Here is a 55,419-nt window from a genome sequence, read left to right on the forward strand (position 1 = left end):
TCCTGGCCGACAAGGGGTACCCCTCGAAGTCCAACCGGGCCTGGCTGGCCGCCCGCGGGATCGCCGCGACGATCCCGGAAAAGGCCGACCAGGTGGCCAACCGCCGCAGGAAAGGATCCCGGGGCGGACGGCCGCCGGCCTTCGACGCGGAGACCTACCGGCGCCGCAACGTCGTCGAGCGCTGCTTCAACCAACTCAAACGCTGGCGCGGACTGGCGATGCGAACCGACAAAACTGCCCGCAACTTCCACGCCGCCATACAACTCGCCTCAGCCCTAGTCTGGCTCGGAACCAGCTTTAGCAACACTCCCTAGGGAAGGCGTCCCGGCTTTCGCAATCCGTGCTTGACGAACTGGGCGAGCCGAACCGCTCGAAGGCCGCCCAGGGTGCGCGCTCCAAGGCGGAAGCGTTTGAATGGGTCATGGCGTCCGCCACCGTCCCGTCCTGCGAAGGAGCCCTGTGAGCCTGCCCCGAGTCCTCGTCACGACCCCCATCCCGGAGCCCGCCCCGACCCTGCTCGCCGAACGGGCGGACGTGACGGTGCTCGAGCGGACCCCCAGCTACGACGAGCTGTCCCGGCTGTGTGCGAGCGGCGACTACGACGCCGTCCTCACGCAGCTCGCGGACCGGATCGACGCCGACCTGGTCGCCACTGCGCGGGTGCGCGGGTTCTCCAACTTCGCCGTCGGCTACAACAACATCGACGTCGCGGCGGCGACCGCGCGCGGGATGCTGGTTGGGAACACGCCCGGCGTCCTGACCGACGCGACCGCCGACATCGCGATGCTGCTCATCCTCGGCACGGCCCGCCGCGTCGTCGAGGGGGACCGGATGGTCCGCGAGGGCCGTTTCCACGGCTGGGAGCCGGACATGATGCTCGGCGCGGACGTCTCCGGCGCGACGCTGGGCCTGGCCGGCTTCGGGCGCATCGCCCGCGCGACCGCGCGCCGGGCGCTCGGCTTCGGCATGGAGGTCCTGTTCGCGCCGCGCCCGCCCGGGGACCGGCCCGTCTCCGACGCCGAGCTCGGGGAGTTCGCAGGCCGGGTCACCCAGATGCCGTGGGGGGAGCTCGTGGAGCGCAGCGACTTCCTGTCCCTGCACGTGCCGCTGAATGCGGACACCCGCCACCTCGTGGACGCGGACGTCCTGCGCCGGATGAAGGACAGCGCCATCCTGGTGAACACCGCGCGTGGACCCGTGGTGGATGAGGCCGCCCTCGTGCAGGCCCTGCGCGACGGCGCGATCGCCGGGGCGGGCCTCGACGTCTACGAGGAGGAGCCGGCCCTGGCGCCCGGCCTGGCCGAGCTGCCCAACACGGTGCTGCTGCCCCACGTCGGCAGCGCCACCGTCCCGGTGCGGGCGGAGATGTCCCGGCTCAGCGCCCTCAACGCCCTGGCCATCGCCGCCGGGGAGCGGCCGCCCCACCTGGTGAACCCGGAGGCGCTGGAGCCCGCCGCCGGCCGGTGAGCATCCTCGTCGCCCCGGACAGCTTCAAGGGCACGTACACCGCCGCCGAGGTCGCAGCCCACATCGCGGCGGGCATCCGCGACGCGGGAGGCGCCGCCGTCGAACTGCCCGTCGCCGACGGCGGCGAGGGCACCTACGACGCGCTCTGCCGCGGCCTCGGCGCCGAGCCGGTGCGGGTGGTGGCCCGGAACCCGTGGGGCGCGCCCGTCGAGGCGGTCCTCGGGATCGCCGGCGACACCGCCGTCGTCGAACTCGCCCAAGCCAGCGGCCTGACGGTGCCGCACGACGGCGACCGCGACCCGGTCGCCGCGAGCACCTACGGCACGGGCCAGCTCATCGCGGAGGCCGCGCGCCGCGGCGCGCGCCGCATCCTGGTGGCGGCCGGCGGCTCGGCGACCACCGACGGCGGCGCGGGCGCCATCGAGGCCATCGAGGAGGCCGGTGGCCTGCGCGGCGCCCGGATCACGGTCCTGTCCGACGTGACCACGACGTTCCTGGACGCGGCCCGGGTCTTCGGGCCGCAGAAGGGCGCCGACGCCGCGACCGTCAAGGCCCTGACCCGCCGGCTCTCGCGCCAGGCCCGCGCCCTGCCCCGCGACCCCACCGGCGTGCCCCGGACCGGGGCCGCCGGCGGGTTCTCCGGCGGCCTGTGGGCACGGTACGGGGCGGAGCTCGTCTCCGGAGCCGACACCGTGCTCGACGCCGTCGGCTTCGATGCCCAGCTGGCGCGGGCGGTGGCGGTCGTCGTCGGGGAGGGCCGGCTGGACTCGCAGACGGCCGGCGGGAAGATCGTCTCAGCGATCATGGACCGGGTGGCCGCCACCGTACGCCCGGTCCCGGTGTACGCCGTCGTCGGGTCCGTCGCCGAGGATCTGGGGGACTACGCGGCGCGGTTCGCCGCCGTCGTCCCCGCGACGGACGCCGCGGCGATGCGCGCCGCAGGGCGGGCCGTGCGGGAGGGGCTTGCCGCGGCGGAGCGGTAGCCGGTCGGTGGGCCGGCCGACGGGCCCGCTGACGGGCGGGCCGGCGGCACCACGGCCGCCTGGCCGCGGCGGCGGGGAAACCGGCCGCCGGGTCCCGCCACAGCCGACCGTCGGCCCAACCTCTGGAGTGGGCAAGGAAACGCGCAGTATTTCGTCCCGGCGCCGCGTCGCCGTCGAGAATGGACGGGGCGGATCGCGCCGGACCCGTTCGGGCCGGGCGCAGGTCGGCCCCACGCCGCCCGCCCCCCGTCCGAAGGCCTGCCCATGTCGTCTTCCCGCCCCCGCTGGGGGCTGCGCTCCGCCGCGGCCGCCGTCGTCTCCGCCGCTGCGCTCGCCCTGGCAACGCCCGCCGCCCTGGCGTCCCCGGCCCCCGCCGCGCTTCCGGCGACGACCGCGGCGCCCGCGCCCACGACCGCCGCATCGCCGTCGTCCACTTCCGCGCCGGCCGCGCCTACGACGTCGGCCGAGTCCACGACCGCTGCATCGCCGTCGTCCACTTCCGCGACGACCGCGCCGGCCGCGCCCACGACGAACGAGCCGCCGGCCGACCCGGCCGAGCCACCGACCGAATCCCATGTCTCCGGCACCGACCGCCCGGCGGTCGGCGTCAGCCGGACGTCGTACGCCGCGGTCAGCTACTGCGGCCGACCCGACTTCGCCGACGTGCCCGAGGGCTCCTCGTTCTATGCCCCGATCTCCTGGATGGCGTGCAAGGGCATCTCGGTCGGCTACACGGACAACACCTTCCGCAAGAACCGTCAGGTCACGCGCGGCGAGGTCGCGGCGTTCCTGTACCGGCAGGTCAAGCCCAACTACACGGCGGACAGGATCCGCGACTTCTCCGACGTCGCCGTCGGCGGCGCGAACTTCGAGGCGATCTCCTGGTTCGCGTCCGCGCGGATCTCCGTCGGCTACAGCGACGGGACGTTTCGGCCCGGCGACCCCGTCACGCGTGGCGAACTGGCGGGCTTCCTGCTTCGGCTGGGCGGCGAGGGCTCGTTCACGGCACCGACCACGTCCCCGTTCACGGACATGTCGCCGTCCTCCGCGTTCTACCGGGCCGCCACCTGGCTGCGGGACCGGGGTGTCACGGCGGGGTACGCGGACGGCTCGTTCGGGCCGTCCCGGGCCGTCGTCAGGGCCGAGACCGCGGCGTTCCTCGCGAAGGTCGATCCGCTGCTCGTCCCGGCGGGCGAACTGGCCTACGCATCGACGTCGACCACGGACATCGGCGTCTGGGGCCAGGCGGCGGCGGCCAACATCGCCCAGTGGTGCGCCGGGGTGCCGCTCGAGGCCGCCCGGGACAACCTGAACTGGGCCATGTTCAAGGCCTGGTGGACCGGGGATGGGCTGTACGTGGAGGAACTGATCCACCTCTCCATGCTTGATCCGAGGGGGAAGTCCCTGCACCCCGACCACGCCCTGGCCGTGGCGGTCCAGTACCACGAATGCGGGCACATCCTGCAGTACCGGGCCTACGGGTACGACCCCGACGCCATGGACGCGGCGATGAACCGCGTCTATGGCAATTCGAACGGCACCGAGCACATGGCCGACTGCATCTCCGACGTCATGGGCGCACAGCGCGTGGGCCGGCTCGACGACTACTACATGTACGAAGCCGGGTACGGCGGCAAGTGCACGACCGCCCACCTGGACGCGGCGAAGAAGATCATCGCCGGGCAGCGGGTGTAGCGCCGGGCGAGCCCGGGCGGGGCGCGGGTCTAGCGCGGGCGCGGCGGGTCTAGCGCGGGCGCGGCGCGGGTGGCGGCGCGGGTGGCGGCGCTGCGGGGCGCGGCGGCCGCGCCGCGGCCGATTCGCGTGGACGACGGGGCAGCGACTAGAACGGGTTTTCCACAAATTGAGTACCCAGCGCCAATGTGTCGTAGGTCTCTTCTAGTCTGGTCGCATGGACTTGGGCGAAGGGTTTGCGCGCGGCACGGGTGACGGTGTCCCTGGCGCGGGTGCCGGTACCCCCGGCGCCGGCGCCGAGCGCCCGACCGTCGTCGGTGGCGGCGCCGCCTCGGCTGGGACGCCGGTCCCGGGCGACGGCCTTCCCGCCGAGCCGGCGTCCCAAGTCCGGGTGCGGGACTTCGCACCCCCGGCTCCCGGCCCGGACCGTCCTGGCGCGCTCCTGCCCATTCGTGGGGTCGCGCCCGAGCGGGCCGGATTTGCCGATGGGCGGCTCTGGATTGCCCCGGATGCCGAGCTCTCCCTGGCCGAAGCAGAGGCCGTCGCCATGGCGCTGGAGGCCCGGCGGCGGTGCCTCGAGTCCGATACCCACGTCGCCTTGGCCGCGGCGGCCAAGGCCATGGGGCTCGAACACCAGCGCGAGATCAGCGACCTGGCCGAACGCTCCAGCGGAAAGGCGGCGGATGCCGACGCCACGGCGCGGCTTCGCTGCGAGCTCGGCGCCCCCACGCCCGCCTGGGGCGGCTGGCTCAAGACGTCGTTGGCATTCACGCTCGCCCAGGCGCTCCACCTCTCGGAGCGGACCATGCAAATCCGCATCGTCGAGGCTCTGGACCTGGAGCAGGAGCATCCCCAGGTCCTCGCCGCGCTCTCCGAGGGGTCGATCTCGGGTCTGCATGCCCGCACCATCGTGGAGGCGTGTCAGGAAGTCCAGCCCGAACCCCTGGAGCCCCCGGGGCCCGACGTCGACGAGGCCACTCGCGAGGGTTACCTGCGATCCGTGGCCGGGGAACTCGCCCAGAACGGGCTGCGCCGCGCCTGGCTCGAGGGCGAACTGCTCCAGAGGGCGCCGACCACCAATCCCGCGACCCTGGGGCGGACGGCCAAGTCCCTCAGGCAAAAGCTCGGCCCCGGTCCCGCCAAGGAGCGCGTCCGGCGTCACCGGGCCGACCGCGCCGTCGTGGTCTCCCCCGGCGAGGAGGGCATGGCCGAACTCTTCGCGAAGATCCCCGCCGAGTACGGCGTCGCCGTGGCGGACCGCCTGTCCAACATCGCGGCGGAACTCAAGAGCCAGCCCGGGGAAACCCGCACCATGACGCAACTCCGCGCCGACGTCCTCGTGGAGCTTGTCCTCGGAACCGAGGAAGCCTCCGCATGGGAGAACATCCGCGCGGAAGTCATGGTCCTCCTGCCGCACACCTGCCTTCCCACCGCGACCAGAACGGACTCCGCCGCCGAGACCGGTGCCGCGACGGCCGTCGGCGCCGCGAGGGGAGAGAGCGCCGCGAGGGGAGAGGGCGCCGCGAGGGAAGCCGGAGCCGGAGCCGAGCCCGTCTGCGCTTTCGAGGGAGCTGTCGGGGCCCCGTCCGACCGCGGCGCCGACGGGGCCCGACGCGACCGTGCCGACACCGACAGCGCCGACAGCGAAGGCCAGTCTGAGATTCTGGCCCGTCCCGGAGTCGAGGGCCGGGACGAGCTGCACCCCGAGGGGGATGACCAGCCTGCTGACGAAGGCGCGTCGGGTGTTACGGAGCCCGCCGCGTTGTCGTCCGGCTCGTCATGGGCGGCGCTGCCGCAGGGGGCGGCGGGCGGTGTCGCTGGTGCGGGGACCGCTGTGGAAACCGAGGTCCTTCGGCGAGAGGTCGCGGGCGGCGATGCAGAGCATGGGCTGGACCCCGGGGAACCGGCCGCTGCCGATACCCGGGCGGGCTCTGCCGGCGGGGCGCATCTCGTCGGATACGGACCCCTCGACACGGATACCGCCCTCGCGCTGGCCGCCTCCGCCGCGACCTGGGACCGCCTCTATACCGGGCCCGATGGGCGCACCATCGTCGCGATGGCCGCCCGGAAGTACCGGCCGGCCGACCGGGAGCGCCGGGCCATCCGTGCCGCACTGTGCACCGGGTCTCCCGCGCCGCCCCCGGGGGGTTGCCCAGCGGCCGTCGACTGGCGAGGTCTGTTCACGCCGCCGTCGGCTCTGGCCCGTCCCAACTATGGAAGGGCCCGCTACCGACCCAGCCGCGCGCAGCAGCGGGTCCTGAAGGCCCGGCAACCCACCTGCAGCGTCGGCGGCTGCAACATGCCGGCCCGCGAGAACGACCATGCCATCGAGTGGGCCGCGGGAGGGGAGACCAGCCTGGACAATCTCCACCCCGACTGCGCCCGCCACCATGCACTGGACACCGCCGGACTCATGCGCTCCACGCCGCTCGGCGGCGGCGCCATCGAGTTCACCACCGTCACGGGCCGGCGCCACATCACCGCGCCGGAGATCCCTTGGGCCATTCACGGGCCACCGCCTCCGCGCGAACCAGCCCCGGCTGCGGAGTCCCCACGGGCCATCCCCGTCGATCCCCACTCGGAAAAGGTCTGGGCCTACGGCCTCGAAGACCTCCGCCGGGGTGTCGCCGCGAGGGAGGCCGCTGCCGCTTCGCCGGTCAAGCCACACGAGGGACCATCGGACGACGACGTCCCGCCGTTCTGAACGCGGAGCCCGCCGCCGATCAGCCATGGCATCCGCCCCGGACGGAGCGACCCCGGACGGAGCGACCCCGGGCGGAGCGTCCCGGGGGCGGAGCGTCCCGGGCGCACGCGCCGGCGGGCGCTCAGTACCGGGAGAGTAGTTGCTCCATCTGGGCGATCTCCTCGCGGTGGTGGTCGACCATCTGCCGGGCCAGCCCGACGGCCTGGTCGTTGAACCCATCGCTCACCTGCTGCTGGGCCATCGCGACGGCACCCTGGTGGTGCTCGATCATTCCGGCGAGGTAGATCCGTTCGGCCTCGCCGGCCGGGGCGTCGCGGAGCCGGTCCATCTCCTCGTCGGAGAGCAGGCCCTCCATGGAGCGCTGAAGCCCGTCGGTCGCCTGCTGCGGGGAGGTCGATTCGCCCTGGGCCTTCAGCCACGCGCCCAGTTGCTCGGCCTGGCTGGAGTGGTTGGCGCCGACCTGCCGGGCCACGTCCTCCACGTCGTCGTCGATCCCCGGCTTGGCGAGGAGGATGTCGGTCATTTCGATGCCCTGCTCGCGGTGCGGGAGCATCGTCTGCGCGAAGAGTGCGTCCTCCGGGCTGTGGTCCGTGGCGCTGTCGATGGCCTCCGTTGCTGCGGCGGGGGCGGGCTCGGGGGACGGGGCGGAACAACCGGCCAGCGCCAACGCGAGTGCGGCGGCTGCGGCCGGAAGGGCGGCGGAAAGCTTCGGCATGGGTTCCTTCGACGGGGGCGGGGATGTTCCCTCACCCCCCGTGGGAACGCCCCACAGACTATCCGTCCACCGACCGCGCATCCGCGTTCACCCACGGCGTGGCGAAGATCTGGCACTCACATCAGGAGAGTGCTAATCTCATAACAGTTGAGTCGGAGAGACTCAACTCTAGGGACGCCCTAGGAAGACCACGACAAGGCACCCCGGTGCCGCGAAAGGGAGTTGATCGCAATGGCCACCATGTTCGACCCGTTCCGCGAGCTCGACCGCGTTGCGGGCGCCCTCCTCGAGGGGCGCAGCGCCCTGCGGGAGATGCCGATGGACCTGTTCCGCCAAGGGGACCACTACGTCCTCAGCGCCGACCTGCCCGGCATCGATCCGGACTCCGTCGACATCGACGTCGACGGCCAGCTCCTGACCATCCGGGCCGAGCGCACGCTCAACGCCGACGAGGACGTCCAGTGGATCACCCGGGAGCGCCGCGGAGGCAGCTTCGTGCGGCAGCTGAGCCTGGGCCAGGGCCTGGACACTGAGAACATCGCGGCCCACTACGACCGCGGCGTGCTCAGCGTGACCATCCCGGTCCAGGAAACTGCCAAGCCCCGCAAGATCGCCGTCCAGGCCGGCACCCCGGCCGAGACGATCGAGGGCAAGACCGGCGGCCGGCAGCGCTCCGTCGAGGCGTAGCCCCGCCTCCGGGCGCGGGCGCGCGCCCGCAAGCGGCGCCCGCCCGCGCCCGGGCCCTCACGCGCAGCGGCCCCCGCCCGAGCCCTCACGCGCAGCGGCGCCGGGACACCACCCAACGTGGCGTCCCGGCGCCGCCGGCGTTCCGGGTCAGGCCTTGGCGACCTCCACGGAGACGGGTACCGGGTTGCGGAACAGGTCCAGCACCGGGCAGTGCTCGTCGACGGTCCGCTGCAGTTCCTCGTAGCGCTCCCGGGGCTCGGGTCCGGTCAGGGTGACCTTGAGCCGGACGTCCGAGAAGCCGGGGCGGACGCCGTCGGCCGTGCCGAACAGGCCGCGGACGTCCAGGTCGCCCTCGGCGTCGATCGCGATGTCCTCGACGCGGATGCCCAGCTGGTGCGCGTACAGCCGGTAGACCACGACCTGGCAGGAGATGAGCGCGGCCAGCGCAGCCTCCACGGGGCTCGTGCCCTCGTCGTCGCCGGCCAGGGCCGCCGGCTCGTCGATCGTGAACTCGTGCCGGCCGGCCGTGATCCGGGTCGCGACCGAGCCGATTCCCTCTCCACGCGCCCGGAACACGAGGTCGGCGTTCCCCGGGTCCTGCCCGATGCGCTCGAACCAGTTGCGGCCCGCGGCCTCGAGCCGTTCGGCGCGGACCGTGGCCTCCTCGAGGTCGATGTCGAAGTCCGGGGTGATGGCGGTTTCGGTCATAGGTGTGCCTTTCGCTCTCCACGCGCCGCGTCCCCTGCGGCGCCGTACTTACGCGCGCCGGGCTGGCGCGCGTCGAATCGTCACCTGGGGCACCCCGCTACAGCCTGAGGGTTGCCGCCCCGCCGGCCAGGGCCTTCGCGGCAGGGACTCTTGATTCAGGGCCGATTGTGCCCTGTTTCACAATGTCGCGGCAACCGGAGGCGTCGCTGGGAGTCACGTGGGGCGCCACCGGCGCCATAGGGTGTGCGGGGGCGGACGACGGCGGCGCGCCTGAGGCGCCGGTCCGCCCGGCGACGCGCTTGGGGCGCCGGTCCGCCCACCGGCCTGCTGCGCGCTGTCCCGTCGCCCGCGCCTACGCCCAGACGATCACGAGGCGGGCGGCCTCCCTCGGCACGGTCGGATCGATGCCCGTCAGGTCGGCGAAGCGGCGCAGGCGGTTCATGAGGGTGTTCCGGTGGCAGAACACGCGCCGGCAGGCCTCGGCGACGCTTCCCGTCTCGAGGTAGGCGCGGACGGCCTCGACCAGCCGCGTGTGCTCGGCGGGTCCGCAGCCGGCAAGTGCCGAGTCGACCGGTGCGCCGAGGGGCACGCCCGCCTCAGCCAGCCGGAGCCGCGCGATCCGGGGCCACGCGTCGTCCAGCGTCGCGGCCCGCCCATCCACGGGATCGGCCAGGCCGGCCAATTCGCGCGCCAGCCGCGCCGCGGGCCAGATGCCGGCGAGCCCGTCGACCGATTCGACCAGGCCGCAGGACAGGGCCCGGACCCGCTCGGTGGTCTCGGCCGCCGCGGAGCCCGGCCGGCCCGGGGCCCAGAGGACCGTGAGGCCGTCCGCGGACGGGTGGGCCATCATGAGGACTCCCCGGCGCTCCGCCTGGGCGGCCGCGATCCGCAATCCCGAGGCCGCGTCACCGAGTGCGACGGCGACGCAGAGCGGCGTCCCGGCATCGATGCCGAGCCCCTCGGCGATCGCCTCGAGCTGGGCGGGGGTCGCCGCGGTCGGACCGAGTAGGGCCGCCAGGTGCGCCTGGCGGGCGGAGCTCTCCTCCAGTGCCATCCGCTGGCTCTCGCGCAGGTAGACCGCCTGCGTCAAGGCTGCGTACTCGTCGACGATCCGCCACACCGAGTCCGCCTGCCGCACCAGGAGCGGCGCGTCGCCGGGCCCGGCCTGACCGCGCAGCCGGTCCCACAGCACCGTGAAGTCCTGGCGGATGGCCGTCATCAGCGACGCGACCGGGATCCCTGCCCTGGCCCGCGACACCCCGACCTCCAGGGCGATGTCCTGCTGCTCCGCCTCGAGGGCCACCCGGTCGGCCCCCGGCCGCAGCCCCGCGATCAGGGCCTCGAACGACGCGGTGCCGGTCCGGCGGATCTCGCGGGCCGGAAGCGGACCGCCGCGGTAGTCCTCGAGCTCGAGGACCCGGGCGAGGAACGCGTCCGTCAACTCCTCCGCGTCCAGGCCGTCGAGCAGTTCGTTCCAGCGCCGGGCGTCGGAATCCGACAGTCCGGCTGCTTCAGGGGTCTCCAACACGGCCTCCGCGGGCAAAAATTGGGCATTTGCACACGCCAGTCTACGGAACCGGATGTGATTGGCGACACAAGAACGCGTGGGTCCAGGGCATGCTGGGTGGTGGCCGGGGCCGACCCGGCCGGCATCACCCACCACGCGTCCCGCGGAGGAGACATGGCCACCACCACCAACGCCGTTCCGGCCCACCATCTCGAGGCCGGGGCCACCCGGCAGATCTCGGAAGAGGAGGCGCGGAAGGTCACCCTCGGCGCCCTGCTCGGTACCGCCATGGAGTGGTACGACTTCTTCCTGTTCAGCGCGGCGGCCGCGCTGGTCTTCAACGTCCAATACTTCGCCAACGAGAACGCGACGGCGGCCGCCCTGGCCTCCTTCGCCACGTTCGGCGTCGGCCTCGTGGCCCGTCCCCTGGGCGGCATGTTCTTCGGGGCCCTCGGCGACCGGATCGGCCGCCGCCGCGTCCTGATGATCACGATCGTGGGCATCGGCCTCGTCACCGGGCTGATCGGCCTGCTCCCCACCTACGCGGCCATCGGCATCGCTGCCCCGGTCCTGCTCGTGCTGCTGCGCGTCCTGCAGGGCCTGTTCGTCGGCGGCGAATGGTCGGGCGCGATGACGATCGTCGTCGAGAACGCGCCGTTGGCCAAGCGGGCCCGCTACGCCGCCATCCCGCAGATCGGCTCGCCCATCGGCACGATCCTTTCCTCGGGCGGGTTCTTCCTGATGACCCTGTTCTTCTCGCAGGAGAGCTTCAACTCCTTCGGCTGGCGCATCCCCTTCCTGGCCGCGATCCCCATGCTGCTCGTCGCCCTCTACATCCGCAGCCGCCTCGAGGAGTCCCCGGTCTTCCAGGAGCTCATGGAGCACGACGCCGTCGAGAAGGCCCCGATCCGGACCACGCTTGCCCAGTCCTGGCTGCAGATCATCGTCGGCATGGCCGCCGCCCTGCTCGGCGTCGGGGGCTTCTACCTGGTCACGGCGTTCGTCGTCTGGTACGGCGTGAACGTGCTCGGCTACGACCCCTCGCTCATGCTGCTCGGCGGCATGATCGCCGCCGTCGTCGAGATCCCCGTCCTCATCGCCGGCGGGCGCCTCGGCGAGCGCTTCGGCGCCAGCCGGGTCATCCTGTGGGGCGGCGTGCTCTCCGCCGTCGCCACCCTGCCCGCCTTCTGGCTGATCACCAGCGGCAGCGGTCCCCTGGTCGTCGCCGGCATGGTCCTGGCCGTGGCCACCCTGTCTTTCCCGTACGCCGCCTCGGGCACCGTGCTGACCGGGCTGTTCCCGGCCGCGACCCGGTACACCGGCGTCGGCTTCGCCCAGAACACCGCGGGCATGCTCTCCGGCTTCGTGCCTCTGGCCGCCACGGGCGCCGTCGCGGCCGCCGGCAGCCACTGGTGGCCCGCCGCCGCGATGCTCGTGTTCCTGAGCCTGTTCACCGCCGTGGCCGGGGCCGTCGCGCCGCGCCTCAGCGTCGACCTTCCCGGGTTCAAGCACTAGCCCAGCACGGCCGCATGGACGACGGCGGCGGCCGCCCCGCCGCCGTCGTCCCGCACCACCGCTCCATCCCTGCCGCAAGGAACACCATGAGACTCGACCTGCTGGTCACCAACGCCGACATCGTCACCCTCGACCCCTCTCGCCCCCGGGCCCGCACCCTGGGCGTCTTCGCCGGCCGGATCGCGGGCTTCGACGAGGAGGTCGCCGGCCTGGCCGCCGAAGCCGTGCTCGACGCGGGCGGCGCCGCCGTCGTCCCCGGCTTCATCGACGCCCACTGCCACACCGCGTGGTGGGGCCTGGGGCTGGAGGCCGTGGACCTGTCCACGGCGCGCGGGCTCGAGGACGTCTACGCCCGCGTCGAGGCCGAGGCCCGGCGGCTGGACGCGCTGCCCGGCGGCGCCCCCGACCGCTGGATCCAAGGGACCGGCTTCAACCACAAGCACCACGGCGGCGCGTTCCCGGACATCGACCGCCTCGACGCGGCCAGCGGCGGCCGCGCCCTGTACCTGCGCCACACCTCGGGGCACTGCTCCATCACCAACACGGAGACACTGCGCCGCGCGGGCGCGCTCGACCCCGGCTTCACGGACCCGACCGGCGGCGCCGTCGTCCGCGACGCGGCCGGCCGGCCCACCGGGCTCGTCGAGGAGGCGGCCCAGCAACTCGTCCAGTCGATGCTGCTGCCGTACCCGGCCGAGCGGATCGCCGACGCGCTCGACGCCGCGACCCGCCGCTACGCCGCCGCCGGGATTACCGGGTTCACGGAGGCCGGCGTCGGGGGCGGCTGGATCGGCCACAGCCCGGCCGAGCTCGCCGCCTACCAGCTCGCCCGGGACACCGGGCGCCTCCACGCGCGCGCCCAGCTTATGCCCGCCCTCGACGCGTTGCGGCCGCTCGCGGCGGACCCCGAGGACTTCCGCGGCACCGGAGCCGGGCGCGGGCTGGACCTGGGCATCCGCGCCGGCTTCGGGGACGACTGGCTCTCCCTCGGCCCGGTCAAGGTCTTCATGGACGGCTCGCTCCTCGGCGCCACCGCCGCGATGACGGAGGACTTCTGCGGGCACCCGCACAACCACGGCTACCTGCTGGACACGCCGGAGGCCTACCGCGGGCGCGTCGACGCCGCGTACCGCGCCGGCTGGCCCGTGGCCCTGCACGCCATCGGCGACGCCGCCATCGACCTCGCGATCGAGATCATCGGCGGGTGCCAGCGCACCTACGGCAGCAACGGCCTGCCCAACCGGATCGAGCACTTCGGCATCGCCCGGCCCGACCAGGTCGCAGCCGTCGCCGCGGCCGGGATCGCCGTCACGCCGCAGGCCTCGTTCATCGGCCCGCTCGGGGACCAGTTCGCCGAACTCGTCGGGCCGGAGCGCGAGTCGTGGCTCTACCGGGGCCGCTCGCTGGTCGATGCCGGGATCCGCCCCGCCGGCTCCTCCGACCTCCCCGTGGCCGACAACGACGTCCTGCGCGCCATGGCCTCCAGCGTCGACCGCCGCACCGAGGCCGGCCGCATCCTCGGCGGGCCGGGGGAGGGGCTGACCCCGGAGGAGGCCCTGCGCAGCTACACCGAGTGGTCCGCGATCGCGACCGGCACCCTCGGCACGCGCGGCACCCTGTCCCGCGGCAAGCTCGCCGACTTCACCGTCCTGTCCGGCAACCCCCTCGACGCCCCCGACATCGCGGCCCTCACCGTGCTGGCCACGGCCGTCGGGGGCCGGTTCACCCACGACGCCCTGGGGGCCGGCGGCCCCCGCCACGCCCCGAGGACCGGCCGTCCCCTCGACACCACCCTGGAGGTCCCCGCATGAGCACCCACCCCGTCCCGGCCGCCGCCGTCGTCCCCGGAACCGACGCCCAGCGCGACGCGTTTCTGGCCGACTTCCGTTCGATGTCCACGCTCGGCGCCACGCCGGGCGGCGGCGTCGACCGGCAGGCCGGCACCGTCGCCGACGGGCAGACCCGCCACTGGTTCCGCGGGCTCGTCGAGGGCCACGGGTTCGAGGTCCGCTACGACGAGGTCGGCAACCAGTTCGCGCTGCTCGAGCTAGTCCCCGGGGCGCCCTACGTCGCCGTCGGCTCGCACCTGGACTCCCAGCCGCTCGGCGGGCGGTTCGACGGCGCCTACGGCGTCCTCGCGGGCGCGCACGCCGCCATCAGGCTCGCGCAGCGGGTGGCCGACGGCGGGGCCGCCCCGGCGTTCAACATCGCGGTCGTCAACTGGTTCAACGAGGAGGGGTGCCGGTTCAAGCCGTCCATGATGGGCAGCTCCGTCTTCACGGGCAAGCTCCCGGCCGCGCAGGTCCTCGAGACGACGGACCCGCACGGGACCACCGTCCGCGAGGCGCTCGAGTCGATCGGCACCATCGGCGACTTCACGCTGGACGTGGCCGCCTACCTGGAGATCCACATCGAGCAGGGACGCTCCCTCGAGGATGACGGCCTGACCATCGGGCTCGTCGAGTCGACGTGGGGCGCGAACAAGTACGAGTTCGCGGTCCACGGCGAGCAGGCGCACACCGGCGCCACCGTGATCGCGGACCGGCACGACGCGCTGCTCGGCGCGTCCATGCTCGTGGTCGCCGCCCGGGAGATCGCCGACGGCTGCAGCACGGACGAGCACGCCGTGATCACCTCCTGCGGCGAGTTCACCGTGACCCCGAACTCGCCCGTGGTCGTCGCCAGCCGCGTGGACCTGCTCGTGGACCTGCGCAGCACCGACGCCGACGTCCTGGCCGCGGCCGACGCCGAGCTGCACCGCCGGATCGCCGAGATCGAGCGGAGCGCCTCCGTGCGCATCGAGCGCGGCGCCCAGCACATCTGGGCCGCCAAGGCCTACGACGAGGCGGGCATGCGGCTGGCGGCCGAGTGCGCCGAGGGGCTGGGCCTGCCCCACGGGACCGTGCGCACGCTCGCCGGCCACGACTCGACCAACCTCAAGGACATCGTGCCGACGATCATGCTGTTCGTGCCGAGCGTCGACGGCATCAGCCACAACGAGAAGGAACTGACGCACGACGCGGACCTGCTCGCCGGGGTGGACCTGCTCACCGAGGCGCTGGGCCGGACCGTGGCGGGCGGGTTCGTTCCCCCGGCCGGCTGACCTCCGGGGGCTGGTCCGCCCGGCCGGCGTGCCGGGCCGCCCGGGGTCGGGCCGTCCCGTCGGCGGGGTGGAGGTCCGGGACTGCGGCCTACTACCGGGCCGTCTGCGCGGACTCGAGGATCCGCTTGAGCTCGGCGAGGTCCTTCCGGTTCGCCGCCCGCATCGCGAGGGCCATGAACGGGGCGGCAAGCCGGGAGAACCCGCGCGGAGAGCCCGAGTTGCGCAGGGTCATCCGGGTGGCGGAGTCGCCCTCCGGCTCCCACACGTAGTCCGTCCGCATCGGGAACGAGCCCTCGGTGGTGCGCATGACCATGCGCCGTCCGGCCACGTACTCGACGACCTCGTACGTGTAGGCCAAGCGCCGGCCGAGGAACTGCGCCTCGAACGCGACCCGCGAGCCCTCGCCGACGGGCGGCGAGTCGAGCAGGCTGGCCCGTTTGATGTTCCGGTACCACTCGGGGGCGCGCATCGGGTCCGCGGCGAACGCGGAGACCTCCTCGACCGGGCGCCGGATGGTGGTGGAGACGCTGACATCGACCATGCCGCCAGCGTACTGCGGGCCGGCCGAGCGGACGCTCCGGCGCGGCCCCGCCGGAGCACGGGGGCGACCCTCCGGCCGCGCCTCGCGGCTTCCGCTCCTCTGGACCCCTCCGGCGCCGGTCCGGAGACTGGCGCCATGGCACCCCTGAAAGCGATCGTCTTCGTCTGCACCCTCAACCCCTCGCCGGCCCGCTCCAGCAGCGACCTGCTCGGTCGGCAGCTCGCCGACGAGCTGGCCAGCCACGGCGTCGAGACGGAAGTCGTCCGCGCCGTCGACCACGACATCCGCCCCGGCGTAAAGACGGACATGGGCGGCGGCGACGAGTGGCCGGCCCTGCGCGAGAAGGTGCTGGGCGCGGACATCGTGGCCCTGTCGACGCCGATCTGGCTCGGCCAGCCCGCCAGCACCTCCAAGCGGGTCATGGAGCGGCTCAACGCCGAGCTGTCCGAGACCGACGACGCCGGCCGGATCCTGCTGTTTGGCAAGGTCGGGCTCGTCGCGGTGGTGGGCAACGAGGACGGCGCGCACCACACCATCGCGGAGATCTCGGCGGCCATGAACGAGGTCGGCCTGACCATCCCGGCGCAGGGCTCCACGTACTGGGTGGGCGAGGCGATGCAGTCGACCGACTACCAGGACCTGCCCGACACCCCGGAGAACACCGCCCGCACCACGACGACGGCGGCCCGCCACGCCGCACACCTGGCCCGGCTGCTCAAGGAGAGCCAGTACCCGCCGGCCGGGTAGGGATGGTCCGCCTCTCGGCCAGGCCCGGTCCCGCGCATGAGCCTGCGGGCGTTCCTCACCCCCTGCGGCCGCGCAGGGGCCTGCGGACGGCGCATGGTGTCGCAACCGCCTGCGCCGTCCGCGGGCTCATGCGGCGGTGGGGCCCTCCGGGCGGGGCCGCGCCGCGGGCCCGCCATGGACGCTGCCGGGCAGCGCCGCGGCCAGGACGACGACGGCGGCGCCCGCGAGGGGGACCGCCCACAGGCCCATCCGGAGGCTGGTCGCGTCCGCGATGAGGCCGATGGCCGGCGGGGAGCAGAGGAAGCCGAGTCGCATCAACCACGCCAGCGCGGTCAGCGCCGTGCCGGGCCGGTAGCCGGGCAGCTCGTCGGCCGCGTGCATCGCGGCGGGCACGAGCGTCGCGACGCCCAGGCCGGCCGCGGCGAACCCGGCGATCGTTCCAGGGACGGTCGGGAACGCCAGGGCCGTGCCAAACCCGGCGGCGGCGAGCAGGCCGCCGACCCGGGCGACCCCGCGCTGCCCGAACCGGTCCACCAGCCGGTCTCCGGCCATCCGGCCGACGAACTGGGCGCCGACCATCGCCACGAACCCCAGGCCCGCCACGGACTGGGCGGCGCCCAGCGGGCCGGACAGGTAGAGCGCCGCCCAGGTGCTGCCGGAGTCCTCGATCACGGCGTCGGCCACCGCGATGAGCACGAACGCGGCCAGCGCCCAGTGCCGTGCCGCGCCGCCCCGGGCGGACCCGCGTCCGGTGGCCTCCGCACCATCCCGGGCGGACCCCGGTGCGGCGCCGCCGTCGTCGTCCTCCACGGCCACGGGGCCGGGCCCGGTCCGCAGCAGAGCCCGGGCGCCGACGGCGACGGCGGCGAAGACCAGCGTTGACACGGCCAGGTGCGGCACCAGACCGAGGCCGACGGCGATCGCCCCCGACCCCATGAGCCCACCGAGCACGGCGCCGACGCTCCACACGGCGTGGAAGGAGTTGAGGATCGACCGGCCGTACAGCCGCTGCACCCGCAGGCCGTGGGCATTCTGCGCGACGTCCGTGATCGCGTCCATGCCGCCGGCCACCGCCAGGGCCGCGGCGAGAAGCGCCCACGACGGCGCCGACCCGGCCGCCAGCAGGCCCAGCCCGGTCAGGACCGTTCCGGCGGTCGCCACGGACGTCGACCCGAACCGGCGCATCAGACCCGCCGCCGCCAGCCCCGCCGCGAGCGCGCCCAGCGGGAATGCCGCGACCGCGGCCCCGAACTCGGCATTCGTCAGCCCGAGCCCGGCCTTGATCTCCGGGTAGCGGGGCAGCAGGTTCGCGAACAGGGCGCCGTTGGTCAGGAACAGCAGCGCGACGCCCAGGCGGGCGCGGCGCAGGACGGGGGCGACGGCGGGAGCGGACACGCGGCCAGCTTAGGCGGGCCGGCTCCGCCTCGGGCCCCCCACCGCAACCGTCCGCCCCGGCCCCAGTAGGCTGGCCGAATGTCCGAGGCGAGGGGAGTGCCCGTGGAGGCGGAGCGCGCACGCCGCGGGGACGTCGGCGGCGTCCCGGAGTGGGTGCTGCGCGCCGTCGGGTTCGTGTCCTTCTTCGACCGCTTCGCGACCCCGCCGATGCTGCTCGCCCTCGCGGCCGGGACCGGGCTGACGCTGGGACAGGCCGTCGAACTGGTGGCGGTCTACTACATGCTGTACGCGCTCGGGCAGCCGGCCTGGGGACTGCTGAGCGACCGGTTCGGGCGGGTCGCGGTGCTGCGCCTGGCGCTCGCCGGGACGATCCTCGGCGGCCTGGCCAGCACGGTCTTCCTGGGCCACGGGTTCCTGGTCGCCGCCCGCGCGCTGACCGGGCTGATGGTCGGCGCCCTGTACCCGACGCTGCTGACCCTCATCGGCGACACCCGCACCGGGACCGACCGGGTCCGCTCCTTGTCCGGCCTGCAGGTCTACGGCGCGCTGGGCAACACGGGCGCGACGCTCGTGGCCGGCACACTCGCGGCCCTCGTGGACTGGCGGCTGGTCTTCGCGCTGACGCCGCTGGGCTGCCTCGCGCTGTTGGCGGCCCTGCGCGGCGCCCGCGACGCCGCCGCCGGAACCCGGCCCCCGCTGCGGCTGGCCTTCGCCCCGCCGGCAGTGGGCCTCTACGCGCTGGCGGTCCTCGAGGGCGCGGTGATCCTCGGCGGCCTGGCGTACATCGTGCCCGCCCTGCAGGACGCCGGAGTCGGCGTGACGGCCGCGGGCGTCCTCGCGGCGCTGTACGGTCTCGGGATCATCGTCGGCGCCCGGATCATGCGCACGCTCGCCAGGCGCCTGGCCCGCACCCGGATCATGGCGGTCGGCGGCGCCGTGACCGTCGCCGCGTACGGGCTCTCCGCCGTGTCCCAGGGGCCGGTGGCCCTGACGGCGACGTCCCTCGGGATCGCGCTGGCGAACGCCATCCTGCACGTGTCGATGCAGGGCTGGGCCACGGAGATCGTGCCGCGGGCCCGCGCCACGAGCGTTTCCCTCTTCGTGTGCAGCCTGTTCCTGGGCAGCTCCCTGTTCACGTTCGCGACCGCGCCGCTGGCCCAGGAGCGGATGTATGGGGCGATCTTCGCGTGGGGCGCCGGCGTCGCCGTCGTCCTGACGGCCGCCGCCGTGGCCGGGCACGCGGCGTGGGTGCGGCGGGCGGGGCACGACGGCGGCGCCTGACAGGGCCGGACCGTCCGCGACGCCCGGACTGTCCGGTGGGAGGCGACGTTCGGACCGTCCGGTGGCCGGGGACGTTCGGACCGTCCGGTGGCCGACGACGTCCGATCGGTCCGCCACGTCCGCAGCGTCCGCGACGTCATGGTTTGGCCGCCAGATCGCCGGCAGCAGCCGGTGATACCGGGCGGAAAGGGTGACTTCGCGCGGGAGGGGTGACTTCGCGCGGGAGGGGTGATGTCGGACGGACGGGGCGATGTCGCGGTCCGGCCGCCGGTCCGAGGGGCGTCACCTGCGCGTGGTGGCGGGGCCACCGGCGCTTCATCCCCGCGTGGCCGGACGGTTCCCTGCGTGGGACAGGGTCGAGGCGACCGTCGTCAGCCCCCACGAAAGGCAGACCATGCCCTCCCGCACCCTCCAGCTCCTCGGGGCGTCCGCCGCCGCGGCCGCCGGACTGATCCTGCTGGCCGGCCCCGCGTCCGCGGCGCCGTCCGCCGTCGTTGCCCCATCCGCCGCGACCGCGCCGTCGGACGCCGTGCTCATCGGCCACCGCGGCGCCGCGGGCACCGCCCCCGAGAACACCGTCGCCGCGTTCAAGGACGGCCGCGCGTCGGGCGCCGACTTCTTCGAGATCGACGTCCAGCTGTCCGCCGACGGCGTGCCGTTCCTGTTCCACGACAACACCCCGGCGCGCACCACCAATGTCGAAGAGGTCTTCCCCGCGCGGGCGAACGCCCCGATCACCTCCTTCACCTGGGACGAGCTGCAGCAGCTCGACGCCGGCTCCTACTTCTCCGAGCGCTATGCCGGCGAGAAGATCCCGCACCTGGACGACGCCGCCCGCCTCGGCACCCAGGCCACCGGCGTGTTCATCGAGATCAAGTCCCCCGTCATGTCCCCGGGGATCGAGCAGCTGGTCGCCGACAAGCTGCGAAACGACCCCCGGTGGCAGCGCCTCGTCGAGGCCGGCAAGGTCGAGGTCCTGGGCTTCGACGAGGCCTCCAACCGCGAGTTCGCCCGGCTCGCCCCGGAGATTCCGCTGCAGCAGCTCGCCGGCACCGTCCCGGACGCCGCCACGCTCGAGCGCTACGCCGGATTCGCGGACGCCTTCGGCACCAACTACCGCAACCTCGACCAGGCCGGCGCCGACCGCGTCAAGGCCGCCGGGCTCGGCCTGGGCGTCTACACCGTGAACTCCGACGAGGCGATCGAGCAGTCCCTGGCCCTCGGCGTCGAGCGCATCACCGGCGACTTCCCGATCCAGGCGGCCCGCCACCTCAAGGGGCTCGAGTCCTTCCCCGCCAACTGCGGCGTCGTCATCGCCGATTCGGTGAACAACGTCCCGGGTGCCGACCTGCAGCCCGACACGGGCGAGCACGTCGTGCTGCGCAACGACGGCGAGGCCGCCGTCGACGTCTCCGGCTGGCTCCTGCGCGACGCCGCCAACAACATCCTCGCCGTCGGCGACGGCTACGTCCTGGAGCCCGGCGACGAGTTGCGCGTCTACACGGGCACCGGCACGAACAGCGACGAAGCCTACTACAACGGGGGCACGTCGAACGTCCTGAACAACGGCGGCGACTCCGTCGCGCTGTGGACGGCCACGGGCCAGCTCCAGCACACCTACGCGAACTAGGGGGTTAGCCCTCCAGCCGGGCGAGCGCCGAGAGGTACCCCTCCGTGTAGGTGGGGAACTGGGCCACCTGGTCGCGGAGGGTCTCGAGCGGGATGGCCGCCCGGATGGCCAGGGACGCCCAGTGGATCCACTCGCCGGCCTGCGGCGCGACGGCCCACGCGCCGACGAGCACCTTCCGCTCCGTGTCCGCGAGGAGCCCCAGTTCCCCGCGCGGCTCGCGCTCGTAGGTCCAGGGCCGCGCCGTCTCCTTCGCCAGATCGACGTGGGCCCCGGCCACGGCGAGGCCCCGGTCCGCGGCCTGCGTCCGTGTCAGCCCGGCGGCCGCGATCTCCGGGTCCCCGAACACGACGCGCGGGATCCCGTCGTAGGTGGCCCGGCGCGGCCGGCCGAGGATCGAGTCGCAGACGACGCCAGCCTGGTACTTCGCGACGTGCGTGAACGGCATCCGGCCGGTGACGTCCCCGACGGCCCACACGCCGTCGGCGGCGCGGCACGAGTCGTCGACGAGCACCTCGCCGCGCTCGCCGAGCCGCACGCCGGCCCGCTCCAGGCCGAGCCCGTCGGTGGCCGGGCGGCGGCCGGTCGCGAACACGACGGCCCCCGCCGGGACGGTCGTGCCGTCCGAGAGGTCGACGACGGCGCCGCCGCCGTCGCGGCGGGCCCGCTCGGCGGTGGCGCCCGTCCGCACGTCGACGCCGGCCGCCCGCAGGTGGCGTTCGGCCAGCTCGCCGACGCGCGGCTCCTCGCGCTCCATGAGCCGCTCGCCGCGGTGGACGAGGACGGTCCCGACGCCGAACCCGGCGAGGAACGTGGCCGTCTCCGTCCCGACGGCGCTGCCGCCGACGACCACCGCGTGGCGCGGCAGCTCCGTCGCCGTGTAGGCCTCGCGGTTGGTCCAGACGGGCACGGCGTCCGCGCCGTCGAGCGTGGGGACGACGGCGGAGGCACCGGTCGCCACGACGAGGTGCTCCGCGGACAGCGTCCGGCCCGCCGCCTCCACGGTGCCGGGGCCGGTGACGCGTGCCGCGCCCTTGACGACGGCGACGCCCTGCTCCGTGTAGCCCTCGACCTGGGCCGAGTCGTCGAGGTGCCGGATCATCTCGTTCCGGTAGTCGCTGGCGTCGCGCCAGTCGAGGGACGCGCCGCGGACCCCGGCGGCGCGCTCGGCCCCGGTCCGGGCCTCCGGCGGGCGCAGCAGCGACTTCGAGGGGATGCAGGCCCAGTACGCGCACTCCCCGCCGACAAGCCCGCGCTCGACGAGGGCCACCTTCCGGCCGGCCCCCGCGAGCCGGCCCGCGACCGATTCGCCTCCCGGGCCCGCGCCGAGCACGATCGCGTCGTATCGCTGTTCCATGTCCGCTCCCGTCGGTGGGGCGCCGACCGGGTCCGGACGGCGCGCGGGGCCGCCTCAGGCGGTGATGTGGTGGGCGCGTTCCAGATCGTCGCCGAGCCGCCGGATGGCGACGCCGTGGATGATCAGCAGGGCGCCGTAGACGACGGCGAAGGCGCCGAGGACCCAGGAGAAGGCGACGACGCCGGCCGTCCGGACGAACACCAGGGCGACGCCGACCGCAACCGCCAGCAGGCCGGAGCAGAGCATCGCCCACCAGAGCGGCTCGATGCCCCGCCGCCGGAACGCGAACCCGATCTCGGTGGCCCCGAGCACCGCGGCCCACCCGCCGATGACGGCGGCCAGCGCCAGGCCCTCGGCCTCGGGCCACGCGAGGGCGGCGATGCCGGCCGCGACCGAGGCAACGCCCCCCGCGAAGACCCACCGGCTGCGCCCGTAGTGGTCCCCGGCGTAGTGGATCACGCCCGCGGCGCCGTCCATGATCGCCCAGAACGCGAAGATCAGGAACAGGGTGGCGGGAACGCCCGGATGCCAGGCGAACGCGACGAGGCCGAACACGATCCCGAGCACGCCCCGCAGGATCCAGAGGCTGCCCGTTCCCTGGGTGGTGGTCACCGGCTTCGTCATGACGCCCTCCATCGTCCGCCTGCGGCCAGCGTAGACCCGGACGGCGGTCGGCGGGAGGGGAGTGGCCGTACCGTGATCCGGAATCCGCAGGTCGGAGGGGAGTCGGCGGGGTCAGTCCTGCGCGCCGGGATCGCGCAACTTGGCGAGTAGCTCCCGCAGCTGCCGCAGCTCCGCGGGCGACCACGCGGCCAACCGCCGCGTCATGGCGCCCCGGTGCTCCGCACTGGCCGCCGCGAACCGCTCCCGCCCGTCGGCGCTGAGCCGCAGCAGCCCGGCCCTTCCGTCCTCCGGGTCGGGCACGCGGTCCAGCAGGCCCAGTTCGAGCAGCCGCTTCGCGGACCGGGACACCATCGACTTGTCGGTGTCCAGCTCCGCCACGATCCGGCCCTGGCGCACCGGGCCAAGCCGCTCCACGAGGGAGAGGACCTTGAAGTCGAACGGCAGCAGGCGCTCGTCCACCCGCTCCGCCAGGCGCCGCATCCAGCGCCGTGCGCCCATCACCAGCTGCGCGAATTCCTCCTCCACGTCCGCAACCAGGCCGGCGGTGTCCGCGTCGGCGCCGGCGGCCATGGCCCGCTCGAGGCTCTCCGCGTGGTGGTCGGCGTGCCGGCGCTCGCGCGGGTCAGCCACGGGATCCCCCCGCGCGGCCGGTGGCGGGGGTGGTGCCGTTCCGGGCGGGCACGACGGCGGCCGGGGCCGCCGCCGCGGCAGGGACGGTGGCGGCGGCGCGACCGGCGCCGCCGTCGGACGCGTCCTCGGTGGCCGCGCGCTGGGAGCGGGTCTTCGTCCCCAGGGGCAGGTTGGGCAGGAACAGCACGGCCAGGATGGTCACCAGGCTCAGCGGCGCGGCGATCGCGAAGACGTGGGCGACCGCGTCCCCGTACACGGACTCGACGACGACGCGCACGGCCACGGGCAGGGCGGCGACGTCGGGCAGCGTGCCGGAGGCGAACTGCCCCGCGGCGGCCTGCCCGTCCTCGCCGAGGGAGGCGAGCGCGGAGGACAGGGCCGCGCGGCGCTCCGCGAACAGCTCCGGGACCCGCGCGGCGAGCACGGCGCCCATGAGGGACACGCCGGCCGTGCCGCCGAGCGTGCGGAAGAACGTCACGGCCGAGCTGGCGACGCCGATCTCGGCGTGCGGCACCGCGTTCTGCACGACGAGGACGAGGTTCTGCATGACCAGTCCCACGCCCGCGCCGAGCACGAACATGTAGGTGCCGACGACGGGGAACGGCGTGTCGTAGTGGATGGTCCCGAGCAGGAACAGGCCCGCCGTCTGCAGCAGCGAGCCGGCGACGACGTACGGCTTCCACGCGCCGTACCGGGAGATCAGTGCGCCGGCGGCCGTCGAGACGAGCAGCAGCCCGGCCATCATCGGGATCGTCATCAACCCGGCCTGCGTCGCCGTCGCGCCGCGGGCGAGGATCATGTACTGGGACAGGAACACCGACGTGCCGAACATCGTCAGACCGACCATGAGCGAGCCGGCCACGGCCAGCGTGAACGTGCGGTTGCGGAACAGGCGCAGGTTCAACAGCGGCTCCGCGGCGCGCAGCTCGACGACGACGAAGAGCAGGAACGCGACGGCGGCGCCGCCGACCATCCACGCCGTCTCCGGGCCGGCCCACGCGAACTGCGACCCGGCCAGCGACATCCAGACCAGCAGCAGGGAGACGCCCGCGGAGAGCAGGACGATGCCGAGGTAGTCGATGCGGACCCGGCGCCGCGGCAGGGCGGGCAGGTGGAGCGTCTTCTGGATCAGGACGATCGCGACGACCGCGAAGGGCAGCGCCAGGAAGAAGTTCCAGCGCCAGTTGATGGTGTCCGTGACGAACCCGCCCAGCAGCGGACCCGCGACCGTGCCCACGGCCATGACGGCGCCGAAGAGGCCCATGTACTTGCCCCGGTCGCGCGGGGAGATGATGTCCGCCAGGACGATCTGGCTCAGCGCGGCCATGCCGCCGCCGCCGAGGCCCTGGAACACGCGCATCGCGATGAGGAACCCGGGGTCCTGGGCGAAGCCGGCCGCCGCGGAGGCGAGCACGAACAGGGCGAGCGAGAGCTGCAGCAGCAGCTTGCGGTTGAGCAGGTCGGCGAGCTTGCCCCAGACGGGGGTGGAGATCGTGGTGGCCAGCAGGGTCGCGGTGACGACCCAGGTGTAGGCGGTCTGGTCGCCGTCGAGGTCGCCGACGATGATCGGCAGCGAGCTGGAGACGACGGTGTTCGCGAGGATCGAGATGAACATGCCCATGAGCAGTCCGGCGAGGGCCTGGAGGACCTCGCGGTGGGACATGGCGGGCGGCGCGGCGGTGGCCGTGGATGGCATGGGGCTCCCGGGGGTGTGCGGGGGTGATGGTTGCGGTAGGTCAACTATAAGCGAATTGTTGTCCTAGGGCAACTAAATCCATGGCTGCGACCCCTCGCCAGCGCCGCGCGCCCGGAGCACAATGGGCCGTGGGCCGGATCCGGCCCGCTTCCGCGAGAACCAGGAGTGGCACCATGCAGTCTCGGCTCAACCCCTACCTCGGCTTCAACGGCGATGCGCGCGAGGCGATGGAGTTCTACCACCGCGCGCTCGGGGGCGACTTGGAGGTCAACACGTACGGGGAGGCGAACATCCCCGGCATGAACGGCCCGGCCCAGGCCGACAAGGTCATGCACTCCATGCTCACCGTCTCCGACTCCGTCGCGCTCATGGCCGGCGACACCCCCGACGGGCAGGCGAACCGGGACGGCATCTCGATCGCGCTCAGCGGGGACAACGACTCCGAGCTGCGCGGCTACTTCGACAAGCTCGCCGAGGGCGGCAACGTCATCGAACCCGTGCAGGTCGCGCCCTGGGGCGACGCGTTCGGCATGCTCAAGGACCGCTACGGCGCCACCTGGCTGGTCAACATCGCCGGCACGCCGCAGGGCTAGCGGCGTGCCGCGCGGCACCCTCGTCTACGGGTGCATGGGGCTCGGCGGCGGCTGGGACGGGTCGCCGCCGGGCCCCGCCGACCTCGCCGCCGCGCACCGGGCCGTCGACGCGGCGCTCGAGGCCGGGATCACGGAGTTCGACCTTGCGGACATCTACCGCCGCGGCACCTCCGAAGAGGTCCTCGGCCGGGTCCTCGCGGAACGCCCCGGCCTGCGCGACCGGGTCTCGCTGCAAACGAAGTGCGGGATCCGGCTGCCCGACGGCGGCGCCCCCGGACGCTACGACTCCTCGGCGCGCTGGGTCGAGCGCTCCGTCGAGGCCTCGTTGCGCCGGCTCGGGGTCGAGCGCGTGGACACGCTGCTGATCCACCGGCCCGACCCGCTCACCCCCGCCGAGGCGACCGTGGGGGCCTTCGTGCGGCTGCGCGACGCCGGCAAGGTCGGCCGGCTCGGGGTCTCGAACATGGCGGCGGCCCAGATGCGCGCCTTCGAGGCCGCGCTCGGCGGGCCGCTGGCCGCGAACCAGCTCGAACTCGGCCTGCACCGGCTGGACTGGCTCGAGGCCGAGGTCCTCGTCAACCACCCCGAGGGCTCCGACACGTCCTTCCCCCACGGGACCATCCGGCACTGCACGGAGACTGGCGCGCGGCTCCAGGCCTGGGGCGCGCTCGGGCAGGGGCGCTTCACGCGACCCGGCGGCCGGACGGCCGGCGCGTCGCCCGCGGGGCCGGCGGCGGTGCCCGCCCCGGCCGTCGACCCCGGCGGGGAAGGCGGGGCGGGCGCGGGCCCCGCCGTCGGGCACCCGGCCCCCGCGGACCGTGCCGAGGATCGCGGCCCCGCCGTCGGGTCCGCGGCCGAGCGCCAGGCCGCGGCCGACTCCGAAGGGCCGGATGCGGTTGACCGGGCCGCGGCGGACCGGGCGACGGCCGCGCTGGTGGCGCGTCTGGCCGCCGACTACGGCGCGGCACCGGAGGCCGTGGTGCTCGGCTGGCTGATGCGGCACCCGGCGGGCATCAGCCCGGTCGTCGGCTCGACGCGGCCGGAGCGGATCGCCGCGTGCGCGCAGGCGCCCGCCGTCGCCGACCGGATGGACGGCGACGCCTGGTACGCGCTCTGGGCCGCCGCCCGCGGCCGGCCCCTCCCGTAGCGGCGTCCCGACCGCGGGCCTCGGGTGGAGGACCCGCGGCGTCACGCGTTCCGGCCCGTGGAACGCCCGACGGCGCTCGCCGTGGCGGCTCCCTAGGGTGGAGGGGAGACCCGCTTGGCCTCCGGGCCCATCCCGGGCGGCCGAGCCCCGCTGCGCAAAGGAGCACCCCCATGACGATCCAGATCCCGGAATACACCACCGACGCCTTCTTCGGCCTCGAGGACAAGTGGCTCGAGACCGCCGAGGGCGAGCTGACCCACTACCACGAGCTCGGCGAGGGCACCCCGATCCTCTTCCTGCATGGCTCCGGCACGGGCGTGACCGCGGCCGCGAACTGGTGGCTGAACCTCCCCGAGCTCTCGGAGCAGGGCCGCTGCATCGCCATCGACTCCATCGGTTACGGCCAGACCGTGGACGCGCCGAACACCGAGTACGGCATCAAGGCCTGGGTCGAGCACGCCGTGCGCGTCCTGGACGCCCTGGGCATCGAGAAGACCTGGCTGGTCGGGAACTCGCTCGGCGGCTGGGTCGCGTTCCAGTTCGCGATCGACCACCCGGAGCGCCTGCTCGGCATCGTGTCCATGGGCACCGGCGGCGCGAAGAAGACCGCCGCCCTGGCCGGCCACTCCAACCCGGAGCTGTCCGAGGCCGGCGTCCGCCGCACCCTCGAGCAGTTCGTCGTCGACAAGTCCCTCGTCACCGACGAGCTGGTCAAGCTGCGCTACCAGTCCGCGCTCAACGACACGGCCTCGGACCGCCTGGCCCAGGTCGTCGAGGCCCGCGACCGCGACCGCTTCGAGCTGCCGCTGGACTTCGACGTCCTCGCCAAGCTGGACCTGCCGGTCCTGCTGATCCACGGCACCCAGGACGTCGTCATCCCTGTCTCCCGCACCTGGGACCTGCTGAACGTGGTCCCGAACGCGGACGCGCACATCTTCAGCCAGTGCGGGCACTGGTCCCAGGTCGAGCGCGCCGAGGACTTCAACGCGGTCATCAAGCAGTACCTGGCCTCGCACGGCGTGGGCGCGTAGCACCCGGCGAGCGGCGACGGCGGCGGTCCCCTCGGGGGGGCCGCCGCCGTCTCATTAACCCCTTCAACGGTCCCGCCGCGAACGAAACGACCCGCCCCATCCGAGACGCCCCGGTATGTCGGGGTATCTCGGACGGGGCGGGTCGTCTCGCGTGCGGCGGGGTGTCTCGAGCGCGGCGGGTCGTCTCGCGTGTGGCCGGGTCGTCTCGCGTGCGGCGGGTCGTCCCGGGCCGGGCCGGGGGCGGCGCGCCGGGCGGCTACTCGATGAGCGAGCTCGCGTCGTCGGGGACGACGACGGCGCCCGGCTCGGCGTCCCGTCCCGTGAACGCCATCGACTCGAGGATCGAGTCCAGGGTGGCGGGCCCGTGCTGGTTCAGGCAGGCTCCGGCCACGAAGCGGTCGGGCCGCAGGAACACCATCGGCGTGGGGCGCTCATCGAACCACTGCTTGAGCCGGCCGGTGTGGTCGCCGAGGACCAGGACGTCGTCGTCCATGTACCGCTCGGCCCACTCGCGCTGCGTCTCGGGGACGATGGCGACGAGCCGCGCCCCGAGGGCCCGCAGCTTCGCCAGGGACTCGGCGGGCAGCACGTCCTTCGGGCTGTTGCCCCACACCAGGACGGACCACCAGTTGCCGACGACGTCGTCGAGGCGCTCGTTGGCGACGTCGCGGGTGGTGACGCGCGGCTGGGGGAACTGGACGCCGACGGGGGAGACCCGCGTGTTCGCCGTCGCGACCGGGACGAGGCGGCTGGTCAGCTTCGCGGCGGCCCGACCGGGGGCCTGCGTCGTCGGGTCGGCCAGCACGCCCTCGGTGTACCGCGGCATCGGCTTGAACCGCATGTCCGCGAAGTAGCTCTTCACGGACGGGAGCAGGTTCAGCACGCTCGAGGCGGCGTCGCGGGCGGCCGCGCCGGCGGGGTTCTGGATCTTGATGACCTTGCCCAGGGTGAGGGACAGGTCGACCATGGCCTTCGCGTGGTCCTTGCGCTCGGACGTGTAGGTGTCCAGCAGGGCGCCGCCGGCCTGGCCGGACAGGACGGACGCGAGCTTCCACCCGAGGTTCGTCGCGTCGCGCATGCCCGAGTTCCAGCCCTGGCCCATCCACACGGGCATCAGGTGGGCGGCGTCGCCCGCGATCAGCTGCCGGCCCTTGCGGAAGCCGCCGGCGACGCGGGCGTGGTGCGTGAAGACGCGGCGTCGGATGAAGTCGAGCTTCGACGGGTCGGGGACGTGGTCCTTGAGCAGGGAGTTGACGAAGTCCGGGTCCGTCACCTGCTCCTCGGTTTCGCCGTCGAGCAGCATGAACTCCCAGCGACGCACGGCGTGGGGGAGCCCGATCGAGACGTAGGGGCGCTTCGGGTCCGCGCCGAGGAAGACGTTCGGGGTGCCCAGGGGATCGTTGTTGACGTCGACGACGAGCCAGCGCGTGGCCGGCGAGACGCCCTCGAAGGAGACGCCGAGGCGCTTGCGGGTCGGGGACTTCCCGCCCTCGCAGCCGACCAGGTACTGGGCCCGGTGGCGGATCTCCTCCACGGAGCCGTCGGCCCCGGTCCGGCGCACGACGGCGGTGACGCCGTCCGCGTCCTCGTGGACGTCCTCGACCCGGGAGTCGAAGTGCACCTTCACGTGCTCGAAGCGGGCCAGGCCCTCGTAGAGCGCGCGGTCGACCTCCGGCTGGATGAAGCCGTGCTTGCGGTCCCAGCCGAAGACGTCGGTCTTGGGGTTGTTGACCAGGATCGTCTTGCCCCGGCCGTTGACCAGCCGCATGATGTGCTGCGGCGTGGTGTGCGGGCGGACGGCGTCGACGAGGCCGACGGTCTGGATGGTGCGGAAGGACTCGTCGTCCAGGCCCACGCCGCGGGGGTAGTCGATCAGGGTGTCCAGCTGCTCGAGCACCGTGACGCTGCGGCCGTACATGCCGAGGATGTTCGCGAGCATCAGGCCCGCCGGGCCGGCCCCGACGATGATGACGTCGCTCTCGTGGGTGGTGTCCATGTACTGGCCTCCGCGTTGTGTAGATATCGCACGACTGGTTGCAATTAGTGCAATAGGGATCCATCACACCACCGGCTGTGACGCGGGTCAACAGGGTGTCCCGCTCCCCGGAACGGCCGCAGTCGTCCCCCGGAACGCCGGCGTCGTCCCCGCCGGCGCGAGCGCGCGGGTCAGCGCAGCGCGTCGGAGATGCGGACCGCGGCGGCGCGCAGCGGCGCCACGGCCGCCGCGGCGAGGTCCTCGCGCACCGTGATGATGTTCAGGCACGCCTGGGCGCCGACGACGGCGGTGTCGAGGGGCACGGCGAGCCCGAACATGCCCGGTTCCACCTCGCCGTACGTGCGGGCGTAGCCGTCGCGGCGGGCGCGGGCGACGGCCGCGGGTTCGTCCTTCGCCGCCGGGCCGGCGGCCATGGTCGCGTGGCCGGCCGCGCCGCGGTCCAACGGGTGGCGGCTGCCCTCCGTGAACGTGATGTGGTAGTTGCCACCGGTCGGGGCGACGACGGCGAGTGCGACCGCCTCAGCGCCCTCGCGCACGATGAGCGCCACGGTGGCGCCGAGGGCGTCCGCCGCCTCGCGCAGCACGGGCCGGGCCGCGCCCAACAGCGCCGCGTGCGCGCCGGAGGCCAGGCCCAGCAGGCCGGACGCGCCGCGGTGGCGGCCGTCCGGGCCGCGGTGGACCAGCCCCGCGTCGGCGAGCGTGTTGAGGATCCGGTAGGCGACGGTGCGGTGGACGCCGGCCAGCGCGGCGACCTCGGCGACGGAGAGGCCGTCCGGTGACTCGGCCACCGCGCGCAGGACCTGCAGCCCGCGGGCCAGCGTCTGCGAGCCGGCGGTGCGCGAGGCGGTGGGGGAGGGGTCCTGGTGCGTCACGCCAACGATCTTGGCACACGCGGGCCCGGTCGGGGCCGACGCGGCGCACCGTTCCCGCGTCCCGTGCCCTCCGGCCCCGCCGCGACTACCCTGTTCGTGTGACTTCAGGGATGTTGCCCATGCACGTCAAGCGCCGCGAGGCCGGCGACGCCTCCCGCCGGAGGATCCTGGACGTGGCCTCCCGCCTCATCGCCGACCGCGGGTACGACGGCACGTCGGTTGCCCTTCTCAGCCAGGAGGTGGGGCTGCCGAACAGCTCGGTGTACTGGCACTTCGGCTCCAAGGAAGGCGTCATGACCGCCGTGATGGAGCGCGGAATCGAGCGGTTCGTCGAGTCCTTCCGGGGGCTCGAACACCCGGACGCGGGGCGGCCGGACGGACCGGCGCCGGGCGGGCGGGGCGCGCCGGGACCCTCGGCGGACGCGGTGTGGCGGCAGGGGGAGGAGCGGCTGCGCACGGGCTTCACCACGGCGGCGCGCGCCCTGCTCTGCGATCCCAGGCACGCCCAATTCCTGCAGATCCAACTGAGCCTGCGGCTCACGCCGGGGCAGCTGCCCGGAAGCGACGTGCAGGACGCGGTCGCACGGGTCCGCCGGCGGGGCGCGGCGTTCCTCGCGGCGCTTGTCCGCGGGGCCTTCGCCGGGCAGGGGCCGGAGGCGGCCAGGCGGCTGGGCGACGAGCTTGGCCAGTTTGCGATGGCACTGATCGACGGGATGTTCCTGGTGACGCGGCCCCCGGGCGCCGGGCGCGACGTGGAGGCCCTGCTCGAGGACGCCGCGACGTCGCTCGTCGCCGTCGCCCGGACGCGGAGTGCCAGGGTGCCCGCGCCGGAGGGCGCAGGGGCGGCTGGTCCCACGACGCAGGCCGGGCCGGCCGTGGTCCCGACGCACGAGGGGCCCGGGACCGACGCCGCGGTCCCGGGCCCCTTGCCCGCCGGCGCGGGCTAGGCTTTGCCGCCCGCGCGGGGGCGGGAAGCGACAGCAGCCGCTACGCGTTCGCCTTCTGCTCCGCGGCGAGCTGGACGGCGACGTCGACGATCATGTCCTCCTGGCCGCCCACGTAGCCGGCCTTGCCGATCTCCTCGAGGATCCGGTAGGCGGGGACCCCGTAGCGGACGGACGCGCGCTCGGCGTGGATGAGGAACGAGGAGTACACGCCCGCGTAGCCCTGCATGATCGACGCCCGGTCCATGACGGGCATGCGGGTGATGATCGGCTTCACGACGTCCTCGGCGGCGCCCATCAGGCCCTGCACGTCGACGCCGGTCTTGATCTCCAGGCGGTCGAACGCGGCCGCGAGGACCTCGGTCGGGGAGTTGCCGGCGCCGGCGCCGAGGGCGACGAGCGTGCCGTCGATCTGCTTCGCGCCGGCGCGCACCGCGTACACGGAGTTGGCGACGCCGAACGACATGTTCTGGTGGCCGTGGAAGCCGACCTGGGCGTCGTCGCCGAGCTCGGCCACCAGGGCGGAGACGCGGTCGGAGACGTCCTCGAGGATCAGGGCGCCGGCGGAGTCGACGACGTAGACGCACTGGCAGCCGGCGTCGGCCATGATCCGGGCCTGCTTCGCCAGCTCCTCCGGGCCCACCCGGTGCGAGAGCATGAGGAACCCGACGGTCTCCATGCCCAGCTTGCGGGCGTGCTGGAAGTGCTGGATCGAGATGTCGGCCTCGGTGCAGTGCGTGGCGATGCGGGCCACGGAGGCGCCGGCGTCGTGCGCCTGGTTGAGGTCGTGGATGGTGCCCAGGCCCGGGAGCATGAGTACGGCGATCTTGGCCTGCTTGGCCTCGTCGACGGCCGCGCGGACCAGGTCCAGCTCGGGGGTCAGGGAGAAGCCGTAGTTGAACGAGGACCCGCCCAGGCCGTCGCCGTGGGTGACCTCGATGACCTCCACGCGGGAGTCGTCGAGGGCGCGGACCACGTCGCGCACGTGGCGCTCCGTGAAGCGGTGGCTCATGGCGTGGGAGCCGTCGCGCAGGGTCGTGTCGGTGATGCGGATGTCGAACGCGGTGTCCAGGGGTGCGGTCATGGCCGGCCTCTCCTTAGTTCTCGGTGCCGGCGGACGCCAGGGCGGCGTCCATCTTCTCGGCCAGCAGATCGGCCGTGCGGGTGGCGGCCGCGGTGATGATGTCCAGGTTGCCCGCGTACTCCGGCAGGTAGTCGGCGGCGCCCTTGACCTGCACCCACACGCCGACCCGTCCGTTGCCGCCCCAGTCGTCGCGGGCGGAGTCGAACTGCGGCTCGACGCGCAGCTCGTAGCCGGGCACGTAGTCCCGGATCTTCGCGGCGGCCTCGTCGATCGCGGCGCGGATGGCGTCCTGGGTGGCCCCGGGCTCGGCGGCCTCGGCCGGGATGGCGCAGTAGATCGTGTTGCGCATGATCATCGGCGGCTCGACCGGGTTGATGATGATGATCGCCTTGCCGCGCTGGGCGCCGCCGAGGACCTCGAGGGCCTTCGCCGTGGTCTCCGTGAACTCGTCGACGTTGGCGCGGGTGCCGGGGCCGGCGGACTTCGAGGCGATCGAGGCGACGATCTCCGCGTACTCGACCGGGACCACGGAGGACACGGCGGCGACGATCGGGGTCGTGGCCTGGCCGGCGCACGTGATCATGTTGACGTTCGGGGAGTCCTCGAGCTCGTCGAGGTTCACCACGGGCGCCAGGTAGGGGCCGACGGCGGCCGGCGTGAGGTCGATCGCCCGGATGCCGGCGGCCTCGTACTTGGGGGCGTTCGCCGCGTGGGCCTTAGCCGAGGTGCACTCGAACACGAAGTCGGGCTTGTCCTCCTGGGCGAGCAGCCAGTCCACGCCCTCGGCGGAGGTCGTGACGCCCAGCCGGGCCGCGCGGGCCAGGCCGTCGGACGCCGGGTCGATGCCGATCATGTACTTGACCTCGACGTTCTTGCTGCGGCGCATGATCTTGAACATCAGGTCGGTGCCGATGTTGCCGGAGCCGACGATGGCGGCGGTCTTCTTGGCCATGGTGTTCCTTACTCGGTGAAGTGGATGGTCAGCGCGCCGAGCGCGCCGAAGTCTGCGGTCGCGGACTCGCCCGCGACGACGGGCAGGGCCTTGGTGAAGGACCCCGGCAGCACGAGCTGCCCGGCCTCGAGGGCCACGCCCTCGCGCCCGAGGACGTTCGCCAGCCAGGCCAGGGGGGCGACCGGGTCGCCCATGACGGCCCCGCCGGTGCCGGTCTCGCGTGCCTCGCCGCCGATGCGCAGCGTGCACTCGACCTCGGACAGGTCGGCCACGGCGACGTCCAGCGGGGTGGTGCCGACGGCGATCGCCCCGCACGAGGCGTTGTCCGCGACGGTGTCGACGAGCCGGATGTCCCAGTCCGCGACGCGGGAGTCGATGATCTCGATGGCCGCGTAGACCGAGCCGATCGCGGCGGCGGCCTCCTCGCGGGTCACGCCCGGGCCCTTGAGCGTCTCCTTGAGCACGAACCCGAACTCGGGCTCGACCTTCGGGGAGATGAACGACCCCGCCGAGACGGACGCGTCCTCGTGGTGGACCATGTCGGCGAAGAAGAACCCGAAGTCCGGGGAGTCGACGCCGAGCTGGGCCTGCATCGCCAGGGAGGTCAGGCCGACCTTCCGGCCGGCCAGCACCCGGCCGTCGGCCACGTGGCGCCGCAGCTGGCGCTCCTGGACGGCGTAGGCGTCCGCGACCGTCATGCCGGGGACGCGGTCCCGCAGGGGCGGGACGGTGGTGCGGGTGCGGGTGGCCTCGAGCAGCTCGTCGCCGAGCCCGGCCAGCAGCCTGGCGTGCGCGGCGGCCTCCTCGGACGTGGCGTCGGCCCAGTGCGCGGCGGGGTTCTCCGCCCCGAGCGTCACTTGAGCACCGCCGTCGTCACGCCGAAGCCGGCGATGTACTCCTTGATGGGCTTGTAGAACTCGTAGGTGACCTCGTACTCGCCGCACGCGCGCAGCGCGGAGTACGCGGCGACCCAGGTGCGCACCTCGTGGGAGGAATGGCCGGCGACGGCGTCCATCTCGTCCGCCCGGTAGGCGTCGAACGCCTCGACGTTGCCGGACTTGCACACCTCGAGGAACGCGCGGTCCCACTCGGGGTTCAGGTCCATGATGTCCGCCTCGCCCCTGGCGAAGGCGACGGCGGTGTCGATGGTGCGCTGCTGGCGGGCGGCCCGGGCCTCCGGGGTCGGGTGGCGGCCGTCCGTGAGGAACTGGCGCTGCTCGGGGGTCGCGGTGGCGATCTGGGGGACCGGCGGGTCGTGGGACAGGCCGCCGGAGCCGATGAAGAGCACCCGCTGGTCGGTGTTCCGGAAGAACTCGCCGACGGCCTGGCCGAACTTCCGCACGCGGGAGACCTTCGTGAAGGGGCGCGCGACCGAGTTGACGAAGATCGGGACGACCGGGGTCTTGTCCAGGCCGCCGAAGATCGTCTCCATGGGCTGGACGGCCCCGTGGTCGACCTCCATCTGCCGCGAGATCGCGGTGTCGATGTCCTGGTCGATCACGTACTGGGCCAGCTCCTCGGCGATCGCGGTGGGCACGTTGATCGGGCCCTCCCAGGAGTCGTAGTCGCCGGTGCCGAGCGCCTCGTAGCCGATGCAGAACGGCGGCATCAGGTCGTAGAAGAAGCCGTTGTAGTGGTCCGGGCCGAAGTTCACGACCAGGTCCGGGTTGAACTCCTTCGCGAACTGGCGCACCTGGTCGAAGGACGCCTCGACGGCGGCCTTGACGTCGGCGGGCGGGTTCGTGTGCTCGAGCAGCGGGCTGTGCGACATGCAGACCAGGGCCTGTGGCATCGCGTGCCTCCTCACGGTTCGGGTGGGCGACGGCGGCGCCGTCGGGGGTGTTGGGGGTGCTCCCTTCCATTGGACTCCGGAGGGGGCTGCGGCACATCCCGGTGTTCCATCCTGTGGAACGTTCCGTCGGGGCGGGCCCGGAATTCCGGGGATGTGGCGGGCTGGCTACTTCCCGAGCGAGCGGTCCTTGATCGCGTACGTGAACGTGGAATGGACCAGCTGCTTGCCCTCGGCGTCCGCCACCGAGACCTCGGCGACGGCCACCGTGCCCCCGCCGCGCAGGATGCGCGCGGTCGCCACGGCGGGCGAGGCCTTGGAGTTGGACATGAAGTTCAGGTTGGACTGGACCGCCAGCGGGAACTGGCCGGTGCCGGCGTAGGCCTGCATGGCCAGGAACGTGCCGGTGATGTCGGCGGCGCCGAAGAGCGCGGCCGCGGAGAACATGCCGTTGGCCTGGGCCATGGCGTCCGTCAGCGGCAGGGTCATGCTGATGGACTCGCCGTCCGCCGCGTGGGGCTCGAGCCCGAGCGTGGCGGCGATGTCGTCGAAGCCGCGGCGGGCCTCGAACTTCTCCACATACGCGCGGAACTCGTCGAGGGTGGAGGGGATGGCCATGGCGCTCCTTCGGGGGATTGGCGATCGGGGGCGGAATGGTGCGCGGGGCAGGCGCCGCCGCGCGAGGCTGCCGCCGTCGCGTCACCGCGGCGGCCTCCTGCCCGCCACCCTAGCGACGGCGGCACCCGCCCCGGGAGGACGGGTGCCGCCTGCCGGGACGGGGGTGGATCAGCCCTCGCGCACCATGTCGTCGATGACTTCCTCGCGCCGCTCCCGGATGCGGAGCGCGCGCCCGCCGGTCTCCTTGGACAGCGCGATCGCCACCGTGGAGACGGTCACGATCCCGAGGAAGTACAGCGGGATCAGGTCCAGCCCGCCGCCGGCCTGCCCCACGAGGAACTGGCCGACGAGGGGCGCGACGCCGGCGCCCAGGATCGAGGAGACCTGGAACGTGATGGAGACGCCCGTGTAGCGGGACTCGGGGGCGAACTTCTCGGAGAGGAAGGCGCCGATCGGGCCGTACTGGGAGGCCTGCATGATCGGGTTGCCGATGATGAAGCCGAGCGCGACCAGCCAGAAGTTGTTCGACTCGAAGGCCCAGATCATCGGGTAGACGAGCAGGGCGCCGACCACGCCACCGGAGATCATGACCCGCTTGCGCCCGTAGAGGTCGGAGAGCCAAGCGAAGAACGGGATGGCGACAATGTGCAGCACGGAGGAGAACGTGAGCAGGTACAGCAGGGTGCCGCTGGTCAGGGCGGGCTCGGTGCCTGCTGCTTCGGCCTGGGCGGCGGAGTTGGCGGTCAGGTACTTCACCATGAACCCCGCGAGCAGCCCCTGTAGGAAGAGCGACGCCGCGCCGGCGAGGCAGCCGAGCAGGACCTCCTTGGGGTGGTTGCGGAACAGCCGCACGATCGGCACGCCGGTGTGGACGTCGCCTCGGGCCTTGGCCGCGAGGAACTCGGGGGACTCGGTGACGCGCCAGCGCAGGTACAGCGCGATGGCGACGACGACCACGGAAAGCAGGAACGGGACGCGCCAGGCCCAGCCGAAGAACACGTCCTCGGGCAGGCTCATGAACAGGCCAAGCACGAGCGTGGAGAGCACGGCGCCCGTCGGTCCGCCGGTGACGGCCATGGAGGCGCCGAAGCCCTTGGACTTCGCCGTCGAGTGCTCCATCGCCATCAGCGTGGCGCCGGCCCACTCGCCGCCGACGGCGATGCCCTGCACGATGCGCAGGACGGTCAGGGCGACGCCCGCAAACGTCGCGCCGAGGCCCGTGGGCATCAGGCCGATCGCGAACGACACGACGCCCATGACCAGCATGGTGATGAAGAGCATGTTCTTGCGTCCGAAGCGGTCACCGAAGTGGCCGAAAAGGATCCCGCCCAGCGGTCGGGCGACGTACCCGGCGAGCAGGGTGACGAACGCGAGCGTCGTGGCCGTCGCCGGGTCCATGCCGGCGAACAGGACCTGGGGGAAGACCAGGCCAGCGGCCGCGGTGTAGAGCAGGAAGTCGTAGTACTCGACGGTGGAGCCGAGGAAACTGGAGACGACCGCGCGGCGGGTCTCCTTCTTCGACGGGGCGGGCGCGGGCGCGCCGGGGTTAAGGCTCATGGGTGCCTCCGGGAACGGGGTGGGGTGGGAGCTGCGGCCGCCGTCGGGCGGGCCGGCCTGCACTACAGGATGGGCGGGTGTGACGTCCACCACCAATACGCCGTGCCGTGGAGCGGAACGCCGCCGGGGAGGGCGGGGGATGCGGCCGCCGTGCCGCCATCCGGCACGGCCCCTTGACCGGTGCGCACGTCCTAGTGTTCGGAACATGGTGGTGGCGCTCGGCGTCACACGGGTGTGTGATGTAGGCGTCGGCCCGGCCGGCACCCCAGATCCCCGTCGAAGGAATGACCCGATGACCACCCAGGACGCCTGCCCCTCGCAGGCCAACGCCGCCATCGGCAAGATGCCCCGCCCCGAGCCGCGGAACGTCGACGTGGCCCCGCTCGTCGACAGCGACGGCGGGCTGATCGACCGTTCCATCTACACGGACCGCGGCATCTACGACCAGGAGATGCGCCGCATCTTCGCGCGCAGCTGGCTGTTCCTGGCCCACGAGACCCAGTTCAAGAAGGCCGGCGACTTCTTCACGACCTTCATGGGCGAGGACCCCGTGATCGTCACGCTGGACAAGCAGAAGAACCTGCGCGCCTACCTGAACTCCTGCCGCCACCGCGGGGTGCGCCTCTGCCGCGCCGACGCCGGCGCCACGAAGATGTTCACCTGCACGTACCACGGCTGGTCCTTCGACCTGGCCGGCGCCCTGCAGACCGTCCCCAACGAGGTCGCCTACCCGGAGGGCTTCGACAAGAAGGACTGGGGCCTGATCGAGGTCCCGCGGCTGGAGACCTACAAGGGCCTCGTCTTCGGCAACTGGGACGCCGACGCGGAGCCGCTCGAGGACGCCCTGGGCGACATGCGCTACTACATGGACGCCATGCTGGACCGCGACCCCGAGGGCACCGAGGTCATGGGCGGGGTCATGAAGTGGGAGCTCGAGGGCAACTGGAAGCTCGCGGCCGAGCAGTTCGCGACCGACTGGTACCACGTGAACATGTCCCACGCCTCGGCGCTGATGGTCCTCTCGCCCACCGGCAAGGGCCCGAAGGCGGAGATCGTCGCCACCCCCGGCCGCCAGTACGTCTCGGAGAACGGCCACGGCGCCGGCTTCCCGACGCACCCCAAGTCCCGGTTCGACGCCAAGGCCGTCCACGAGGCCACCGACTACGCCGCGCTGCGCGAGCGCCTCGGCGACGCCGCCGTCGAGGGGCCGATGACCACCGGCCACGCCACGGTCTTCCCGAACTTCTCCTACCTCCCCGTCAACGGCTCGATCCGCATCTGGCACCCCAAGGGGCCCGACAAGATCGAGGTCTGGGCCTGGGTCCTGGTGGACAAGTCCTGGCCGGACGACGTCAAGGACGCCCAGCGCCTCTACAACCTGCGCACGTTCGGCCCGTCGGGCATCTTCGAGGCCGACGACGGGGAGAACTGGTCCGAGATCCAGGCGATCTCCCACGGGTTCGTCACGAACTCCGTCCCGCTGAACTTCCAGATGGGCATCGGCTCGGAGCGCGAGGACGGGACCTACCCCGGCCAGACCAGCGAGCTGTACTCGGACGCGGCGGGCCGCGCGTTCTACCGCCACTGGGCTGGTTTGATGAACACGCCGGCGTGGCACGAGCGCCGGGCCCAGCAGTAGCACCAACAAAGCAAGGAGCCACGACCATGAGCGAGGCCATCAACGCCGGATCCGTCGACGAGATCGAGGAGGGCGAGGCGAAGGTCATCCCCGCCGAGGAGAACGGAACCGGCGAGGACATCGCGATCTTCCACGGCGAGGACGGGAACTTCTACGCCCTCGACGACGAGTGCACCCACGAGACGGCGTCCCTGGCGGACGGCTGGATCGAGGGCACCGAGGTGGAGTGCCCGGTGCACTCGGCCAAGTTCTGCCTCAAGACGGGCGCCGCCCTGTGCATGCCCGCCACGATCGCCGCCCGCACCCACAAGGTCGAGGTGGTCGACGGCGAGGTCCTGCTCTACCCCGACGTCAAGGCCGCCGACCAGGCGTAACCGAAGGAGCACCATGTCCCCCCACTCCGTCACCATCGTCGGCGGCGGCCTCGCCGGCTTCACGGTCGCGAAGGAGCTGCGCGCCCGGGGCTTCGACGGCGCCCTGACCATCGTCGACCCGGCCGGCCTGCCCTACGACCGCCCGCCGCTGAGCAAGGACTACCTGCTCGGCACGCGCGACGCCGAGGGCATCCGCCTCTCCGACGCCGCCTGGTTTGCCGAGCACCGGGTCGACGTCGTCACCGGCACCGCCGTCGGCCTCCGCCCCGACGAGGCGACGGTGGTGCTCGACGACGGCCGCGAGCTGACGAGCGAGAAGGTCGTCCTCGCGACGGGCGGCGCGGCGCGCCGGCTGTCCATCCCGGGCGGCGACCTCGACTCCGTGCTGGAACTGCGCACGCTCGCGGACGCCGACCGGCTGCGTTCCCTGCTGCGGCCCGGCACGCGCCTGGCCATCGTCGGCGCGGGGCTCATCGGCGCGGAGACCGCGTCCTCCGCCCTGTCGTTCGGGGTCGAGGTGACGCTGATCGACCCCGTCGACCCGCCGCTGGTGCCGGCCGTCGGGCCCGAACTGGCCCGGCGCCTGCACGACATGCACACCGAGAAGGGCGTCCGCCTGGTCACCGGCGTGCCGGCGGAGATCACGGTGGACGACGGCGGCCACCACGTCCGCCTCGAGTCGGGGGAGACGGTCGACGCCGACGTGGTCCTGGTGGGCATCGGCATCGTCCCCGAGACCGCGCTCGCCGAGTCGGCCGGGCTCGAGACGGACAACGGCACCATCGTGGACACGCGCCAACGCACCGCCCACCCCAACGTGTACGCCGTCGGGGACTCCTCCCGGACCCGCGCCGACGACGGGACCCTCCTGCGCCGCGCCGAGCACTGGGAGCACGCCATGAACACCGGCACGACGGCGGCCGCCGCGCTGCTCGGCCAGGACCTCCCCGAACACGGGGCCAGCTGGTTCTGGTCCGACCGGCACGGCGTCCACGTCGAAGGCGTCGGCTCCATGAACGGCGAGGGCACCACCGTGGTCCGCGAGGCCGACGGCGTCCCGCAGGTGGTGTTCCGCCTCGACCCCGACGGCTACCTGGCCGGCTGCGCCGCCGTCGACGGCGGGCTCGCCGTCCGCGCGGCCCGGCGCATCATCGACCGCCGCATCCTCGTGGACCCGGCCGCCCTGGCGGACCCGGCCACCAACCTCAAGAAGCTCGCCCGCTAGGGCCGGGCCGACCCGCCCGTGAAGGAGTGACACCATGACGCAGGACACCACGGCCGCCCCGGAGGCGGAGACCGCGGACCGCTACGCGGACGCGGAGCTGACGCACCAGGTGGCGCAGTTCTACTTCCGCGAGGCCGAGCTGCTCGACGACGGCCGCTTCGCCGACTGGCTGGACGTCTTCGACGACGACCTGGCCTACTTCGCCCCGCTGCGCACCAACCGGCTGCGCCGCCAGGCGGCCCTGTCCATCGGGCGCCGCGGCGAGGCCGCCTACTTCGACGAGACCAAGGAGTCCCTGGCCTGGCGCATCCGCCGGTACGACTCCGGCATGGCCTGGGCCGAGGACCCGCCGTCGCGCACCCGCCACCTGGTCTCCAACGTCGTGGTCCGGCACACCGGCGAGAACGAACTGACCGCCCGCAGCGCGTTCCTCGTCTACCGCAACCGGCTCCAGACCGAGACCGACCTCTACGCCGGCGGCCGCACCGACCGGATCCGCGTCACCGACGCCGGCTTCAAGGTCTTCGACCGCGAGATCCTCTTCGACGCGAACGTCCTGCAGGCCAAGAACCTCAGCACGTTCTTCTAGCCGGGCGGGCCGACCCGCGGCCCCGCCGTCGTCCCCTCCCCGCAGGCCCCACCGAAAGGCCCCACCCATGGTCAACCCCTTCCCCCAGGGCTGGCTCGCCGGCGACACCGCCTTCATCACCGGCGGCGGCTCCGGCATCGGCCGCGCCGTTGCCGAACGCTTCCTCGTCGAGGGAGCGCAGGTCGCGATCTTCGGACGCGGCCAGGACAAGCTCGACGCCGTCGTCGCCGCGTCCGCCGCGCCCGAGCGCATGCTCGCCACCGCGGGCGACGTCCGCAACCCGGACGACCTGCACGGCGCGGTCGCCGCGACCGTCGAGCGGTTCGGCAAGCTCGACATCGCCGTGCCCAACGCCGGCATCTGGGACTACAACCGGAAGCTGACCCGGCTCAGCGGCGCGGAGCTCGGCGCCGCCTTCGACGAGCTGTTCTCCATCAACGTGAAGGGCTACCTGCTCACCGCGGAGGCCGTCTGGCGCGAACTGGTCAAGACGCGCGGCAGCATGGTCATGACGCTCTCCAACGCGTCCTTCCACACCGCCGGCGGCGGGCCCGTCTACACGGCCAGCAAGTTCGCGGCCCGCGGGCTCGTCAACCAGCTGGCCTACGAGCTCGCGCCCAAGGTGCGCGTCAACGGCGTCGCCGTCGGCGGGATGAACACGGACCTGCGCGGGCCGGAGTCGATCGGGCTCAACGAACGCTCCATCTCCGACTCGTTCGCGCGTTCGACGATCACCGGCAACAACCCGCTGATCCCGCTCCACGACTCGTCGGTGGAGCCCCGCGACTTCACCGGCCCGTACGTGCTGCTCGCATCGCGGGCCAACTCGGGCAACATCACCGGACAGACGCTCCAGGCCGACGGCGGGATCGCCGTGCGCGGCTTCGGGGACAGGGCAGCAGGAGGCGACGAGCTGTGAGCGTGAACATCAATCCCGTCGACGGCGTCATCCGCCAGGCGGAGTACTTCCCGGCCAACGAGGCCTTCCTGTACGGCGACGGCTCGTGGACGTACGCGCGCCTGTTCGAGGAGACCCGCGGGTGGGCCCGGGCCCTGGCCGCCGCGGGCGTCGGCCCGGGCGACCGGGTCGCGTACCTGGGCCTGAACAGCATGACGCTCATCGAGGCGATGCTCGGCGCGTGGTGGCTCGGGGCCGTCTTCGAGCCCCTCAATTTCCGGCTCGCCCCGCGGGAGGTGCACGGACTGCTGGAGCAGTCGACGCCGACCGTCCTCGTCGTCGAGCCGTCCCACCAGGAGGTCGCCGACCGGGCCCGGGAGCTGGGCGTCGACGTGGCGCGCCTGGTCCTGGTGGACAACGACGCGCAGGTGCCGGCGCCCGCGGACATCCCCGCCCACTACACGCCGCTGACCGCGTTCCTCGCGGAGGCGGACGGCGCCGACCTGCCGGGGCCCGTCCCGGCCGGCGACGACGACCTGGCGATCCTCATGTTCACGTCCGGGACCACGGGGCGGCCCAAGGGGGTGCAGCTCACGCACGGCAACGTGTGGTGGAACTCCGTGAACGTGGACTCGCTCGTGGACACGCGCCGCGGGGACACCAACCTCGCCGTCGCCCCGCTGTTCCACATCGGCGGGTTGAACGCGCTGACCATCCGCGTGCTCGTGCGCGGCGGCCGCACGCTGATCCGCCGCACCTTCGACCCTCGGCAGACGCTGGCGGACATCGAGCGGTACGGGATCTCCCAGGCGTTCCTGGTGCCGGCCATGCTCTCCGCCATGCAGGCGACCGACGAGTTCAACGCCCACGACATCTCCTGCCTGCGCGCCCTGATCTGCGCCGGCGCGCCCGTGCCGCCCGTGCTGCTGCGCCAGTACGAGCGCAAGGGCGTGCCCGTCCAGCAGGCGTGGGGCCTCACGGAGACCGCGCCGTTCGCGACGTACCTCCCCACGGAGCTGACCTACGTCAAACCCGGGTCCTGCGGAATGCCGATGCCCTACACGGAGGTCCGCGTCGTCGACCCCGCCACGCTGGAGGACGTCGCCGTGCCGGGCGACACCGGCGAGCTGTGGGTCCGGGGCCCCAACGTCACCTCCGGCTACTGGCGGAACCCCGACGCCACCGCCTCCGCGTTCGTGGACGGGTGGTTCCGCACGGGCGACATCGGCTACCGGGACGCCGACGGCTACCTCTTCATCGTCGACCGGCTCAAGGACATGATCATCACCGGCGGGGAGAACGTGTACCCGGCGGAGGTCGAGCGGGCCCTCATGGAGTACCCGGGGGTCCTGGACGTCGCCGTCGTCGGCGTGGAGGACGCCCAGTGGGGCGAGGCGGTCGTGGCCGTGATGAGCTGCCGCGACGGACAGGTCCCGACCATCGAGGAGGTGCGCGCCTTCGCCGAGTCCTACCTGGCCCGGTACAAGCTGCCGAAGCGGCTGCTCCTCGCCGGGAGCGTGCCCCGCAACGGGTCGGGCAAGCTCGACAAGCCCGCCATCCGCGACATGGTGGCCCGGGAGGGGATGGCATGAGCGCCGACGAGGTCGACCTGCTGAAGTGGCCCGACCCGCTGCCCGCGGACTGGCGGGCCGAGCCGGCCACCCCGGACGCCGGGTGGGAGGGCGCCTACCGGATCTCGGAGCGCGGCGAGCCGCGCGGGACCGTGCAGGTCGCCCACGCCGTCCGGCACGACATCGGGGCCGCCTACCCCGCGGGGATGCGCGACCGGCTCCTCGGACCCTCCGCCGACGCCCCGGCCGGGGCGCTGCAGCTGGCCTCCGAGGCGGTCTTCGCCGCGGATCCGCACTGCCGCCGCCTCGTCCTCGCCGTGGCCGAGGACGACGTGCCGGCGATCGCGCGCGCGGAGGCCGCCGGCTACCGGTACGTCGTGGACGTCGACCTGCCGGGAGACCGGTCCGTGTCGCTGCTGGCCGCCGAGCCGCCGTGGGTCCTGGAGGAGTCGCGGAACATCGACGAGGTCCCGACGGACTAGCGGCCGCGCCGCCGTCGTCCCCCTACGCGGCCTAGGCGCCCTGCGCGAGCCGCGTCTGCTGCTGCGCGGTGACCGCCGCGACCGCGCGGGTCGCCGCGTAGCAGACCTTGCGCAGGACGCCCGCCTGCGATTCCGGCTTGAACTTGCCGACGGGCCCCGACACGGACAGCGCGGCGACCGGGCGGCCGTTCTGGCCGAACACCGGGGCGGCGACGCAGTTGAGGCCGGTGAGGATCTCCTCGCGGTCGTACGCGAGGTTGGTGCGGCGGACCTCGTCGAGCTCGCGGCGGAAGGCCTCGGGGTCGGTGATGGTGTGCGGCGTCCAGCGGAGCATCTCTCCGCGGGCGGCCTCCTCGGCGGCGCCGTGCTCGTAGGCGAGCAGGACCTTGCCGACGGCGGTGCAGTAGGCGGGGGCGCGGCCGCCGATGCGCGACGGGCTGCGGACCTGCAGGTGGCCGTAGAGCTTGTTGAGGTAGACGACGTCGGTGCCCTGCAGCACGGCCAGGTGCACGGTCTGCTTGGTCAATTCGTAGAGGTCGGCCAGGAACGGGGTCAGCGCATCGCGGATCAGGCCGTTCCACGCGGACTCCTGCGAACTGCCGAGGTCCTGGATCATCTTGCCGAGCCGGTACGCGTTGCCCGCGCGCTCGACCGCGCCGTTGTTCTGCAGCATCGTCAGCAGCCGGAACGCCGTGGACTTGGAGAGGTCGGCGCGGCGGGCGAGCTCGCTGACGCCGACGCCAAGGAGCGCGTCGTCGCCGAAGGCGTTGAGCAGCGACATCGCCTTGTCGACGGCGGTGCGCTGGTCGCGGGCGGGCGTCGGACGGGTCAAGGTTGCCTCCCCAAGAAGCGTTCGGGTCGTCGCGGGCCGGCGGGGTGGGTCCCGAGGGCGGCGCGGTCCACGCGGCGTTCCGGTGTGCGGAACATTGCGGTCCATCCAGTGTCTCCCGGCGGTCAAGAACTGTCAAACATGACAGTGCGTTCACTATAAGTGACACTAGGGACGTGCTGAACGACCTCGTCTCCCGCAACGTCCGCCGGTTCCGCGGGGAACACCGGCTCTCCCTCGGCGAGCTTGCGGTCCGCGCCGGCCTCTCCAAGCAGACCCTCTCCAAGATCGAGGCGGGCACCGGCAACCCGACGGTCGAGACCCTGGAGCGTCTGGCGCGCGCCCTCGGCGTCAACGTGCGGCGCCTGCTCACCGAGTGGGGGACCCGCACGCACGTCTCCCGGGCCGCGGACGCCACGTGGCAGCCGCTCGGCCCCGGCACCGCGCGGCACCTCGACCGGATCTACGGGTCGGGGTTCGTGCGCACCGAGCTGATCCGCATGGACGGGGGACTGCCCCGCCACAGCGTCCCCCCGCACAGCCCCGGGACGCTGCACCAGGTGTTCGTCGTCGAAGGGCGGCTCGAGGCGGGACCGGAGCGCGAGTCGGTGGTCCTCGAGGCCGGCGACTTCGTCCGGTTCGCCGGCGACGTGCCGCACGTCTTCCTTGCGGTCGGCGGCCCCGTGGTGGCGCACATGACGACGACGGCGCCGCAGCTGCCGCAGACGGGACCCGGCGCGGCCGGCTGGGAGGAGTAGGGCGGACGCGCCTACCCCCGCCGGTCGGCGGACGCGCCTACCCCCGCCGGTCGGCGGACGCGTACTGCGACGGCACGTCGATGACCGCCAGCGTGCACCGGGAGACGCACACGAGCTTGCCGTCAGCGTTGGTGATGCGGATGTCCCAGACGTGCGAGCGGCGGCCGATGTTGGCCGGCGTCGCCTCCCCGTAGACCCACTCGCCGGTGGCGACGGGCCTGACGTGGTTGGCGTTGATCTCCTGGCCGACGGCGTGGAAGCGGGTCCGGTCGATCGCCAGGGAGCCCGCCCAGGAGGCGAGCGTCTCGGCGAACGCAACGGACGCGCCCCCGTGCAGGACCCCGGCCGGCTGCGTGGTGCGCGCGTCGACGGGCATCCGGCCCTTCAGGGACGTCTCCGTCAGCTCGGTGACCTCGATGCCGAGCGCCTCGTTGAGGCAGGCCCCGCCCCGTTCGTTCAGCTCGGCGACTTCCAGTGCGTCGACCCAGATCCCCATCGCACGTCCCATCCTGTTCGGACCGGGAGCCTGGTGGCGCCGGCGGTGGCCCCGGGAGGGATGCCCGTGCCGCGTCCTCCGGCCGGACGGCCCGGCCCCGGTGTGCGACCACGCTACCGGCGGCGCGGAACGTTCGCCTCGCAGGCTTGCCGCAGGGCGGAACGGCCGGTGGGGTCCCAGCGCGGCGCCGGGCAGACTGGGCCCGAGCCGTCCCACCTCAGCCGAAGGAGTGCCGCCCATGCGCGCCGCCGTCGCCGTCGCCCAGAACCCGCGTGACCCGCTGTCCTGCCTCGAACTCCAGGACGTGCCCGTGCCCGAACCCCGTCCGGGGTGGACGCGCGTGCGGGTCAAGGCCTCGAGCCTGAACCAGCACGACCTGTGGACCCTGCGCGGCATCGGCCACGACCCCAAGCACATCCCGATCATCCTCGGCTGCGACGTCGCCGGAGTCACCGAGGACGGACGCGAGGTCGTCGTGCACCCCGTCATCGCCGACCCCGACGCCGGCCGGGGCGACGAGACGCTCGATCCGAACCGCGCCCTGCTGTCCGAGCGGCACGACGGCGGTTTCGCGGAGTACATCCTCGTGCCGGACCGCTGCCTGGTCGACAAGCCCGCGCACCTGTCCTTCGAGGAGGCCGCGTGCCTGCCGGTGGCCTGGTCCACCGCGTACCGGATGCTGTTCACGCAGGCGGGGCTCCGCGCGGGCGACCGCGTGCTCGTGCAGGGCGCGGGCGGCGGGGTGGCGACCGCCGCCATCGCGCTGGCCTCCGCCGCGGGGGCGGCCGTGTACGCGACGAGCCGGTCCGAGGAGAAGCGGCGCTTGGCCCTTGAGCTCGGCGCGGCCGCGGCCTTCGAGTCCGGAGCCCGCCTGCCGGAGCGCGTGGACACCGTGATCGAGACCGTCGGCGAGGCCACGTGGGCGCACTCGCTGCGCTGCCTGCGGCCCGGCGGCGCGATCGTCATCGCCGGGGCCACGAGCGGCACGAGCCCCGAGGCCGACCTCGGCCGGATCTTCTACCAGCAGCTGCGCGTCCTCGGCTCGACGGGGTCCGCACGCCACGAGACGGCCGCGATGCTGAGGATGGTCGAGGCGACGGGCCTGCGCCCCCGCATCGACCGCGTCCTGCCGCTGGAGAAGATCCACGACGGGTTCCAGGCGATGATCGACGGCGAGCTCGCGGGCAAGGTCGTCATCACCCTCTAACCGCCTCGCCGGGACAGCCTTCCGGGCGTCCTGCGCGGCACCGGGGCGGCTGCCTGGCCGTGCGTGGCCACCCGCCGCGCGCGGAACGCCCCGCTGCGTGCGAGGCCACCCGCTCCGCGCGAAACGCCCCGCCGCGTACGAGATGCCCCGATATGCCTGGGCGTCTCGTGCACTGCGGGTCGTCTCGCCGGAGGACGGGTGTCCGGGCAACGGAAGCTGCCGGGGATTCAGGCGCTGCGCCGGGCGTGGAGCACCGGGCGGAGGAAGGACCGAACGCGGCTCTCCAGGTCCGGATCGTCGAGCTGGTCCCACCAGACGTTGAGGATCCGGACGCCCTCCTCGGCGAAGGCGGCTTCGCGCTTCCGTTCCTCCAGCAGCTTCTGGTCGGTCGGCTTGTCCATGAAGTACTTCCCGTCGCCGTGCACCTCCACGACCAGGCCGTACTCTGGCCAGGCGAAATCGGCCCTGAACCTACCCCGCCGGGTGACGACGGGGTGCTGCAACACCGGCGCGGGGAGCCCCCAGAACTGAAGCAGCGCGCGGAACCTGGACTCGGCGAGCGACTCCGACTGGCCGTCCGCGAAGACCAACGCTGTCCGGGCCTTCGCCGTGCCCCGGCGACCAGCGACGGTCGCGAGTTCGGCCTCCAGGCGGTGGCGTGGGGTCCCGCCGCGGAGCGCGGAGTCGAGAATCGCCACCGCCGGGACCCACGGGAGGTGGCGTGCGCAGTCGATGGCGGTCCGCTCGAGCGACGTGGCCCTGAGACCGTCAACGGTCCAGATCCGCAAGCCCGAGAGGTCCACGTTGTGCCGGATGACTCCCGGCGTTCGGCTTACCGGGCGACGGCCACCGGTCTGGATGACGTGGATTTCCCGTCCGGCCCTCCAGAGGTCGAGTCCCCAAAGCCGTGCGGCCGAGGCCAGGCAGTACACCGGTGGCGCGGCGGCCGCGCGGGCATGCGCGTGGACGTCGAGGACCTCGCGCTGCCAGGAGGCCAGATCGGCCACGAGCTTCCTCTCGACATAGACGGCCCGGCGGAGCCGCACCAGGCTGCGCCGCGCGACCTCCCGGCGGATGTCCGAGGCGCCCAGCCCGCGCTGTGTGAGTTCGCGGAACGTGGCCAATCCGGCGACGGCGTCGACGAGGGCCGGGGAGGACGGCCGGAGGAGCGGTTGTCTCTGTCCCATGCTGCCGAGGCTCGTTGAAGACCGGACCCAGTGCCACCCTCGGATGGAAAATGTGGACAACGCCTCCTGTCTGTGCCGGCTCCGGCCGGGCCGACTACGACGCCGCGGCGTCCCGAAAAACCCCGCCGTGCTCGAGATGACCTGCCCCATTCTAGAGACCCCTATATGCCGGGCGTCTCGTGCGCGGCGGGGCGTTTCGTACGTGCTGGGTCGTCTCGCGCGTGCCGGGGCGTTTCGCGCGTGGCGGGGCGTTTCGTGCGTGGCGGGGCGTCTCGAGATACCGCCGCGGGTTGCGACGCCCGCCCGCGCCTACGCCGCCCGGCCGAACCGCTCCAGCGCGGCGGGCGTGCCGAGCTCCGGCCGGTCCGCGTCCTCGCCCGCGTAGTGGCGCAGGGCCGCGAGCAGCCGGTTCGGGTCGCAGGCCAGGTACTGCACGGGCACCACGAGCGGCTTCGGCCCCGCATGCCGGACCACGATCAGGGCCGGCCCCCGCGCCCCGAGCGGCGCCCGGCCCGGCGGGTCCTCGGCCGTCACCCCGGACACGTCCCGCCAGTACACCTCGCGCCGGCCCTGCGGCCCGTAGAGCACCACCCGGCTGCGCGTCAGGTACATGCCGGCCGGGTGCTCCGAGGACGCGATCCGCATCAGCCGCAGCCCCTCCCGCAGCACCAGGAACGCCACGGCCAGCAGCCCCGCCGCCGCGACGAGCACGACCCACCCCGCGGCCGGGTCCGCGATCCGCCGGGCGGCCAGGGCCAGGGCGGCGACCCCGGTGACCACGCCGAGCCCCACCGTCGTCGCCGCGAACGGGACGGAACCGCGCAGCATCGCGAAGTGCGTGGCCGCGCGGGCGCCCGTCGTCGTCTCCACGGCGGCGGTGCGGGGCGGCACGGGCTCCGGGTCGTGCCGGAACTCGCGCACCAGCGACGCGGCGAAGCCGCCCGAGATCGCCAGCATGGCCGCGGCGAACGCCCAGCTGCCCAGCACGGCGGACGCGACGGCCAGCGCCGCCACGAACCCGGTGATCGCGAACGCCGGGACGAGGTGGTGCGCCAGCTTCCACCCGCGGTGCCGCGGCGCCCACACCTCCGGCCGGTCCCCCCTGCGGCCGCCCACGCTATCCGGCTCCCCGCCCCTGCAGGGCCAGCGTCCGGGCCAGCGACTGCGCGGGCCGGTTGAGCAGCCGTCCGACGTCGCCGGAGACCGGGGCCAGGTCCCCGGACGCGATCGCCGTGTACGTGCTGACCCAGGCGTCCAGCTGCCACGGTTCCGGGTCCCACGCGGCCCGGGACGCGCGGGCCTCCTCGAGCGTCTCGTCGTGGTACGCGACGCTGCGGCCGGTCGCCGCGGTGATCGCGGCGGCGGCCTCGGCGAGCGAGAACGCCTCGGGTCCGGTCAGGTCGTAGACGGCTCCGGCGTGCCGGCCCGGCTTCCCGGCGGCCAGCGTCGTCGCGCTCTGCGCGAGGACGACGGCGGCGCACGCCGCCACGTCGTCGCGCGCGACGGCGGAGACCCGCCCGTCCCCGCCGGGCCCGCGCAGGACGCCGTCGGCCCCGGCGAAGAGCGGGAAGACGTCCTGGTAGAAGTTGTCGCGCAGCATCGTCGTGGCCAGGCCGGACTGGGCCAGCATCCGCTCGGTGGCGTAGTGGTCCCGGGCCAGGGTGAAGACCGCGTCGGGGGCCGCCCGGAAGAACGACGTGTAGACGATGTGGCGGACCCCGGCGTCGGCCGCGGCGCGGATGAACGACTCGTGGTCGGCGAGCCGGGAGGACGACTCCGCCCCGGAGACCATCAAGAGGACGGCGACGCCGGCCAGCGCCTCGCGGGCCGCCTCCGGGTCGGCGTACTCGGTGGCCGCGTGGTCCAGGGGGACCCCGGTGGCCGGCGGGAGCCCGGGCAGCGGGGCCGGCCCGGTGGGGAAGTCGGAAGCGGACGACGGCGGGGCCGCCGCGGCATCCCCCGTCACGCCCGCGGGGGCCGCCAGGGGCGGGTCCTGGAGGGACCGCGGCGCCTGCGGGGCCGGGTCGGGGCCGCGGCGGAGCCGCTCCGCCAGGGCGGCGGCGCGCTCCGGGTCGCGGGCGAGCACGCGCAGGGGCAGCCTCCCCGCGAGCAGGCGCGCCGTGCGGCCGCCGACCTCGCCGGTCGCGCCGGCCACGGCCACCAGGGGGAGCTTCGTCGGGTCCATGCGACCACGGTACGCCGGGGCTCGGCGCGGAGTCAGGTCAGTGGGCGCGGCCCGTCCCCGTTCACCCGCAGTTCGGGCGCGCGTTGCCCCGCGTCGACCCGCCGGCCCTAGCCTTGCGTGCGTGTCGGGACGGTTCGTGGCGGTCGGGGACTCCTTCACCGAGGGCGTGGGGGACTGGGACCTCCGCCTGCCCAACGGCGTGCGCGGCTGGGCCGACCGCGTCGCGAAGCAGCTGTCCAAGGCGGACCCCGGGTGGGAGTACGCGAACCTCGCCATCCGCAGCCGCCGCCTGCGCCAGATCGTGGACGAGCAGGTCGAGCCCGCCCTCGCGATGGAGCCCACGGTCGTCTCCTTCTACGGCGGCGGCAACGACATCCTCGAGTTCCGCCAGGACATGGACCAGCTGCTGCACCTCTACGCGGACGCCGTGCACCGGTTGTGCTCGTCCGGGGCCACGGTGCTGCTGTTCACCGGGTTCGACGTGCCGCTGCACCCGATCCTCGAGCCCTTCAAGCGCCGCAACCGGATCTTCAACGACACGGTGCGCGAGCTGGCCCGCACGCACGAGCCGGACGGGGCCGTCCTGGTGGACTACGCCCGGATGGAGGAGTACTCCGACCGGCGGCTCTGGGACATCGACAAGCTGCACATGAACCGGGCCGGGCACCGCCTCATGGCCATCCAGGTCCTGAACCTGCTCGGCATCCGGCACCAGCTCATTGACGAGGACCTGGGCCCGCCGGAGGCCATCGCCTTCAGGGACTCCGTCCTCCGCGACGCCGAGTGGGTGCGCCAGTGGGTCCTGCCGATGTTCGGGCGCCGGTTCCGGGGCGTCACGCTCGGCGACGAGCTCTCCCCGAAGTGGCCCGAGCCCATCCGCCCGGCGGACGGCATGAAGAAGCTGTACCGCACGCGGCTGGGCCGTACGATGACCCCATCATGAGCCAGCCGACCGACGCCTCCCCGCCCACGCTCCCGGAGGCACTCGCCGAACCCGTCCGCCCCGTCGGGGCCCGCTGGACGGCCGGGGTCGTGCTGGTCAACGTCGGGATCAACGTCGCGTTCTTCGCGCCCATCAACGTGCTCATCGGGCTGCAGGCCACCGCGATCGACGCCGCGCACAAGGAGGCGATCCTCTCGCTCGTCACCGGCTGCGGGGCCGCCGTGGCGCTCGTGGCCAACCCCGTGTTCGGGGCGCTGAGCGACCGGACCGCCTCGCGGTGGGGCCGGCGCTCGCCGTGGGTGCTGGCCGGGGCCGTGCTCGGGACGGTGGCGCTGCTGCTGCTCTCCGGGGCCACCGCCGTCGCGGCCATGGTGCTCGCCTGGTGCCTGCTGCAGGCCGGCGCGAACGCGGTGTTCGCCGCCGTCACGGCCGCCGTCCCCGACCGGGTGCCCGTGCGCCAGCGCGCGACGATCGGCGGCCTGGCCGCGATGGGCCAGACGGTCGGGATCCTCGGCGGGGCCGTGGTCGGGTTCGTGATCAGCGGCGACGTCGCCGTCGGCTACTGGATCTGCGCCGCGGCCCTGGCGCTGTCCGTGGTCCCGTACCTCCTCCGCCCCGACGACCCGGCCCTGCCGGCCGCCGCCCGCGAGCCGTTCCGCGTCGGGGAGTTCCTGCGCGGCTTCTGGGTGAGCCCGGCGCGGCACCCCGACTTCGGCTGGGCGTGGCTGACCCGGTTCCTGATGTTCGTCGGCAACCAGCTCTCGATCGTGTACCTGCTGTTCTTCCTGACCGACGTCGTCCGCCATCCGGACCCGCCCGGCGGCGTGCTGGTCCTGACCGGGCTCTACGCGGTCGCGACGCTGACCACCGCCGTCGTCGCCGGGCGGCTCAGCGACCGACTCGGCGGGCGCCGCAAGGTGTTCGTCGCCGGCTCGTCCGCCGTCATCGCGCTGGCCGCCCTGGTCATGGCGTTCTTCCCGGTGTGGCCGGGCGCGGTCGTCGGCGCGGCGGTCCTCGGCGTGGGGTTCGGCGCATACCTGGCCGTCGACTTCGCCCTGCTCACGCAGGTGCTGCCCTCGGCGGCGGCGCGGGGGAAGGACATGGGCGTCATCAACGTCGCGGCCGCGCTGCCGCAGGTGGTCGCCCCGGCGCTGGCCCTGTTCGCCGTGACCGTCCTGGGCGGGTACCGGGCGCTGTTCGTGCTCGCCGCGCTGATCGGGCTGCTGGCCGCGGTCCTCGTGTACCGGATCCGCTCGGTGCCGTAGGCGGACGACGGCGGCGGTCGGGGCCGCCGTGCCCAACGGGCCGCTCCGGCTGAAGGACCCGGCGCTGGCCGATAGGCTGGCCGAATGATGGACTGGCTGCGCGAGGCGCCCTTCGGCTGGGCCTACGCCTTCCTGTTCGTCCTGTCGATGGCACGCGCCAACGCGACGTATTGGTTGGGCCGGGGCATCGCCGCGGGCGTCCGGCACTCGCGGCTCGAGCACTTCCTGGCCGGCCCGATCTACCGCCGGGCGCAGCGCCTCATCAACCGCTGGGGCGTCATGGCCGTGCCCCTGAGCTTCATGACCGTGGGGATCCAGACGGCCGTCAACGCGACCGCGGGCGTGTCCCGCATGCCGCTGGCCCGCTACCTGCCCGCCGTCGTCCTCGGCTGCCTGATCTGGGCGCTCATCTACTCCACGGTCGGGATGGCGGTCGTGTACGCGTGGCTGTCCCTGGGCTGGCAGTGGATCGCCGCGGGCGCCGCCGTCGTCGTCACCGCCACGCTCCTGTGGATCCGGCACCGCCGCCGCCGGGAGTGAACGCGAAGGGCCCGGTGCGTCCGAAGGGACGCGCCGGGCCCGTGGCGGTGCGCTACGCGGAGACCGTGCCGGACGACAGCAGCTCGGTGGCCGGCATGTACGGCAGGCCGAAGGTGTCGGCGACGGAGCGGAGCGTGACGCGGCCGTCGTGCGTGTTCAGGCCGTTGGCCAGGCCGGCGTCCTCGGCCAGCGCCTGGCGCCAGCCCTTGTTCGCGATCCGCAGCGCGTACGGCAGCGTGGCGTTGGTCAGCGCGGCCGTCGACGTCTGCGGCACGGCGCCGGGCATGTTGGCGACGCAGTAGTAGACGGCGTCGTGGACCTTGAAGGTCGGCTCGGCGTGCGTGGTCGGGCGGGAGCCCTCGAAGCAGCCGCCCTGGTCGATCGCGATGTCCACGAGCACGGAGCCCGGGCGCATGCGGGAGACCATCTCCTTGGTGACGAGCTTCGGGGCCGCGGCGCCCGGGATGAGGACGGAACCGATGACCAGGTCCGCAGCGGCGACCTCCTGGCCGATGGTCAGCGCGGAGGAGGCCAGGGTCTTGATGCGGCCGGCGTGCGCGGTGTCGATCTCCTTGAGGCGGGCCAGGTTGATGTCGATGACGGTGACGTCGGCGCCGAGGCCGGCCGCCGCGACCGCCGCGTTCTCGCCGGCGACGCCGCCGCCGATGACGACGACCTTGGCCGGGCGGGTCCCGGGCACGCCGCCCATGAGGACGCCCGCCCCGCCGTTGGGCTGCTGCAGCTGGTAGGCGCCGACCTGCGCGGACAGGCGGCCGGCGACCTCGGACATCGGGGCGAGCAGCGGCAGCGAGCGGCCGGACGTCACCGTCTCGTAGGCGATCGCCGTGGTGCCGGCCGCGAGCAGCGCGTCGGTGCACTCGCGGGAGGCGGCCAGGTGGAGGTAGGTGAAGAGGATCTGGTCCCCGCGCAGCCGGTGGTACTCCTCGGCGATGGGCTCCTTGACCTTGAGGATCATGTCCGCGTCGGCCCACACGCTGTCGGCGTCGTCGGCGATGCGCGCGCCGGCGGCGCGGTAGGCGTCGTCGCTGATGCCGGAGCCGACGCCGGCGCCGGCCTGGACGACGACGGAGTGGCCGCGCTGGACGAACTCCGTCACGCCGGCCGGCGTGATCGCGACGCGGAATTCGTTGTTCTTGGTCTCCTGGGGGACTCCGATGAGCATGGGTCACTCCTGCCTGTGGTGCGTGGCGGGGCGATTCCTCGGGCCCCGTCCGTCCGGTCCTCGATCGCCGGCGGTCCCATAAGCGTAGGATTTTTCTGCGGTTTCTCGCTTCTTTCCTGCACCTCCTGCGGTACTCTTGGGAAAACTGGCAGAAGATTTCGGACGAGAGGCAGTGTGATGGGGGTCACCTCGAATGATCTGCGGCCCGGGGAGCAGCGCCTGGACGAGACGGACCGGCGGCTGCTGCACCTGCTGGCAGAGAACGCGCGGCGGACCAACAACTCGCTGGCGGAGGAACTCGGGATCGCGCCGTCGACGTGCCTGGCCCGGCTCAACGCGTTGCGGAAGCGGGGGGTGATCCGCCGCTTCACGGTGGACATCGACCCCGAGGCCGTGGGGCACGCCCTCGAGGCCCTGATCTTCGTGCGGATCCGGGCCGGCGCGCGGCACCTGATGGCCTCCTTCGCGGAGGAGATCCGCAACAAG

At 73.5% G+C, this 55,419-nt stretch carries 53 protein-coding genes and 1 riboswitch (1 of these 54 only partly in view); of the genes, 30 read left to right on the forward strand and 23 right to left on the reverse strand.

What is annotated here, in order from left to right; all coding sequences use genetic code 11:
* The 6 genes from AC1Q5D_RS16760 to AC1Q5D_RS16785 form a co-directional block, all read left to right on the forward strand.
* The coding region (locus tag AC1Q5D_RS16760) for a transposase (protein ID WP_481737727.1) at positions 1-314 on the forward strand (314 nt) is incomplete at its 5' end.
* 26 nt (positions 315-340) lie between these two features.
* Positions 341-463, forward strand: coding sequence for a hypothetical protein (locus tag AC1Q5D_RS16765; protein WP_481739594.1), 123 nt, complete (start codon positions 341-343; stop codon positions 461-463).
* Entirely contained in the window at positions 460-1,467 is a 1,008-nt protein-coding gene (locus AC1Q5D_RS16770; RefSeq protein ID WP_481739595.1) for a 2-hydroxyacid dehydrogenase, read from the forward strand. Before AC1Q5D_RS16765 ends, AC1Q5D_RS16770 begins: the two co-directional genes overlap by 4 nt.
* Positions 1,464-2,450 (forward strand): glycerate kinase, encoded by a 987-nt coding sequence (locus AC1Q5D_RS16775; protein ID WP_481739596.1) that lies wholly within the window; start codon positions 1,464-1,466, stop codon positions 2,448-2,450. The genes AC1Q5D_RS16770 and AC1Q5D_RS16775 overlap by 4 nt, the downstream gene beginning before the upstream one ends.
* Positions 2,451-2,714: 264 nt before the next feature.
* The gene (locus tag AC1Q5D_RS16780) at positions 2,715-4,145 is read left to right on the forward strand and encodes an S-layer homology domain-containing protein (RefSeq protein WP_481739597.1); all 1,431 of its coding nucleotides are present in this window, start codon (positions 2,715-2,717) and stop codon (positions 4,143-4,145) included.
* Positions 4,146-4,359: 214 nt separating this feature from the next.
* On the forward strand, positions 4,360-6,846 hold the full coding sequence (locus tag AC1Q5D_RS16785) for an HNH endonuclease signature motif containing protein (RefSeq protein ID WP_481739598.1): 2,487 nt from the start codon (positions 4,360-4,362) through the stop codon (positions 6,844-6,846).
* Between the two features lie 121 nt (positions 6,847-6,967).
* Here AC1Q5D_RS16785 and AC1Q5D_RS16790 read toward each other — a convergent pair whose 3' ends face one another.
* Positions 6,968-7,561 (reverse strand): DUF305 domain-containing protein, encoded by a 594-nt coding sequence (locus AC1Q5D_RS16790; protein ID WP_481739599.1) that lies wholly within the window; start codon positions 7,559-7,561, stop codon positions 6,968-6,970.
* Positions 7,562-7,792: 231 nt separating this feature from the next.
* Here AC1Q5D_RS16790 and AC1Q5D_RS16795 point away from each other — a divergent pair, with 231 nt between their 5' ends.
* Positions 7,793-8,248: an Hsp20/alpha crystallin family protein gene (locus tag AC1Q5D_RS16795; RefSeq protein WP_481739600.1), complete on the forward strand. Its 456-nt coding sequence runs from the start codon at positions 7,793-7,795 to the stop codon at positions 8,246-8,248.
* 147 nt (positions 8,249-8,395) lie between these two features.
* Here AC1Q5D_RS16795 and AC1Q5D_RS16800 read toward each other — a convergent pair whose 3' ends face one another.
* Together AC1Q5D_RS16800 and AC1Q5D_RS16805 are read right to left on the reverse strand one after the other, a co-directional pair.
* Positions 8,396-8,956, reverse strand: a complete 561-nt coding sequence (locus AC1Q5D_RS16800) for an OsmC family protein (protein ID WP_481739601.1) — start codon at positions 8,954-8,956, stop codon at positions 8,396-8,398.
* Positions 8,957-8,995: 39 nt separating this feature from the next.
* Positions 8,996-9,112, reverse strand: a riboswitch (SAM riboswitch).
* Positions 9,113-9,308: 196 nt separating this feature from the next.
* Entirely contained in the window at positions 9,309-10,484 is a 1,176-nt protein-coding gene (locus tag AC1Q5D_RS16805) for a PucR family transcriptional regulator (RefSeq protein ID WP_481739602.1), read from the reverse strand.
* A gap of 153 nt (positions 10,485-10,637) precedes the next feature.
* On the opposite strand from AC1Q5D_RS16805, the gene AC1Q5D_RS16810 reads away from it, so the two are divergent.
* From AC1Q5D_RS16810 to AC1Q5D_RS16820, 3 genes are all read left to right on the forward strand, one after another.
* Positions 10,638-11,978, forward strand: coding sequence for an MFS transporter (locus AC1Q5D_RS16810; RefSeq protein ID WP_481739603.1), 1,341 nt, complete (start codon positions 10,638-10,640; stop codon positions 11,976-11,978).
* 86 nt (positions 11,979-12,064) lie between these two features.
* Positions 12,065-13,789: an amidohydrolase gene (locus AC1Q5D_RS16815; RefSeq protein ID WP_481739604.1), complete on the forward strand. Its 1,725-nt coding sequence runs from the start codon at positions 12,065-12,067 to the stop codon at positions 13,787-13,789.
* On the forward strand, positions 13,786-15,081 hold the full coding sequence (locus AC1Q5D_RS16820; protein ID WP_481739605.1) for a M20 family metallo-hydrolase: 1,296 nt from the start codon (positions 13,786-13,788) through the stop codon (positions 15,079-15,081). Before AC1Q5D_RS16815 ends, AC1Q5D_RS16820 begins: the two co-directional genes overlap by 4 nt.
* A gap of 91 nt (positions 15,082-15,172) precedes the next feature.
* Here AC1Q5D_RS16820 and AC1Q5D_RS16825 read toward each other — a convergent pair whose 3' ends face one another.
* The gene (locus AC1Q5D_RS16825) at positions 15,173-15,622 is read right to left on the reverse strand and encodes an SRPBCC family protein (protein ID WP_481739606.1); all 450 of its coding nucleotides are present in this window, start codon (positions 15,620-15,622) and stop codon (positions 15,173-15,175) included.
* Positions 15,623-15,757: 135 nt separating this feature from the next.
* On the opposite strand from AC1Q5D_RS16825, the gene AC1Q5D_RS16830 reads away from it, so the two are divergent.
* Positions 15,758-16,369 carry a flavodoxin family protein gene (locus AC1Q5D_RS16830; protein ID WP_481739607.1) on the forward strand — a complete coding sequence of 204 codons (612 nt, stop codon included), beginning with the start codon at positions 15,758-15,760 and terminating at the stop codon, positions 16,367-16,369.
* 126 nt (positions 16,370-16,495) lie between these two features.
* Here the strand turns inward: AC1Q5D_RS16830 and AC1Q5D_RS16835 are convergent, their stop codons facing one another.
* Positions 16,496-17,764, reverse strand: a complete 1,269-nt coding sequence (locus AC1Q5D_RS16835) for an MFS transporter (protein WP_481739608.1) — start codon at positions 17,762-17,764, stop codon at positions 16,496-16,498.
* Between the two features lie 78 nt (positions 17,765-17,842).
* On the opposite strand from AC1Q5D_RS16835, the gene AC1Q5D_RS16840 reads away from it, so the two are divergent.
* Positions 17,843-19,045 carry an MFS transporter gene (locus tag AC1Q5D_RS16840; RefSeq protein ID WP_481739609.1) on the forward strand — a complete coding sequence of 401 codons (1,203 nt, stop codon included), beginning with the start codon at positions 17,843-17,845 and terminating at the stop codon, positions 19,043-19,045.
* 394 nt (positions 19,046-19,439) lie between these two features.
* On the forward strand, positions 19,440-20,675 hold the full coding sequence (locus AC1Q5D_RS16845) for a glycerophosphodiester phosphodiesterase family protein (protein WP_481739610.1): 1,236 nt from the start codon (positions 19,440-19,442) through the stop codon (positions 20,673-20,675).
* A gap of 4 nt (positions 20,676-20,679) precedes the next feature.
* Here the strand turns inward: AC1Q5D_RS16845 and AC1Q5D_RS16850 are convergent, their stop codons facing one another.
* The 4 genes from AC1Q5D_RS16850 to AC1Q5D_RS16865 all read right to left on the reverse strand — a co-directional run bounded on the left by AC1Q5D_RS16850 (position 20,680) and on the right by AC1Q5D_RS16865 (position 24,979).
* Positions 20,680-22,029 carry a dihydrolipoyl dehydrogenase family protein gene (locus AC1Q5D_RS16850; protein ID WP_481739611.1) on the reverse strand — a complete coding sequence of 450 codons (1,350 nt, stop codon included), beginning with the start codon at positions 22,027-22,029 and terminating at the stop codon, positions 20,680-20,682.
* Positions 22,030-22,083: 54 nt separating this feature from the next.
* Positions 22,084-22,653: an HdeD family acid-resistance protein gene (locus AC1Q5D_RS16855; protein WP_481739612.1), complete on the reverse strand. Its 570-nt coding sequence runs from the start codon at positions 22,651-22,653 to the stop codon at positions 22,084-22,086.
* A gap of 111 nt (positions 22,654-22,764) precedes the next feature.
* The gene (locus AC1Q5D_RS16860) at positions 22,765-23,283 is read right to left on the reverse strand and encodes a MarR family winged helix-turn-helix transcriptional regulator (RefSeq protein ID WP_481739613.1); all 519 of its coding nucleotides are present in this window, start codon (positions 23,281-23,283) and stop codon (positions 22,765-22,767) included.
* Positions 23,276-24,979 carry a DHA2 family efflux MFS transporter permease subunit gene (locus AC1Q5D_RS16865; RefSeq protein WP_481739614.1) on the reverse strand — a complete coding sequence of 568 codons (1,704 nt, stop codon included), beginning with the start codon at positions 24,977-24,979 and terminating at the stop codon, positions 23,276-23,278. Before AC1Q5D_RS16865 ends, AC1Q5D_RS16860 begins: the two co-directional genes overlap by 8 nt.
* A 173-nt stretch (positions 24,980-25,152) precedes the next feature.
* Between AC1Q5D_RS16865 and AC1Q5D_RS16870 the strand changes: the two genes are divergently transcribed.
* The 3 genes from AC1Q5D_RS16870 (at position 25,153) to AC1Q5D_RS16880 (ending at position 27,750) form a co-directional block, all read left to right on the forward strand.
* The gene (locus AC1Q5D_RS16870) at positions 25,153-25,572 is read left to right on the forward strand and encodes a VOC family protein (protein WP_481739615.1); all 420 of its coding nucleotides are present in this window, start codon (positions 25,153-25,155) and stop codon (positions 25,570-25,572) included.
* A gap of 4 nt (positions 25,573-25,576) precedes the next feature.
* A complete protein-coding gene (locus tag AC1Q5D_RS16875) occupies positions 25,577-26,719 on the forward strand; it encodes an aldo/keto reductase (RefSeq protein ID WP_481739616.1) in 1,143 nt (380 codons plus the stop codon).
* 170 nt (positions 26,720-26,889) lie between these two features.
* A complete protein-coding gene (locus AC1Q5D_RS16880; RefSeq protein ID WP_481739617.1) occupies positions 26,890-27,750 on the forward strand; it encodes an alpha/beta fold hydrolase in 861 nt (286 codons plus the stop codon).
* A 256-nt stretch (positions 27,751-28,006) separates the two neighbouring features.
* Here AC1Q5D_RS16880 and mhpA read toward each other — a convergent pair whose 3' ends face one another.
* On the reverse strand, positions 28,007-29,746 hold the full coding sequence (gene mhpA / locus AC1Q5D_RS16885) for a bifunctional 3-(3-hydroxy-phenyl)propionate/3-hydroxycinnamic acid hydroxylase MhpA (protein WP_481739618.1): 1,740 nt from the start codon (positions 29,744-29,746) through the stop codon (positions 28,007-28,009).
* Between the two features lie 170 nt (positions 29,747-29,916).
* Positions 29,917-30,618, reverse strand: coding sequence for an IclR family transcriptional regulator (locus tag AC1Q5D_RS16890; protein WP_481739619.1), 702 nt, complete (start codon positions 30,616-30,618; stop codon positions 29,917-29,919).
* Between the two features lie 119 nt (positions 30,619-30,737).
* Between AC1Q5D_RS16890 and AC1Q5D_RS16895 the strand changes: the two genes are divergently transcribed.
* Entirely contained in the window at positions 30,738-31,565 is an 828-nt protein-coding gene (locus tag AC1Q5D_RS16895) for a TetR/AcrR family transcriptional regulator (RefSeq protein ID WP_481739620.1), read from the forward strand.
* A 40-nt stretch (positions 31,566-31,605) separates the two neighbouring features.
* Here the strand turns inward: AC1Q5D_RS16895 and dmpG are convergent, their stop codons facing one another.
* From dmpG to AC1Q5D_RS16925, 6 genes are all read right to left on the reverse strand, one after another.
* Positions 31,606-32,646, reverse strand: coding sequence for a 4-hydroxy-2-oxovalerate aldolase (dmpG, locus tag AC1Q5D_RS16900; RefSeq protein WP_481739621.1), 1,041 nt, complete (start codon positions 32,644-32,646; stop codon positions 31,606-31,608).
* 13 nt (positions 32,647-32,659) lie between these two features.
* Positions 32,660-33,598 (reverse strand): acetaldehyde dehydrogenase (acetylating), encoded by a 939-nt coding sequence (locus AC1Q5D_RS16905; RefSeq protein WP_481739622.1) that lies wholly within the window; start codon positions 33,596-33,598, stop codon positions 32,660-32,662.
* A gap of 8 nt (positions 33,599-33,606) precedes the next feature.
* Positions 33,607-34,455, reverse strand: coding sequence for a 2-keto-4-pentenoate hydratase (locus AC1Q5D_RS16910; protein ID WP_481739623.1), 849 nt, complete (start codon positions 34,453-34,455; stop codon positions 33,607-33,609).
* Positions 34,452-35,390 (reverse strand): 3-carboxyethylcatechol 2,3-dioxygenase, encoded by a 939-nt coding sequence (locus tag AC1Q5D_RS16915; protein WP_481739624.1) that lies wholly within the window; start codon positions 35,388-35,390, stop codon positions 34,452-34,454. Before AC1Q5D_RS16915 ends, AC1Q5D_RS16910 begins: the two co-directional genes overlap by 4 nt.
* Positions 35,391-35,555: 165 nt before the next feature.
* Entirely contained in the window at positions 35,556-36,005 is a 450-nt protein-coding gene (locus tag AC1Q5D_RS16920) for a PaaI family thioesterase (protein ID WP_481739625.1), read from the reverse strand.
* Positions 36,006-36,173: 168 nt separating this feature from the next.
* Positions 36,174-37,562 carry an MFS transporter gene (locus AC1Q5D_RS16925; RefSeq protein WP_481739626.1) on the reverse strand — a complete coding sequence of 463 codons (1,389 nt, stop codon included), beginning with the start codon at positions 37,560-37,562 and terminating at the stop codon, positions 36,174-36,176.
* 292 nt (positions 37,563-37,854) lie between these two features.
* Here AC1Q5D_RS16925 and AC1Q5D_RS16930 point away from each other — a divergent pair, with 292 nt between their 5' ends.
* From AC1Q5D_RS16930 to AC1Q5D_RS16960, 7 genes are all read left to right on the forward strand, one after another.
* Positions 37,855-39,201, forward strand: a complete 1,347-nt coding sequence (locus AC1Q5D_RS16930; protein ID WP_481739627.1) for an aromatic ring-hydroxylating oxygenase subunit alpha — start codon at positions 37,855-37,857, stop codon at positions 39,199-39,201.
* A 26-nt stretch (positions 39,202-39,227) separates the two neighbouring features.
* The gene (locus AC1Q5D_RS16935) at positions 39,228-39,575 is read left to right on the forward strand and encodes a bifunctional 3-phenylpropionate/cinnamic acid dioxygenase ferredoxin subunit (RefSeq protein ID WP_481739628.1); all 348 of its coding nucleotides are present in this window, start codon (positions 39,228-39,230) and stop codon (positions 39,573-39,575) included.
* 13 nt (positions 39,576-39,588) lie between these two features.
* On the forward strand, positions 39,589-40,800 hold the full coding sequence (locus AC1Q5D_RS16940; protein ID WP_481739629.1) for an NAD(P)/FAD-dependent oxidoreductase: 1,212 nt from the start codon (positions 39,589-39,591) through the stop codon (positions 40,798-40,800).
* A gap of 34 nt (positions 40,801-40,834) precedes the next feature.
* Positions 40,835-41,389, forward strand: coding sequence for an aromatic-ring-hydroxylating dioxygenase subunit beta (locus tag AC1Q5D_RS16945; RefSeq protein WP_481739630.1), 555 nt, complete (start codon positions 40,835-40,837; stop codon positions 41,387-41,389).
* A 67-nt stretch (positions 41,390-41,456) separates the two neighbouring features.
* Positions 41,457-42,308, forward strand: a complete 852-nt coding sequence (locus AC1Q5D_RS16950; protein ID WP_481739631.1) for an SDR family NAD(P)-dependent oxidoreductase — start codon at positions 41,457-41,459, stop codon at positions 42,306-42,308.
* The gene (locus tag AC1Q5D_RS16955; RefSeq protein WP_481739632.1) at positions 42,305-43,879 is read left to right on the forward strand and encodes an acyl-CoA synthetase; all 1,575 of its coding nucleotides are present in this window, start codon (positions 42,305-42,307) and stop codon (positions 43,877-43,879) included. The genes AC1Q5D_RS16950 and AC1Q5D_RS16955 overlap by 4 nt, the downstream gene beginning before the upstream one ends.
* On the forward strand, positions 43,876-44,340 hold the full coding sequence (locus tag AC1Q5D_RS16960) for a GNAT family protein (RefSeq protein WP_481739633.1): 465 nt from the start codon (positions 43,876-43,878) through the stop codon (positions 44,338-44,340). Before AC1Q5D_RS16955 ends, AC1Q5D_RS16960 begins: the two co-directional genes overlap by 4 nt.
* Before the next feature lie 31 nt (positions 44,341-44,371).
* On the opposite strand, the gene AC1Q5D_RS16965 is transcribed toward AC1Q5D_RS16960, so the two are convergent.
* On the reverse strand, positions 44,372-45,172 hold the full coding sequence (locus AC1Q5D_RS16965; protein WP_481739634.1) for an IclR family transcriptional regulator: 801 nt from the start codon (positions 45,170-45,172) through the stop codon (positions 44,372-44,374).
* A gap of 173 nt (positions 45,173-45,345) precedes the next feature.
* Between AC1Q5D_RS16965 and AC1Q5D_RS16970 the strand changes: the two genes are divergently transcribed.
* Complete coding sequence (locus tag AC1Q5D_RS16970; protein WP_481739635.1) at positions 45,346-45,927, forward strand: helix-turn-helix domain-containing protein; 582 nt, start codon at positions 45,346-45,348, stop codon at positions 45,925-45,927.
* A gap of 37 nt (positions 45,928-45,964) precedes the next feature.
* Here the strand turns inward: AC1Q5D_RS16970 and AC1Q5D_RS16975 are convergent, their stop codons facing one another.
* Positions 45,965-46,423, reverse strand: a complete 459-nt coding sequence (locus tag AC1Q5D_RS16975; protein WP_481739636.1) for a PaaI family thioesterase — start codon at positions 46,421-46,423, stop codon at positions 45,965-45,967.
* 238 nt (positions 46,424-46,661) lie between these two features.
* Between AC1Q5D_RS16975 and AC1Q5D_RS16980 the strand changes: the two genes are divergently transcribed.
* A complete protein-coding gene (locus tag AC1Q5D_RS16980; RefSeq protein ID WP_481739637.1) occupies positions 46,662-47,630 on the forward strand; it encodes a zinc-binding dehydrogenase in 969 nt (322 codons plus the stop codon).
* 227 nt (positions 47,631-47,857) lie between these two features.
* On the opposite strand, the gene AC1Q5D_RS16985 is transcribed toward AC1Q5D_RS16980, so the two are convergent.
* The 3 genes from AC1Q5D_RS16985 to AC1Q5D_RS16995 form a co-directional block, all read right to left on the reverse strand.
* Complete coding sequence (locus AC1Q5D_RS16985) at positions 47,858-48,817, reverse strand: hypothetical protein (protein ID WP_481739638.1); 960 nt, start codon at positions 48,815-48,817, stop codon at positions 47,858-47,860.
* A 309-nt stretch (positions 48,818-49,126) separates the two neighbouring features.
* The gene (locus tag AC1Q5D_RS16990; protein ID WP_481739639.1) at positions 49,127-49,933 is read right to left on the reverse strand and encodes a hypothetical protein; all 807 of its coding nucleotides are present in this window, start codon (positions 49,931-49,933) and stop codon (positions 49,127-49,129) included.
* Between the two features lies 1 nt (position 49,934).
* On the reverse strand, positions 49,935-51,002 hold the full coding sequence (locus AC1Q5D_RS16995; RefSeq protein WP_481739640.1) for an NAD(P)H-binding protein: 1,068 nt from the start codon (positions 51,000-51,002) through the stop codon (positions 49,935-49,937).
* 121 nt (positions 51,003-51,123) lie between these two features.
* On the opposite strand from AC1Q5D_RS16995, the gene AC1Q5D_RS17000 reads away from it, so the two are divergent.
* The 3 genes from AC1Q5D_RS17000 to AC1Q5D_RS17010 all read left to right on the forward strand — a co-directional run bounded on the left by AC1Q5D_RS17000 (position 51,124) and on the right by AC1Q5D_RS17010 (position 53,750).
* Positions 51,124-51,945, forward strand: coding sequence for an SGNH/GDSL hydrolase family protein (locus tag AC1Q5D_RS17000; protein ID WP_481739641.1), 822 nt, complete (start codon positions 51,124-51,126; stop codon positions 51,943-51,945).
* Positions 51,942-53,210 (forward strand): MFS transporter, encoded by a 1,269-nt coding sequence (locus tag AC1Q5D_RS17005; RefSeq protein WP_481739642.1) that lies wholly within the window; start codon positions 51,942-51,944, stop codon positions 53,208-53,210. Before AC1Q5D_RS17000 ends, AC1Q5D_RS17005 begins: the two co-directional genes overlap by 4 nt.
* Before the next feature lie 84 nt (positions 53,211-53,294).
* Positions 53,295-53,750 (forward strand): DedA family protein, encoded by a 456-nt coding sequence (locus tag AC1Q5D_RS17010; protein ID WP_481739643.1) that lies wholly within the window; start codon positions 53,295-53,297, stop codon positions 53,748-53,750.
* A gap of 52 nt (positions 53,751-53,802) precedes the next feature.
* On the opposite strand, the gene ald is transcribed toward AC1Q5D_RS17010, so the two are convergent.
* A complete protein-coding gene (gene ald, locus AC1Q5D_RS17015) occupies positions 53,803-54,933 on the reverse strand; it encodes an alanine dehydrogenase (RefSeq protein ID WP_481739644.1) in 1,131 nt (376 codons plus the stop codon).
* A gap of 177 nt (positions 54,934-55,110) precedes the next feature.
* On the opposite strand from ald, the gene AC1Q5D_RS17020 reads away from it, so the two are divergent.
* Positions 55,111-55,419, forward strand: the 5' portion of a protein-coding gene (locus AC1Q5D_RS17020) for an Lrp/AsnC family transcriptional regulator (RefSeq protein ID WP_481739645.1). It continues 183 nt past the right edge of the window; only the first 309 of its 492 coding nucleotides appear in the window; it begins with the start codon at positions 55,111-55,113; its stop codon lies off the right edge, out of view.

The organism is Arthrobacter paludis, assembly GCF_056782315.1.

What these genes read in the sequence shown, in the direction of transcription:
- AC1Q5D_RS16780 (WP_481739597.1), top strand. Translation starts at nt 2,715, where the DNA reads ATGTCGTCTTCCCGCCCCCGCTGGGGGCTGCGCTCCGCCGCGGCCGCC.
- AC1Q5D_RS16785 (WP_481739598.1), top strand. Translation starts at nt 4,360, where the DNA reads ATGGACTTGGGCGAAGGGTTTGCGCGCGGCACGGGTGACGGTGTCCCT.
- AC1Q5D_RS16790 (WP_481739599.1), bottom strand. Translation starts at nt 7,561, where the DNA reads ATGCCGAAGCTTTCCGCCGCCCTTCCGGCCGCAGCCGCCGCACTCGCG.
- AC1Q5D_RS16795 (WP_481739600.1), top strand. Translation starts at nt 7,793, where the DNA reads ATGGCCACCATGTTCGACCCGTTCCGCGAGCTCGACCGCGTTGCGGGC.
- AC1Q5D_RS16800 (WP_481739601.1), bottom strand. Translation starts at nt 8,956, where the DNA reads ATGACCGAAACCGCCATCACCCCGGACTTCGACATCGACCTCGAGGAG.
- AC1Q5D_RS16810 (WP_481739603.1), top strand. Translation starts at nt 10,638, where the DNA reads ATGGCCACCACCACCAACGCCGTTCCGGCCCACCATCTCGAGGCCGGG.
- AC1Q5D_RS16815 (WP_481739604.1), top strand. Translation starts at nt 12,065, where the DNA reads ATGAGACTCGACCTGCTGGTCACCAACGCCGACATCGTCACCCTCGAC.
- AC1Q5D_RS16820 (WP_481739605.1), top strand. Translation starts at nt 13,786, where the DNA reads ATGAGCACCCACCCCGTCCCGGCCGCCGCCGTCGTCCCCGGAACCGAC.
- AC1Q5D_RS16825 (WP_481739606.1), bottom strand. Translation starts at nt 15,622, where the DNA reads ATGGTCGATGTCAGCGTCTCCACCACCATCCGGCGCCCGGTCGAGGAG.
- AC1Q5D_RS16830 (WP_481739607.1), top strand. Translation starts at nt 15,758, where the DNA reads ATGGCACCCCTGAAAGCGATCGTCTTCGTCTGCACCCTCAACCCCTCG.
- AC1Q5D_RS16840 (WP_481739609.1), top strand. Translation starts at nt 17,843, where the DNA reads ATGTCCGAGGCGAGGGGAGTGCCCGTGGAGGCGGAGCGCGCACGCCGC.
- AC1Q5D_RS16845 (WP_481739610.1), top strand. Translation starts at nt 19,440, where the DNA reads ATGCCCTCCCGCACCCTCCAGCTCCTCGGGGCGTCCGCCGCCGCGGCC.
- AC1Q5D_RS16850 (WP_481739611.1), bottom strand. Translation starts at nt 22,029, where the DNA reads ATGGAACAGCGATACGACGCGATCGTGCTCGGCGCGGGCCCGGGAGGC.
- AC1Q5D_RS16855 (WP_481739612.1), bottom strand. Translation starts at nt 22,653, where the DNA reads ATGACGAAGCCGGTGACCACCACCCAGGGAACGGGCAGCCTCTGGATC.
- AC1Q5D_RS16865 (WP_481739614.1), bottom strand. Translation starts at nt 24,979, where the DNA reads ATGCCATCCACGGCCACCGCCGCGCCGCCCGCCATGTCCCACCGCGAG.
- AC1Q5D_RS16870 (WP_481739615.1), top strand. Translation starts at nt 25,153, where the DNA reads ATGCAGTCTCGGCTCAACCCCTACCTCGGCTTCAACGGCGATGCGCGC.
- AC1Q5D_RS16880 (WP_481739617.1), top strand. Translation starts at nt 26,890, where the DNA reads ATGACGATCCAGATCCCGGAATACACCACCGACGCCTTCTTCGGCCTC.
- mhpA (WP_481739618.1), bottom strand. Translation starts at nt 29,746, where the DNA reads ATGGACACCACCCACGAGAGCGACGTCATCATCGTCGGGGCCGGCCCG.
- AC1Q5D_RS16895 (WP_481739620.1), top strand. Translation starts at nt 30,738, where the DNA reads ATGCACGTCAAGCGCCGCGAGGCCGGCGACGCCTCCCGCCGGAGGATC.
- dmpG (WP_481739621.1), bottom strand. Translation starts at nt 32,646, where the DNA reads ATGACCGCACCCCTGGACACCGCGTTCGACATCCGCATCACCGACACG.
- AC1Q5D_RS16905 (WP_481739622.1), bottom strand. Translation starts at nt 33,598, where the DNA reads ATGGCCAAGAAGACCGCCGCCATCGTCGGCTCCGGCAACATCGGCACC.
- AC1Q5D_RS16915 (WP_481739624.1), bottom strand. Translation starts at nt 35,390, where the DNA reads ATGCCACAGGCCCTGGTCTGCATGTCGCACAGCCCGCTGCTCGAGCAC.
- AC1Q5D_RS16920 (WP_481739625.1), bottom strand. Translation starts at nt 36,005, where the DNA reads ATGGCCATCCCCTCCACCCTCGACGAGTTCCGCGCGTATGTGGAGAAG.
- AC1Q5D_RS16925 (WP_481739626.1), bottom strand. Translation starts at nt 37,562, where the DNA reads ATGAGCCTTAACCCCGGCGCGCCCGCGCCCGCCCCGTCGAAGAAGGAG.
- AC1Q5D_RS16930 (WP_481739627.1), top strand. Translation starts at nt 37,855, where the DNA reads ATGACCACCCAGGACGCCTGCCCCTCGCAGGCCAACGCCGCCATCGGC.
- AC1Q5D_RS16935 (WP_481739628.1), top strand. Translation starts at nt 39,228, where the DNA reads ATGAGCGAGGCCATCAACGCCGGATCCGTCGACGAGATCGAGGAGGGC.
- AC1Q5D_RS16940 (WP_481739629.1), top strand. Translation starts at nt 39,589, where the DNA reads ATGTCCCCCCACTCCGTCACCATCGTCGGCGGCGGCCTCGCCGGCTTC.
- AC1Q5D_RS16945 (WP_481739630.1), top strand. Translation starts at nt 40,835, where the DNA reads ATGACGCAGGACACCACGGCCGCCCCGGAGGCGGAGACCGCGGACCGC.
- AC1Q5D_RS16950 (WP_481739631.1), top strand. Translation starts at nt 41,457, where the DNA reads ATGGTCAACCCCTTCCCCCAGGGCTGGCTCGCCGGCGACACCGCCTTC.
- AC1Q5D_RS16960 (WP_481739633.1), top strand. Translation starts at nt 43,876, where the DNA reads ATGAGCGCCGACGAGGTCGACCTGCTGAAGTGGCCCGACCCGCTGCCC.
- AC1Q5D_RS16975 (WP_481739636.1), bottom strand. Translation starts at nt 46,423, where the DNA reads ATGGGGATCTGGGTCGACGCACTGGAAGTCGCCGAGCTGAACGAACGG.
- AC1Q5D_RS16980 (WP_481739637.1), top strand. Translation starts at nt 46,662, where the DNA reads ATGCGCGCCGCCGTCGCCGTCGCCCAGAACCCGCGTGACCCGCTGTCC.
- AC1Q5D_RS16985 (WP_481739638.1), bottom strand. Translation starts at nt 48,817, where the DNA reads ATGGGACAGAGACAACCGCTCCTCCGGCCGTCCTCCCCGGCCCTCGTC.
- AC1Q5D_RS16995 (WP_481739640.1), bottom strand. Translation starts at nt 51,002, where the DNA reads ATGGACCCGACGAAGCTCCCCCTGGTGGCCGTGGCCGGCGCGACCGGC.
- AC1Q5D_RS17005 (WP_481739642.1), top strand. Translation starts at nt 51,942, where the DNA reads ATGAGCCAGCCGACCGACGCCTCCCCGCCCACGCTCCCGGAGGCACTC.
- AC1Q5D_RS17010 (WP_481739643.1), top strand. Translation starts at nt 53,295, where the DNA reads ATGATGGACTGGCTGCGCGAGGCGCCCTTCGGCTGGGCCTACGCCTTC.
- ald (WP_481739644.1), bottom strand. Translation starts at nt 54,933, where the DNA reads ATGCTCATCGGAGTCCCCCAGGAGACCAAGAACAACGAATTCCGCGTC.